Here is a 57,671-nt window from a genome sequence, read left to right on the forward strand (position 1 = left end):
TAGCAAGAGTGAACCACCTGATCCCTTCCCGAACTCAGAAGTGAAACCTCTTAGCGCTGATGGTAGTGTGGGGTTACCCATGTGAGAGTAAGTCATCGCCAGCTCATTAATTCAAAATCCCCCGAGCAAAAGCTTGGGGGATTTTTTTATGTGGGAAATTTGTGTGCTTAAGAAAGTAGAATTTATCGAGGGTTCTTCTCTCCGTTTAAACCAGCTTTTAATCGGTTGAAATTGAAGCCCCCAATTTAACCGGAACCGGCGTATACTCATAACATAATTGGAGTGTATATGTCAGATTCCCAAAGCCAGACTCAGCAAATTGAGCACGATTCTCCTCAGTTTAAGGCCATTCTTCTCTCTTTGTTTTTGGCCGGTTTTGCCTCCTTTTCTGCCTTGTACTGTGTTCAACCGATGATGCCGATTCTGGCCCAGTTCTTTCAGGTCAGTCCGACCCAAAGTAGTTTTCCCTTATCTTTTTCGACCTTTGCTTTGGCCGCCGCTCTATTATTTACCGGCCTGATTTCAGATCGGGTCGGGCGTAAACAGATTATGGTCGTGGCATTGTTCTCTGCGGCCTTACTGTTAATAGCCAGTGCCTTATTGCCACAGTGGTCATTTTTTCTCAGCACCCGTGTCCTGATTGGCATGGCAGTCAGTGGGGTGGCCGCGGTGGCAATGACCTATATTGGCGAAGAAATTGCGGCCAAAGATGTTGGCTTTGCCATGGGCTTATATATTTCAGGCACCGCAATTGGCGGCATGAGTGGCCGTTTAATTGCCGGAGTTCTGGTGGATTTTATTTCCTGGCAACATGCGACTTTAATCATTGGTGTGATTAACCTGGCGATTGCGATTCTGTTTTACTGGCTGCTGCCCAATTCTAGAAATTTTCAGTCCTATCCAATTCAATTGTCGCGTTTTAAACAGGCCTTTGCCAAAAATCTGGCCGATCCAAAATTAAGAATTCTGTTTCTTCAGGGCTTTATTCTAATGGGATGCTTTGTCTCGGTATTTAACTACATGAGCTATCATCTGCTGGATGCGCCTTTTGCTTTGCCACAAACCTGGATCGGGCTGATTTCTGTGGCTTATCTGGCCGGAATTTACAGTTCACCACGGGCAGCACAGTGGGGACAAAAGTTTGGCCGGGAAAAAGTGTTACCGTTGATGCTGCTGGTGATGTGGGCCAGTCTGGCGCTAATGTTGCTGAATCAGCTGGCGGTCGTGTTAGTCGGGCTACTGATTTTTACCTTTGCTTTTTTTGCAGCACATTCTCTTTGTAGCAGTTGGGTGACGGTGCAATCATTACAGTATCGGGCGGTGGGTTCATCTTTATATCTGTTTTGCTATTACTTGGGCTCGAGCGTGCTTGGTAGTGGTAGCGGTCTGATCTGGGAGCGCTGGGACTGGCCTGGTTTATTGATCTTTATCGCAAGTCTGCTGTTGTTGGGCCTGATCCTGACCCTATATCTGAAAAAATTAAGCAGCACTGCACCCACGGCACAGATTAAAAATTAAAAACTTGATTTTGTATAAATTATAATCAAGCAAGCGACTTGGAATTCATGCTAAAATATTCGGCTTTCATCTTTCGATCTTTTCTGATCTTCCATCTGCCAGCCGAGAATTGCTAGCCATGTCTACTGCTTATACCGCTCAAACCGCGCCGAAAGCGTTGTTTGATTACGACAAATATTGGGCGTCATGTTTTGAACCCGCGCCATTTTTGCCGATGTCACGCGAGGAAATGGACCAACTCGGCTGGGATAGCTGTGACTTTATTCTGGTCTGCGGCGATGCCTATATTGATCATCCATCTTTTGTATCCGGTATTATTGGCCGTGTGCTGGAAGCGCAAGGTTTCCGGGTCGGAATTATCGCGCAGCCTGACTGGACCAATGTCGAGGCCTTTCGTGCCTTAGGTAAACCGAATATTGCCTGGGGCGTCACCGCCGGCAATATGGACTCGATGATCAACCGTTATACTGCGGACCGAAAAATCCGCTCGGATGATGCCTATTCACCAGACAATGTCCCGAACAAACGTCCAGACCGTGCTGCAACCGTGTATTGCCAGCGCTGTCGTGAAGCCTTCCCGGATGTGCCGGTGTTGCTTGGCGGGATCGAAGGTTCACTGCGTCGTATTGCGCATTATGATTACTGGTCAGATAAAGTCCGTCGTTCAATTCTGATGGATTCAAAAGCCGATTTATTGATGTACGGTAATGGCGAGCGTTCCATTATTGAAGTGATGCACCGTCTGGCCAAAGGCGAAAAAATTACCGATATCACCGATGTGCGCGGTACTGCCTTTATTATCAATAAACATAACCGTGCGGCCAAAGCCAAGTTTGTCGAAATCGCCTCCAATGATGTCGATACCATTGGCCGTGTCGATCCGATCATCAACCCCTATGTGATGACCGAAGATATTGATGGCTGTGAAGTTGAAAAAGAAAAGGGTAACAGCTTAAGCCAGTACCAGAATTTCCAAAAAGAAATGGTGGCCAATCCGATTGTCCGTGAAGGCGACAACCTGGATGCCGATACGCAGATTGTTCAGCTGCAACCGGCCTCAAAAGCCATTAAGCATAAACTGCCACCACGTGAACTGGCGGTTATTCGTTTGCCATCTTTTGAAGACGTGGCTAATGATCCGGTGCTATATGCACATGCCAACCGTATTCTGCATTTGGAAACTAACCCGGGCAACGCACGTGCTTTGGTGCAAAAACACGGCGAGCGTGATGTCTGGATTAATCCACCACCAATTCCATTGACCACTGAAGAAATGGATTATGTGTTTGACCTGCCATATGCACGTCTGCCACATCCAGCTTATGGCGATGCACGTTTCCCGGCGTTCGACATGATCAAGTTCTCGGTGAACATCATGCGTGGCTGTTTTGGGGGCTGTACGTTCTGTTCGATTACCGAACATGAAGGCCGCATCATCCAGAACCGTTCGGAAGAGTCGATTCTACGTGAAGTGGAAAAAATCCGTGATACCGCACCGGGCTTTACCGGGATTATCTCGGACTTAGGTGGTCCAACCGCTAACATGTACCGCTTGCACTGTAAAGATCCGGAAATTGAAAAGAACTGCCGTAAGCCGTCCTGTGTATTCCCAGGCGTGTGTCAGAACCTGCATACCGATCATGCACCACTGACCCAGCTATACCGTAAAGCACGTGCGATTAAAGGCATTAAAAAGATTTTGATTGGTTCCGGTCTGCGTTATGACCTGGCGGTACTGAATCCGGAATATGTGCGTGAACTGGTGACCCACCACGTTGGGGGTTATCTGAAGATTGCACCGGAACATACCGAAAAAGGTCCGTTATCGAAGATGATGAAGCCCGGTATTGGTACCTATGACCGCTTCAAGCAAATGTTTGATCGTTTCAGCAAGGAAGCCGGCAAGGAACAGTATCTGATTCCGTATTTCATCGCGGCGCATCCGGGCACCACCGACTACGACATGATGAACCTGGCGATCTGGCTGAAAAAGAATGGTTTCCGTGCCGATCAGGTACAGACCTTCTATCCATCGCCAATGGCCACCGCCACCACCATGTATTACACCGGTAAAAACCCGCTGGCCAAAGTGGCGCGTTATACCGAAGATGTCGATATTGTGAAAGGAGAGAAACGTCGTCGTCTGCACAAAGCCTTCTTGCGTTACCATGATCCAAACAACTGGCCATTGTTACGTGAGGCTTTAAAAGAGATGGGCCGTGCCGATTTGATTGGCAATTCCAAGCAGCATCTGATTCCGACCTATCAGCCGCAAGGTACGGAAGGGCAGTACCAGTCAGCGCGTAAGAAAAACTCGACCCTGGCCGGAGATTCACAGAAACGTACCGGTCAGCATGGCAACCGTGGCCAAGGGCAAAATCAGGGTCAGTCGAATCGTCCGAAAAAAGGCCAGATGTTGACCCAGCATACCGGTTTGCCTCCACGTGAAACCGGCGAAAAACGTCCATTTGGCGGTGCAAAGGCCAAAGGTAAGTCTAAGCCAAAATCTCGTGCTTAAATCAGGAAAGGACGCCAAGTGCGTCCTTTTTCTGGTTCACATTTTGTCGGATTTGTCAGACAATCGGTTTGAAAAGAATTGTGAAGCTCATAAAAGTTGGTATACATTAGCTTGAGGAAAAACAAGGAGATGGTTTTTCCTGGAAACTTGCTCTGCAACAGACTGTCAGTGTTTATGCATCTTTCGTCAGCATTGCTTTAAGTTTCTTAAATTTAACCTATTTATAATAAGCAAAACGTTATACTTGTATTTGAAAAATAATCGGTGAGATACCGAATAAATTATAAGAATAGAGTATTAAAGGATTAACCTCATGACTGTTTATATTATTCTCGCAAGTCTTATTCTGGCAGGGTTGCTCATCATGGCAGCCAGGCATGCCATTCAGGCCAAACGCCAGACCGACAGTACCCTGAAACGCCGCGCTATTTTCAGTTTGAATGAGCAGCTGACCTATACCCGGCTGAAAGAAATTTTACCGACCCATACCGTGCTGACCCATGTGTCTTTTGATGCGCTACTGACCACCAAACTGCCGCGTACCCGCAATAAATACCGCAATATGGTGGCGGACTTTGTGGTGCTGGATGATGCTTATCAGGTACTGGCCGTGATTACCCTGGATGATACCCTGACCTTAAAACGTCAGCATATTCAGTATCAGAATGAATTGCTGCGGATGGCCGGTTATACCGTAATCAGCTTTGATCAGGTGCCAGAATATCAGCAGTTGCGTGAAGAATTTGGGTTACTGGAGGGCGCTGAAAATCTGGAGGCGCTTGATCTGCCAAAAAAGAAATTGGCGTTCTATCCGGCCTCAGCGCGCAGAATGGGCGCGTTGGGTTGAAAAAAAGCATCTAAACAGATGCTTTTTATCTCAAATTTTTATGGTTTAACCGCGACCACAGTCATTTCAACCAGGACTTCGGGCTGATACAGCTTGGCTTCCACACAGGTACGGGGCAGCGCTTCAATATCGGCGACCCAGGCATCCCAGATTTCATTCATGGCTGCATAGTCTTGCTCGATATCTTTTAAGAAAATCATGACTGACATGATATGACTTTTATCGGTGCCGGCTTCAGCCAGTAAACGGTCAATTATCTCAAGGGTCTGGCGGGTCTGACCGCGAATATCCAGGCTGGTGTCTTCTGCCAGCTGGCCGGCCAAATGCACCAGATGGCCTGAAATGGCAATTTCTGAATAGCGCTGTGCGACATGTAAACGTTGTACGGTCATAACAAAATCCTGTAGATGGGCAAGCAGCACCTCGGCTGCTCTGGCAATGTGACTATATTGCCATGAAGCGCCAGTACAGAACACCAGCGCTGCCGGAGTTGGTACAGAAATCCATCAATCTTGTGGCGATTTTGATTTGAAAAATGGGAATTTTAGGACGCAAAAAGCCGGTGATCTGAAGGGAATAGATCGGGATAATGCGATAGAAAATCAGATAAAAAGAAGAATGTACAACGAGGCGGGAGACGATACAGCCATCCATGGGAACGTCAGAGTTGTCCTGTAATATTCGGATAGATCATCACGCCAATCACAGGACAGCATGCTGAAAGTAAAGGTGATTTTCAGCATCTCAGCACATACATGGATAAATGTATTGCGCAGATAGATTACTCTAATTTTGCCTATTGTGAAGCGCATTTTGTATCATTTTTATTCTTTTGATCAATTCCTGCACAATTTTAAGCCTAAAGTAGACTGAGCTGCGGCTGCTGTGCTGGTGAGGATAGTTGATAAACTCCCACGCCAATTAACCGGAACTGTTCCTGGGGCGAAATATGCATTTCCTCAATTAACAGCTGCAGCGCCTGTGCCAGCTGCTGCGGATGAGTAAAAATATGCTGAAAGCTTTTGCTGTGCTGCAACACCTGAAAGTTTTTCAGTTTCAGTTTGACCGACACGCCGCGGGCGCAAAGCTGCTTTTTTTCCAGACTGGCCCAGACCTGTTGCAGCAGTTGTGGCCAGTAGGGTGTACATTGGCTGAGGACATAATCATCATCAAAGGTGATTTCTTTGGAAATCTGCTGGCGTTTGCGTTCGGCCTGGACCGGGCGCTCATCAATGCCTTGCGCATATAAAAACAGGCGTTTGCCATATTTACCAAAACGTTGAATCAGCAGGCCTTCTTCGACCTGTTGCAGATCGCCCAAGGTCTCCAGACCCAAGGTCTTCAGCTTTTCCTGCATGACCTTGCCCACGCCAGGAATTTTCTTTAAGGGTAAATCCTGAATAAAGGCCTGCACCTGCGAAGGCTTGATCACGCAGAGACCATTCGGTTTATGCCAGTCCGAGGCAATTTTGGCCAGGAATTTATTGGGTGCCACACCGGCAGATGCAGTAAGGCCGGTGGTCTGAAAAATATCTTCGCGGATGCGCATCGCCACTTCTGTGGCGCTGGGGAGTTGCTGCAGGTTTTCGCTAACATCCAGATAGGCTTCATCGAGCGACAGCGGTTCAATGATTGCAGTATATTTTTGAAAAATTTGATGGATTTGTGCCGACACTTCCCGGTACTTCTGGAAATTTGGTTCCAGTACAATCACCTGCGGGCACAGTTTCCGGCCCTGACTCATTGACATGGCCGAGCGCAGCCCAAACACCCGCGCCGGGTAGGACGCGGCCACAATCACTGCACGCGGATGATGTGATGCCACCACCACCGGCAGATGTTGTAACTCTGGACGCTCTTTTAGCTCGACCGAGGCATAGAACGCATCCATATCAATATGAATGATTTTTCTCATGGCACCATCTTAACGCGCGACATCCGTGGCTGTCATTAGCGGATAAGCATACGGTTGATCGAGCAGCAGCACTTGGGTCTGTTGTTGTGCTGCGGCCTTGATCACGGTATTCAGACTCTTCGGGGTATTATCGGCCAGATGTGGTAAAAACTGTAGCGGCTGTTCTGGCGGCTGGAAAAAATCATCCCAATGGATGGGAATCAGCACCTTGGGTTTTAGGTGCTGCAAGGTTTCTGCCAGATACTGCTGCTGATACTGTTCCGGTTGCCTGGACAGCTGGGCAATGCCCAGAAACAGATGATCGACCTGTAGCTGTTTGAGCTGTTCGGGAATAAAACCGGTGCTGGCCTTGACCAGACTTTTATGATCTTCATATTCAATCAGATAGTCAAAGCTATGGCCTTCTTTAAACTCCGAAAACCGTGCCGGTAGGCTCAGTGGCTGCTGGATTTCCTCACCCAGATCATTATTCACTGCAGTTGGCGGAGTATGCTGGGACGGGAAAGCGGTGACAGTAAAGTTGCCAATCTGCATCGGTTGTAAAGGTACCAGCTGCTGTAACTGGCTTTCGGGCAAGTGAGCACCACGGGCAATATTCAGCGTGCTTCGGGAACCAATAATTTTAGCCTGCGGCAGCAATTGGCCAAGTAGAGGGACATCCAGCGCATGGTCATAATGCGAGTGTGTCACCAGAATGGCTTGCGTTCGTTGCAATTGATGGAGCTCAATCACATGTTCAATTACGATTGGCTGGCTGTTAATTTGACCAAACATCAGCTGACTCAGACTCGGCCGGCTAAAGAAGCCATCAATCAACAGCTGTTGCTGGCCATCATCAAACAGTAAGGTCGATACGCCAAAGAATTTGACCGTATAGCCCGCTGGTGCGGTTGCTGCCGGCTGATACAGCCATGGCTGGAAATCCTGCACTTTGCCGGAGGGCTGCAGCATATAGATGATGAGTGCAATCAGCAGTAATATCAGGCCAAGCAGACCTGACAAAATCTTGTATTTCAGTGTCATTCGCACAATATCCCTGTCAGCTTTTATTTTTATCTTGTTGGTATGAGTATTAAGGGGTTGTATCCACGCTATTTTTAGATGGTTCCACAATCTGGTTGGCCTTAAGAAACTGTTGCCAGTCCTGTTCATCGCCATAAAAGGCATTCAGATCGACCGGAGTGGTAATACCAGTAATCTGGCCACGATTGCTATATTGCCAGAACAGCCAGTCCGGGTTGCCGCTTAAGGCCGGTTTGCCCTGATATTCGCGTACCCACAGTGGCACCTGCGGGAATTGATTGACCAGTACAATATTATAAAAATTCTTGGAAATGTAAAAAATTGGCTGTTTGCCATAGTGCTGTTGCAGCGCGTCATGCATCACCCCAATTTCATGCAGCAACTGTTCCCGGGTATAGGTGTTGATGCAGTTGCTGTCGTATTCCAGATCAATCACTGGTGGCAAGCTGTTGGCCTGTTTCGGAACGCTGTCGATAAAATTCTGTGCCTGCACCTGACCATCACGACACAGCCGATAAAAATGATAGGCGCCGACCAGAAAGCCCTGTTCATGTGCGGCCAGCCAGTTATCCTGAAATTTACGGTCTTTAAAATCGCCGCCTTCAGTGGCTTTTAAATAGACGAAACGGTATTTTTCCGGTGAAATCCTGTGCCAGTCAATCTGCTGCTGATGATGCGAAACATCAAAGCCCTGAATCGGATAGTCCTGTGCGGTGACCGGCCGGGTATGCAGCACGCCCCAATATAGCAAGGCTGCCATTAGCACCATGCCGCAGATGGCAACCGCAGCATAGGTCAGGGGCTGGACAGAACGGCGGGCAGGGCGTGCAGACATAGGCAAGGCAGATCTTCAGGATTCAATTTTGATCATAACGCGAAGCCTGCACGGCGGCTAGCGTTCCACGCGGCTTTAGACCGGGGTGTTTTTTGGAATTTTCCAGAAAATCATTGCAGCCAGCAGGTTGATACTGCCCAGACAGATCAGGCTGGCATGAAAGGCTGCGACCACCTGTTCCGGTCCCCAATAGGCACTAAACAGGTTGACCAGTGTTCCGGCCAAGGCCACGCCAATACTCATGGACAGCATCATGATCATCGACAGGAAGCTGTTGCCGCTGCTGGCATCTTGCTGCGGTAAATCTTTTAAGGTCAGGGTGTTCATGGATACAAACTGCAGTGAATTGAGCAGACCGAAAATAAAGAAATGCAGCGCGCGTAACCAGATGGGGGTGTCGGCCGTGGTCAGGGCAAAACTGGCGATACAGGCCCCGACCAGCAAGGTATTGGTGATGAGCACCTTACGATAACCAAAGCGCTGAATCAGCTGGCGGATAATCGGTTTTGAGGCCAGCGAACCGAGTACGGTCGGAATCATCATCAGGCCGGTCACAAAGGGCTCAAAGCCAAAGGCCAGTTGCAGCATCAGCGGCAGTAAAAAGGGAATTGAATTGCCAGCTAGCCGGGCAATCGAGTTCCCAAGAATCCCGATTGCATAAATCCGGTGCCGGAACAGCTTGCTGCGAAACAGGGCATTCTGATGGGTATGTGCATGATAGGCATACAGGCCGGCACTCAGCAGACCGAGCAGAACCAGCGCAATGCTCCACCACAGCGAGTACAGCGGACTAGCCACATTTTCAATACCCAGTGACAGCCCGACCATGGCAATCAATAACAGGATAAATCCCCAGAAATCAAATTGCGGCACGCTCGGCTCGGTAATATTTGGCATGGCTTTAAAAGTAATCAAGACGCCTAAAATGCCAATCGGCAGATTGATTAGAAAAATCCAGTGCCATGAGGCGACTTCCACCAGCCAGCCGCCCAAAGTAGGTCCAATTAAGGGGCCGATCAGACCGGCCAGACTCATCAGGCTCATGGCCGATAAAAACTGGGTGCGGGGAATGATTTTTAGCATCGCCAGACGACCAACTGGCAATAAGAACGCGCCGCCAATGCCTTGCAGTACCCGGTAAAACAGCAGTTCATTCAGGCTGCTGGCATAGGCACAGCCAATGGAGGCCAGGGTGAAAATCACAATGGCGGAAAAATAGGTGTTGCGCACGCCAAAACGGTCGGCCAGCCAGCCACTCAAGGGAATACAGGCCGCCACTGACAATACATAGGCCACCACCACGCTGTGCATTCGCAGCGGATCTTCCTGCAAATTCTCGGCAATGGCCGGCAACGCGGTGTTGATGATGGTGGTATCCAGGCCCTGCATAAAAAAGCCAATCGACACCAAGAGCACTAACAATCTGAATTCGGGTTGCAGGGCTTGATGGGTTGGCGTGGCAGTCATAATTAGCGGGCATGGTGGAATTTTGCCTAGTGTAAAACAATCTGGCGCGGATGTCGTATCTAAAGCGTTGCCGCGTGACGGCCTGGCCCTGTCAGAAAACTGCAATCAAAACGTCATGGCACTGCAACCAGATGTTTATAAATTGTTCATATTCTAAACACTATCAAATTAAACCTATGAAATTAAAATTGAAATCACTTTGGGTGGCCATGTTGGCCGTGGGGATGGCAGCGTGTAACAGTGATGATGATCAGGTCAGTCCTGCACCGGTCGATCCAACCCCCAATACCATTGAACTGAGCAAAATTGGGGCCTATCAGTCGGGCATTTTTGCAGAAAGTGCCGCAGAAATTCCGGCCTATGATGCCGCCAGCAAACGCCTGTTTGTGGTCAATGCGCAGGCCGGGGTGCTGGATGTACTCGATTTAAGCCAGCCAAATCAGCCGGTTAAAATTGCCGAGATTCAGGTCCATGATATTGCTGAAGGCGCGGAAGTAAACAGTGTCGCGGTGCATAACGGTATTGTGGCAATTGCGATTCAGGCTGCCGTCAAAACCGATCCGGGTTATGTGGCGCTGTATCAGGCCAAAGATCTGAGCAAACTGGCGCATGTGCAGGTCGGTGCCTTACCGGATATGCTGACTTTTAGCCCGGATGGTCAAACCCTGCTGGTGGCCAATGAAGGTGAGCCATCGGACGATTATCAGGTTGATCCGGAAGGTTCAATTTCCGTGATTCAGCTGAGTAATTTAACAGCGCCTGTGGTCCGCACTGCAGACTTTAAAGCCTTTAATGGACAGGAAGCGGTGCTGCGTGCCCAGGGCGTGCGTATTTTCGGGCCAAATGCGACTGCGGCGCAGGATTTTGAACCGGAATATATTACGGTATCGCAAGATGGCAAAACGGCTTGGGCCGCATTGCAGGAAAACAATGCGCTGGCCAAAATTGATGTGGTCAATGCCAAAGTACTGGCGGTATATCCATTGGGCTTTAAAGACCATGGTCTGGACGGCAATGGCATGGATGTCAGCGATGCCGATGGTGTCGATGGAACGGGCAGTATTAAGATCCAGACTTGGGCCAATGTGCGCGGTCTGTATATGCCAGATGCGATTGCCAGCTTTGATGTGGCCGGCAAAACCTATATTGTGACCGCCAATGAAGGCGATGCACGCGCCTGGGGTGAAGACACACCAGAATATTTTAACAACGACACCAGCAAAGGTTTTGTTGAAGAATGGCGAGTGAAACATCTGGTACATGCCGATGGCTTTGCCCGCCGTTTAGGCGATGATTTACCGGCGCACTTAAGCCAGCTGGCCAAAGGTGCCGAGCTGAATCCGGACAATTTTGGCTACTGCGGTGCCACGGCAGGCAATGCCGGTGACTGCCGTAAAGATCATCTGCTGGGTCGTCTGAATATTACCTGGACTGAAGGCTACCAGAAAAATGCCGATGGTACGCCAAAGCTGAATGAACGCGGCAATCTGGTATATGACCATCTTTATAGTTTTGGTGCACGCTCGGTCAGTATCTGGACAGAAAATAGCGCGCAAAACGGTCTGGAACGGGTCTGGGATTCAGGGGATGATTTTGAGCAGTACATTGCCGAGCATCATCCGGAAATTTTCAATGCCAACCATGAAGAAGCAGGCATGGATAACCGCAGTGACAACAAAGGCCCTGAACCTGAAGGCGTGACGCTGGGCCAGATTGGCAGCAAAACCTTTGCCTTTATTGGTCTGGAACGTGCTGGCGGGGTGATGGTCTATGATGTATCGACTCCATCTGCACCAAGTTTTGTGCAGTATCTGAATAGCCGTGAGATGAGTGCGAGCACTGAACAAATTGAGCTGGGGCAGGCCGGTGATTTAGGCCCGGAAGGTCTGGTCTTTATTGAGGCAAAGGACTCGCCTAATGGCCAGCCATTACTGGTGGTGGGCAATGAAGTCAGCGGCAGCACCGCGGTATATCAGCTGAACCTGAAATAAGTGAGCAAAAAAGAGAAAGGGCACTACGGTGCTCTTTTTTATTTTAAATTTTCATTGTCACTAAAATGTCATAGAACTGAAATAGTATTGTCATCATTTTAAGCTAATGCCAGCCCGATTAGGGGTGGTGTTCCCTTTTTGAACATAGGCTTTGTTCTTATGACAATTGAACTTTTAATGGTAATCGGCTTCTGTTTGGCGGCCTATTCTATTGTCGGAAATGATGTACCTCAAACCTTAGGGACTTTTATTTCTTCTAACTCCCATCGTCCTTGGTGGGTACTGTGGGTGTATATCAGCAGTATCCTGGTTGTGGTCTTGGTCTATGGCTGGTATGCATCAGGCGTCGGTGATGCCTCTTATGGACGACTGGAAACCATTCCGTTCCCTGAAGGTGGAATTACCTGGCTGTATATTGTGCCGCCGGTTTTACTGTTGCTACTGACCAAATATGGTATTCCGGTCAGTACCACCTTCCTGGTGTTGACCATCTTCTCTCCTGCGAGCTTGGGCTCGATGATGGTCAAATCCATGATGGGCTATGCCGTGGCCTTCCTGGCGGCGCTGATCATCTATCGTTTTGTGGCCAACAAAATGACGGTGTACTTCAACCAGACCAAAGATCAGGAACATTCGACCAAATGGGTGATTCTACAATGGTTATCTACCGGTTTCCTGTGGAGCCAGTGGCTGATTCAGGATCTGGCCAACATCTTCGTGTATGTGCCGCGTCAGGTACCGTTTGAATTCCTGATGTTTGCCATTACGGTCTTTGTGATCTTGCTGGGGGTTATTCTGTACCAGCGTGGTGGTGCCATCCAGAAGATTGTCGATACCAAAACCGATGTTACCGATGTACGTGCTGCGACCATCGTGGACTTTATCTATGCAATGATCCTGCTGGTTTTCAAAGAGTGGAGCAATATCCCGATGAGTACCACCTGGGTATTCCTGGGTCTGTTGGCCGGTCGTGAATTTGCCATCTCAATGATTGTGAACGGGGTCAGCAAATACCGTACCTCACGCAATGTCAGCAAAGATGCGATGAAACTGATGTTTGGTCTGGCCATGTCGGTATTCCTGGCGACCACTTTGCCATGGTTCTATAACCTGATTTCAGGCTAAGCATGGACTGAACATCAAGTACAAAAAAAGCGAGCTTCGGCTCGCTTTTTTCTTTCTGGACTTTTGGGTTCAAGCGCTTTAAATGGCAACGTGCTGTGGGGCATCCAGATTATGTAATGCAGTCAGGATTTCATCGGCATGATTGCAGATAATCAGCTTGGCGCGGTGCTGCGGCGGCAGGAAGCCTTCAGTCACGGCATGGTCAAGTTGGGCAATTAGCGCATTATAGAAGCCATTGACGTTATAGAGCATCATCGGTTTTTGATGCTGGTTCAACTGGCCCCAGGTGGCAATTTCCAGAATTTCCTCAAAGGTGCCCAGTCCGCCCGGCAAGGCCACAAAGGCGCTGGCACGTTCGGCCATGAGGGCTTTACGTTCATGCATGCTGTGTACAATATGCAATTCGGTCAGACGATGATGGGCAATTTCATAATCCAGCATAAATTCCGGAATCACCCCTACAGTTTCACCGCCGTGATCAACCACGGCATCGGCGACCTGACCCATTAAACCGATACTGGCGCCGCCATAGACCAGACCAAAGCCATTTTCCGCCAGACGGCGTGCCAGTGCCACGGCCTTTTCCTGATACACCGGTTTATTTCCGGAACGTGAGCCGCAATATAAAGCAATTAAAGGTTGTGTTGTTTTAGGAGAGGGATGTTTTAAATTATCAGTCATTTTTACTACGCTATTCATGATTCTTGTTTCACCTTAACATGTTCTTTTTGTCTGCTCTAGCTTATGCAAAAAATATGACAAACAATGCCAGCGCCGTGCAGTGTGATTGCAAAGAATTGTTAAAGCATGCAGCACAACCGTGACCAGGCCAAAAAAAGAGTGATTCTGGCGCCAATCTTTTCTATACTGAAATTGTGTTTGACAACAATAGAACCGTCATGGGTAGTGGACACTATCGCACCATACAACAACAGCCGCTTTTAATCTCTTTTCTTTTTCCCTTTCATTCCCCAGGTTTTGAAACAGCCGGTCTTGGCTGTCGCACAGCCAAAACGATACTCGTGGAGCATCGCCCATGATTTTTGAATGGATGTCTGATCCAGCCGCATGGGTGGGTTTGCTGACCCTGATTATTCTGGAAATTGTGCTAGGTATTGATAACCTGGTGTTTATTGCTATTCTGGCTGAAAAATTACCACCGGAACAGCGTAACGCCGCACGGGTGGTCGGGCTGATTCTGGCTTTGGGCATGCGCCTGATTCTGCTGGCGTCAATTGCCTGGGTGGTGACCCTGACCAATCCGCTGTTCCATATTTTTGATCATCCCTTCTCCGGTCGTGATCTGATCTTGCTGTTTGGTGGGGTGTTCCTGCTGTTTAAAGGCACCATGGAGCTGCGTGAGCGTATTGAAGGCAAGCCGCAACTGAAAGAAGAAAATCCGGTACACGCCACTTTCTGGATGGTGATTGTGCAGATTGTGGTACTGGATGCGGTGTTCTCGCTCGACAGTGTGATTACCGCAGTCGGTATGGTCAAAGAGCTGTCGGTGATGATGATCGCGGTGATCATTGCCATTGGTATTATGCTCTGGGCCTCTAAACCGCTGATGGACTTTGTTAACAAACATCCAACTGTGGTGATTCTGTGCCTGTGCTTCCTGATGATGATCGGTTTCTCACTGGTGGTGGAAGGTTTCGGTTATCACATTCCAAAAGGCTATTTATATGCCGCGATTGGTTTCTCGGTGATGATCGAGTTCCTGAACCAGGCCATGCGCAAAAATCAGGAAAAAATGGTCACCACCACTGACCTGCGTTATCGCACTGCTTCCGCGGTAATGCGGATGCTCGGCGGCAAACCGAACGGGCCGGAACCGGAGCATCCAAGTCCGGAAGAAGTGTTGGCGACACGTGCTTTTGCCGATGAAGTCTTTGCCGAAGAGAACAGCGTCTACCATACCGTGATGGTGCAGGGCGTACTCAGTCTGGCCGAGCGTCCGGTAAAATCGGTGATGACCCCGCGACCGGAACTGGAATGGTTGGATTTAGATGAAGACCAGGACAGTATTCAGGCCCAGCTGATGAATACCTCGCATTCACGTTTAATTGTGGTGCATGGCGAGCTGGACAATATTGCCGGGGTGGTGCTGACCCATAAGGTTATGAATGAATTTATTGAAACCGGCGTACTGAATTTTGAAAAACATCTGCGCGAACCGGTGATTGTGCATGAAAATGCACAGGTGTTGATGGTGATGGAACAGCTGCGTCAGGCGCCGCTGCAAATGGCAATTGTGCTGAACGAATATGGCTCGATTGAAGGTGTGGTCACCCCGATTGATGTACTGGAAGCCATTGCCGGTGAATTCCCGGATGAAGATACCCTCGACGCGGTTGCAGAAACCCTGGAAGATGGCAGCCTGATGCTGGATGGCTCGACTGATATCCGCCATGTCTCGTTATTGCTCGGTCGTGATCTGGTCAATGAGCTGGAAGAATATTCGACCCTGTCGGGTTATATCCTGTTCCATCTCGGCCGTTTGCCGGAAAATGGCCAACGTCTGCTGGCTGATGATCATATTTTTGAAGTGGTCACCATGGACGGGCATAAAATCGAGAAGGTGCATGTGCTGCCACAGCCGCCAGCCGAGTAGCACTCAGAATATTCCTGTTTTCAGCTCCAGTTCCGTTAAAATAGCCTGCATTGTCAGGCTATTTTTTTGGAAAATATTTATGTCAGAACAGCCTTGTCCTTGTGGCGCTGGGTTTTATCACAGTTGTTGCCAGCCTTTGCATTTAGGTCAGCAGCAGGCCCAAACTGCCGCTCAGCTAATGCGTTCACGCTATAGTGCCTTTGCCTTGCAGCAGATTGATTATATTGTCAAAACCACCGCAATTGGTCAGCAGCAGGCCCTGGATGTGGCCGCCATTCGGGACTGGAGCAGTGCCAACCAGTGGTTAAAACTGGAAATCATAAGTGCCCAGGAAAAGCTGGACAAAAGCCATGCCCAGGTCGAATTCAAGGCCTATTATCAGGATGGCAACCAGCCGCAGATACATCATGAAGTGTCGCATTTCGTCAAACATCAGGGTGTGTGGTATTTTCTTGATCCGACCACCGATCAGCAGATCACCATGAAACAGCCCTGTATCTGCGGTTCGGGCAAGAAATTTAAGCAATGTTGTGCGCAATTTTTATAACATTTGCCGTATTTTCGCTTATGATAACGCGCATCAATTCCCCTAGTGAAAGAAGGGCAGTTCATGTTGCTGTTGGTCATTTATATTATTGCCATTACTGCAGAAGCAATGACAGGTGCATTGTCGGCAGGACGGCGAAGCATGGACTGGTTCGGGGTGACCCTGATTGCCTGTGTCACCGCACTGGGCGGCGGCTCGGTACGTGATGTATTGCTGGGCCATTATCCTTTAACCTGGGTCAAGCATCCGGAATATCTGGTCCTGACCTGCGCGGCAGCCTTTGTCACCATTTTAATTGCCAAATGGATGCGCCATCTGCGTTCCATCTTCCTGGTGCTGGATGCCTTGGGCCTGATTGGCTTTACCATTATTGGCTGCCAGATTGCGCTGGAAATGGGCCACGGTTTTGTGGTGTCGGCGGTGGCCGGTGTGCTGACCGGCGTCTCGGGCGGGATTCTGCGTGATATTCTGTGTAATGATGTGCCGCTGGTGTTCCGCCGTGAGCTGTATGCCAGTATCTCTTTTGTGTCGGTGATCTGCTATTGGGTCTGTATTGAAATTGGCCTGTCGCTAGAACTAACCGTTATCGCCACGCTGATTTTTGGTTTTACCTTACGTTTAATTGCGATCTATTTTGGTCTGGAAATGCCAAAATTCATTTATAAGGATGATGATGAGCAGTCGGCCTCATCCAAAGATGCCTCCTAGCCACAAATCTCCTATAAATTAAACGGCATGACCGCTATCCAGATAGCGGTCATTGTCTTTAAAATCAAAGCTGATTGCTGTTGTCATAACAATAACCAGGCGCGCCATCCGCGTTTTCCTCTCCACCCTGTCAGAGCGTTTATTATGGATCTAGTTTCTCGTGTACAACGCTTACCGATTGGTAAGTTCCACTATACCTTGCTATGGGTCATCGGACTGGGCTGGATGTTTGATGCCATGGATACCGGTTTAATTTCCTTTATTCTGGCCAAAATGGCGGAAGACTGGCAAATGAGCCCGGCAGAAAAAGGCTGGGTGGTGTCAATTGGTTTTGTTGGCATGGCCATTGGTGCGGTGTTCTCCGGCGGGTTGGCCGACCGGATTGGGCGTAAAACCGTATTTGCCACGACCCTGGTGATTTATAGCCTGGCCACAGCGGCCTGTGCCTTTGCCCCAAATTTAAGCTGGTTACTGTTTTTCCGCTTTATTGTCGGTTTAGGGCTGGGCGGGCAGTTGCCGGTTGCGGTGACTTTGGTCAGTGAATATATTCCGGCGCATGTGCGGGGCCGTTTTATTGTGCTGCTGGAAAGCTTCTGGGGGCTGGGCTGGCTCTGTGCGGCGCTGGTGTCTTATTTTGTGATTCCGACCTTTGACTGGCATATGGCCTTTTTAATTGGTGGTTTGCCGGCGCTCTATGCCTGGGTCATCTGGAAAAAAGTACCGGAATCGGTGCCGTATTTGATTAACCGCGGCCGGGTCGAAGAAGCGCACAAACTAGTACAAAGTCTGGAACGCCGCTGCGGTGTCGAGGTGATTGAACAGCTGGAAGTGAAACCGGTGGCCGCCAAACAGAATATTTCTTTTGCCCAGCTGTGGTCGGGGCCATTTGCGCGTCGTACCCTCATGCTGTGGCTGATCTGGTTCGGCATTGTCTATTCCTATTATGGCATTTTTACCTGGCTGCCAAGTCTGCTGGTCAAGGAAGGCTATACCATTGTGCAGTCCTTTGAATATGTGCTGATCATGATTCTGGCGCAGTTGCCGGGTTATATTGCGGCGGCCTGGCTGGTAGAAAAACTTGGCCGCAAAGCCACACTGGCCGGCTTTATTGGGCTGTGTGCGGTATCGGCCTACTTCTTTGGACAGGCCAGCAGCGTCGGCATGATTGTGTTCTGGGGGTGTCTGATGTCGTTCTTTAATTTAGGCGCCTGGGGTGTGCTGTATACCTATACACCGGAACAGTATCCAACCAATATCCGTGCCTTTGGTTCCGGCTGGGCTTCGGCGGTGGGCCGTATGGGCGGCATTGTTGCGCCTTTGGTGGTGACCCAGATGATGGTGATGCACAACGGCTTTAGCTATGTATTTATGATGTTTACCGCGGTGCTGCTGGCCGTGGCACTGGTGATTGTGTTGCTGGGTGAAGAAACTCGCGGCAAGACCCTGGAGTCGATTGGTTTATAAGCAGCCGCTTATACAGATAATTCAAGATGCGCTGGCTATTGTGCCGGCGCATCTTTTTTATTTCTGGAATATGTTTTTCAACGTGCAGTCAGGCTTGTGCATTTTTCAGTTGATTGACGCGCCTAAAATGGATATTTTTACGCCATAAGACATAAATTGTCGCAGAGTGTGATCGGCTACCCTTGTGCTGGCCGCGGCTGCGGCATAGCATAAGAACGTCAAAACTATAACGCATTAATTTAGGATTACAGGTTGTTATGACAAGCCTCGCGCATCATGCGACAGAAAACCGTTCCGTAGCAGAATTTACTGAACAAGCATATCTCAGCTATGCCATGTACGTGATTATGGACCGTGCATTGCCTCATATCAGCGATGGCCTGAAACCGGTACAGCGCCGTATCGTCTATGCCATGAGCGAGCTGGGTCTCAAGCCAAGCAGTAAACCAAAAAAATCTGCACGTACGGTCGGTGATGTGCTGGGTAAGTACCATCCGCATGGTGACTTGGCCTGTTATGAAGCCATGGTGTTAATGGCGCAGCCGTTTAGCTATCGTTATCCATTTATTGAAGGGCAGGGCAACTGGGGTTCACCGGATGATCCAAAATCCTTTGCCGCAATGCGTTATACCGAAGCCAAATTATCCGCATATAGTGACCTGTTACTGTCTGAACTCGGTCAGGGCACCTGCGACTGGCAGGACAACTTTGATGGTTCCCTAAAAGAGCCAGTGACCTTGCCGGCACGGGTTCCAAATATCCTGCTCAATGGCACCACCGGCATTGCCGTGGGTATGGCCACCGATATTCCGCCGCACAACTTGCGTGAAATCATTAAAGGCACCATCGCCCTGATCCGTAATTCGAATTTAAGCGATAGCAAGGTTGCAGAATATATTCCTGGCCCGGATTTACCGACCCGGGCTGAAGTAATTACCCCGCCAGATGAACTGTTAAAGATTCAGACCACTGGACGCGGCAGTTATCGCATGCGTGCGGTGTATACCATTGAAAAAAATGAAATTGTTATCAGTGATTTACCGTATCAGGTCTCTGGCTCAAAAGTCATTACCCAGATTGCTGACCAGATGCAGGCCAAAAAGCTACCACTGGTGACCGATGTACGGGATGAGTCGGACCATAAAAATCCGACCCGTCTGGTGATTGTGCTGCGTTCCAACCGGATTGATGCCGATGCGGTGATGAGCCATCTGTTTGCAACCACCGATCTGGAATCAAGCTATCGGGTCAACATGAACATGATTGGTGCCGATGGTCGTCCACAGGTGAAATCGATTCGCCAGATTTTATTGGAATGGATCGAGATTCGTAAACATACCGTCACACGCCGCCTGCAATATCATCTGAACAAGATTGAAAAACGCCTGCATATTCTGGCCGGCTTGCTGATTGCCTATTTAGACATTGATACCGTGATCCGCATTATCCGCGAAGAAGATCATCCCAAAGCAGAGCTGATGGCGCACTTTGGTATTGATGAGATTCAGGCTGAAGCCATTTTGGAACTCAAGTTGCGCCATCTGGCCCGACTGGAAGAAATGGAAATCCGTCGCGAACAGGAAGAACTCGAGGCCAAAGCTGCCACAATTCGTGAACAGTTGGCCAATCCGGAATCATTAAAAAACCTGATTATTACGGAGTTAAAAGACGACGCCAAAAAGTTTGGTGATGACCGCCGTTCACCAATCGTGCAGCGCGCTGAAGCCACTGCCATTAATGAACAGGACATGCTGCCGGCTGATCCGGTAACCGTGGTGCTGTCTGAAGCTGGCTGGATTCGCTGTGCCAAAGGCCATGATGTCGATGCCGAAAACCTGAATTTCCGCGCGGGTGACCAGTATTTAAGTCACGCCCAAGGCAAATCCAACCAGCGTGCCTATGTGCTGGATGACACTGGACGCAGTTATGGTGTGGCCATTAACAGCCTGCCATCGGCGCGTGGTTTGGGTGAACCGCTCAGTTCACGTTTATCACCGGCCAGCGGGGTCGGCTTTAAACAGGTGTTTGTGGCAGAAGATCAGGCTGAAATTCTGGTCATGAGCAGCAAAGGTTATGGCTTTAAAACCCAAGCCAAACAGCTGGATACCAATGCCAAAGCCGGTAAGGCTTTCCTGAGCCTGTCTGAAGGTGCCAGCGTGATGAATCTGCAAACTATTGAGCAGTTCAGTCATGTTGCGCTACTCAGTTCTGCCGGCCGTTTACTGATTGTTGATCTGGCAGAATTACCGGTGCTGAACAAAGGTAAAGGTAATAAATTGATACAACTTGAACCGAAAGATCAGATTGTATCCATGACAATGCTAAATTTAGATGAAATAATTCAAGTGTTTGCAGGACAACAGCAGTTAAAATTAAAAGGTGATGACTTGCAGAAGTATATCGGTAAGAGAGGAACCAAGGGACAGCTTTTACCACGGGGATATCAAAAAGCAAATAAACTGTTGATTCAGAGATAAGACTAGCGTTGTTTACATAAAATACGTTATATATGAATCGAATTCGTGAAAATGGATCCACTGCTGTACATAAACAAGCCAAAAAATGAAGTGCGGCAGTGTATAAAACAGTTGAATACTAAGGATTACTGATTGGAGAGATTGGCATTATGGAAAAAATTTGGTTTGAAGAATACCGAAAGACAGGGATTCCAGAAACTGTAGAGTTGCCACCGGAGAATACGTCACTGGTTGATATCTTTGAACGTAATTTCCAGAAGTTTGGTTCACGTGATGCCTTTATCTTTATGGATAAAGTGCTGACCTTTGCTGAACTGGAAGAAGCAAGCCGCAAATTTGCAAGCTATTTGCAAGGTCTGGGCTTGGCCAAAGGCACACGTGTTGCAGTGATGATGCCAAACGTTCTTCAATATCCAGTGGTGGCGTTGGGTGTATTCCGTGCCGGTCTGGTGCTGGTGAATGTAAACCCGCTGTATACCTCACGTGAACTTGAGCATCAGTTAAATGACTCTGGCGCAGAAGTGCTGGTGATTATTGAAAACTTCGCTTCTGTATATCAGGCGATTCTGGGTAAAACCCCAGTCAAGCACGTCGTGGTTGCCTCTGTGGGTGACATGCTGGGCACCTTAAAAGGTACGTTGGTGAACTTTGTCTTACGTTCAGTGCGTAAACAGATTCCGGCGTGGGACCTTCCGGGTCATGTCAAGTTTAATGCGGCCATGTCGAAAGCCAATATCAGCAACTACAAGCGTCCAAGCCTGACCCTAAGTGATACGGCAGTACTGCAATATACCGGTGGTACGACAGGGGTATCTAAAGGTGCAGAACTGACCCACCGTAACCTGGTGGCCAACCTGATGCAGTGTGATGGCATTTTCCAAAGTAAATTTGGTGCTCAAGATGGCGCGCCAGATGACCGTATTTTCTGTGCCTTACCGCTGTATCACATCTTTGCTTTCATGGTGTGTGCACTGTACGGCATGTACAAAGGTCAGGCCAACATCCTGATTCCAAACCCGCGTGATTTACCGGCGGTAATTAAAGAATTGCGTAAATACCAGCCATCGTTCTTCCCGGCTGTGAACACGCTGTTTAATGCGCTGGTCAACAATGAAGAATTCAAACAGCTGGATCACAGCAAACTGAAGATGGCGATGGGCGGCGGTATGGCTGTATTACCATCTACAGCGGAAGCCTGGAAAAAAGTAACCGGTACCAACATCATTGAAGGTTACGGTTTATCTGAAACTTCACCGGTGGCTACTGCGAACCCGCCAGCGTCTGAAGCCTTCAGTGGTACTATTGGTATTCCATTGCCATTAACTGAAGTGGCGATTCTGGATGATGCCGGCAATGAAGTGGCACTGGGCGAGCAGGGTGAAATTTCAATTCGTGGTCCACAGGTCATGAAGGGTTACTGGAACCGTCCAGATGAAACCGACAAAGTCATGTTCAATGGTTTCTTCCGTACCGGTGATATCGGGGTGATGGACAGCCGTGGTTATGTGAAGATTGTTGACCGTAAGAAAGACATGATTCTGGTGTCTGGCTTTAACGTTTATCCATCTGAAATTGAAGAAGTTGTAGCGAAGCATCCAAAAGTGCTGGAAGTGGCTGCAATTGGTGTACCAGATGAAAAATCAGGTGAAGTGCCAAAACTGTTCGTTGTGAAGAAAGATCCTTCATTGACGACTGAAGAAGTTCTGGCCTTTGCCAAAGAAAACCTGACCGGTTATAAACGCCCACGTTATGTTGAATTTATGGATGAATTACCGAAATCTAACGTAGGTAAAATCCTGCGTAAAGACCTACGTAAGACTGCATAAATTCTGCAATAAAAAAAGCGCCTAAGGGCGCTTTTTTTAATTCTCTTTTTTCATTAGCCAGCGGTCGAAGTAGGGACGTCCAACCCCCATCACCCCGAGGAAAATAAACATTGAGCCAAACTGACGGCTAAAACCGGAGGAATGGAAGCTGCCATAACTTAAAATATTATCAATCAGGCAATACACCAGAATTATGGTCACCCAGTGCCATAAAGGTAGACGTTTAATTCCCACAGCATACAGGGCCACCCACAGCACCACAAAGGTAAACAGGGTCGACCAGATATTCAGGTTGGAACAGATGACCGTTAATAAAAAGGCCACAATGGGAATCACAATTTTTAAGGCCCGATCGACTTGCAGCTGATGCTGGCGCTGTTTTTCAAGTACATCGAACATTTCTTTTTGATCAGGATTGACCATCATGAATCCTACACAATGAATAAAAACACCCTATTTAACAAAATTTATGCTTAAAACACCATGCTATGATAAAGTTTTGAAGAATTCCGACGAGAAAAAATAGATGCAAAGTATTAGTGGAATCGTCTATCTGATTCTAATCGCCTGCCTGTTGCCTTATTTATTTGCAGTAATTGCAAAAATGGCTGGCGGCTTTAAATCTGAAGATAATCAAAATCCACGTTCTTTTTTAGCCAATACTACCGGTCTGGCGGCGCGTGCCAATGCTGCCCAGCAAAACAGCTTTGAAAGTCTGCCGCTGTTTATTGCCGCCATTTTACTGGCCGAATATATGGTGATTCCGCAGTTTATTATTATGACCTTTGGCATTGCCTATCTGGTGTTTCGTCTGCTGTACGGGCTGTGTTATCTGGCCAACTGGGCGACGTTGCGCTCGATTATCTGGTTATTATCGTTACTTTGCCCGATCTGTTTATTGCTGCTGGTGATTAAACTGACCGCGTGATTGCACAGCAAAATATCTATTTTTATGTCATGAATGTATAATCGCGAAGTCATTAATAGCCGAAACCCGTTATAATTGACGCGGTTTAAAAAATTTAATTTGTGAAAGAGTGATGCCATGAGCTACAGCAATATCCCAGCGGGTAAAGATGCGCCAAATGATATCTATGTAATCATTGAAATTCCTGCCAATGCAGCGCCAATCAAATACGAAATTGATAAAGATTCTGATGCGTTATTTGTCGACCGTTTCATGGGTACTGCAATGTTCTACCCAGCAAACTACGGTTATGTGCCAAATACCTTGTCTGAAGATGGTGACCCATTAGACGTATTGGTGGTAACACCACATCCGGTTGAACCAGGTTCAGTAATTCGTTGCCGCCCGGTCGGTAAATTGAACATGGAAGATGACGGTGGTATTGATGCGAAACTGATCGCGGTACCGCACGACAAATTGACTCCAATTTACAAAGATGTGAAAGAATATACCGATCTTCCACCGTTACTGATTCAACAGGTTGAACACTTCTTTGCCCACTATAAAGATTTAGAGCCAGGCAAATGGGTGAAATTGACCGGTTGGGAAGGCGCAGACGTTGCCAAAGCTGAAGTATTAAAAGCGATTGAAGCTGCAAAATAATACGGCTTTTCCCCCCTCACTGAGCTGTTTTGTTTAGTGAGGACGCCATAAAAAAACCTGCACAGTGTGCAGGTTTTTTTGATTTAAACCATCGTCAGGACATTAGAATAATTTCACCGGGATGTCTAACCAGATACGCCATTCGTTGGTTGAGCCGATAGCATTACTTACATAGTTGCCAGAAGCATTATTGTAAGTATCACTTGCGCGCAAGTATGAGTGACGTAAGCGTAAGCTTGCATCTTTGAATGCACCAGATTGAACCGTATATTTCACTTGGTTAAAGAATTCATGTTCTTCAGCTTGGTCGATAATTTGTGCTGGATTATTTATTTCGGCTACATCAATATCCCAACCATAAACGAATGCTGTTGTCCAGTTTAGACCTGGAAGACCATGGTTTTTAAAATTATAGTTGTACTGTAAGCCAACAGATTTTTCATCGTTACCATTAAAGTCGGATAAGTATGAGTTTGGTACATAAATGCTTTGTAGACCATCTGCGTTGTAAGCATAGTCGTAACCTATGTTGCCCGCATTATCTTGGTATGCAAGCATCAAATTGTGTGCATCTCTGTTATAGCTTGCAGATACACCCCAAATTGAGTTAGTCAATTCTTCAGTCGCACTGCGTGGATCAGTGGTTGCTGCTCCAACTTTCCATTTAGTATTGTAACCCATTGCATCTAAAGTTACGGTCGCACCATTTGCTGTAGGAAAGCTGTAATTTACATTCCCATAGTGACGATCTAATTTATCTTTAACGTCTACCCCATAATAAGAGGCATTAACTTGGTCGTTAAATTTGTATTTTACACCCCAGAAAATAGCACTATCCAAACCTTGTTGGTCTGAGCTGATGTCATTTGACCATTGGTTTTTAGTAAATTTACCACCAATTAACGTCAAGTCTTTAATTTCGTTACTTTCAATATAAAGACCAGTGTAGTATTCAGGTGTTAAGCGTGCTGTATTGCTTGCAATTACTGGTATTTCAGATACTTGCGTACCATATTTAGCTGTTGTATTTGATACGCGTGCTTTGACATAAGCACCACCACGTGCCCAGTGGTCATAAGCAGAACCATCGTTGTGGACTGGAATCATTTGGTTGCCAGTATTTTTGTTTTCACCTAGTTTGAATGAAGCATCACCAATGATACCTGCACCAAAACCAACAATACCTTTAGTAAAGCCAGAATCTAGATTGATAATTGCTGTTTGAGCTGCAGAGCTTGTGTCGTTTGTTAATCCATCTTTTTTATCACGATTCAAATAACCTGTACGGAATAAAACCGAACCGTTTGCGTCTTCTACAAAGCCTTTAGATTCACTTTGTTCGCTAGCAACAGCTGTAGAAATTAAAGCAGCTTGTACCAGGACTGCTAATGTTAATTTTTTCGCGTTTAGCATTGGGAGAGAGCCTCATCCAGAATGTTATGTTTCAATTTGTTTAAAAAGAACCCAGAAACCGGAAGAATTTTATAGGGAATTTGTAAAAAAGATACCGTTTTATCCATTTTTCTTTGAGAAAAATGCAAACGCTGGCGTATACAGTTTCAATCCTTGCTCTTGTAAAACACCCTTCCTGGGTCATATTGCAGAAAATTTGCTTCTCAAAACAGGAAGGCAATTTTCGCGCTTTAATGTACTGTGTTTATACTTTTTATTCAAAAAATTTTTGATTTTGCGGTTTTAGACAGTGTGAAGATACAGAAAATTTGGCACTTTACAGGGGAGTAAAACGTACATAAAAGATTTATCTCGCTGAATTTTTTATGCATTTCGTTGAAGCTATGATTAGAACTATCTCATGCATCAGTGCATTCTAGTGGAATGCAAGATTGCACTTTTTTTAAGCAGTAAAAAGGCTTTTGAATGATTAAGCGACTCAAAATAGCGCATGATGTAAGCAAATATAAATGCTCTGGTTTATCTCACAATACAGCGAAAGGATTAGCACATCAGCAGGATTGAAAAAGTATCATGCTGTTTTTAAATTTTTATCTGATATTAAAAGTTTATATAAAATAACAGGTTGAAACTAATTAAAGAAAAATTGAAATCATTCTTTTTGAGCAAATGCCAGTGTTGGCATAGGGATTGCTATCTCCTGTGTGAATGAAACAAGTACACAAAAGCATTGAAATATGCAGCAGGGGATCAAACAATGAAATTTTCTATCAAAACACTTTCACTGGCTTTCGTTGCCGCAACTGCCAGCCTCAGCGTGGCTGCAGCAGAAGATACTTCGGCATCTGGTTTATCGTTTAGCGGTACTGCAGCGCTGACTTCAGATTACCGTTATCGTGGTCTGACCCAAACCTTTAATGATCCTGCGGTACAAGCCGGTTTCGCACTGTCACATGCGTCTGGTGTATATGCCGGGGTGTGGGGCTCGAATGTCGATTTCGGCGGTACGGCCCATTTAGAGCTGGACCCATATATCGGTTATGCCACAACCTTAGATGGATTTGCGAGCAAGCCATTACTGGATGTGGGCTTATGGTACTACGCTTATCCAAGTGAAAGCGATTTAAACTGGTTAGAAGCCTATGCAAAACTTGGCTTTAATGATGTGCTGGTCAAAGATGCCAGCTTGCTCACCGCAGTGAACTACAGCAATGACTTTTTAGGCGCAGATTTAGATGCCTGGTATTTCAATGCTACCTATAGCGTGCCTTTTGGTGCGACCGGTTTTGGTGGAGTGGCGGCTTTAGGCTATACCGTGGCAGATGAAGAGATTTTTGGTGATGATGACAGCTATGTGGACTGGAAATTGGGCGTAACTTATGCCTTTGCCGGTGTTGAAGGCTTAACTGCAGAACTGGCTGCGGTGGGTTCAGATATTGACTATGGTCCAGGCACACCAGATGTGGTTGAACGTGGCGTAGAAACAGGCGCAGTCGTGACATTGACCAAGACATTCTAATTTAAGACTTCACATAAAAAAATAGCCCATTTGAAATGGGCTATTTTTTTATACTCGTTTTTAATGACGCGTTTTATGGGCTGGGCTGCGCCCGATAAGACAGCGCTTCCGATAAATGAGCGGTCTGAATTTCGCTACTTTCGGCCAAATCGGCAATACTGCGCGCCACCCTTAAGACCCGATGATAGGCGCGAGCCGACAGGTTTAAACGTTGCTGAGCCAGATCCATCATGTTCTGTGCTGGAGTGGCTAAGGCAGCAAACTGTTCCAGCTGTTTTGGACTTAAGTTCATATTCAGCATACCTTGGCGTTGCATTTGCCGTTCATAGGCCTGAATCACCCGCTGGCGAACCGTATCTGAGTTTTCCACCGCAGTTTTATCATGTAACTCATGGGCCTGTAATGGTGGTACATCAATATGCAAATCAATCCGGTCCAGGAGTGGGCCAGAAATCCGGTTCTGGTAGCGTTTAATACTTTCTGCGGAACATTGGCAGCGAATATCCTGATTAAACGCATAGCCACACGGGCAGGGGTTCATCGCCGCAATCAGCTGGAAACTGGCCGGAAAGGTAATCTGCCGCGATGCCCGGGAAATCACAATTTCTTTGGACTCCAAGGGCTGCCGTAATACTTCCAGCACTTTACGGTCAAACTCCGGCAGTTCATCTAAAAACAACACACCTAAATGAGCCAGGGTAATCTCGCCCGGTTTCGGATGTGAGCCACCACCGACCAGCGCAATCGCTGAAGCGGTATGATGCGGGGCGCGAAATGGCCGCTGTCCAAAGCGATGCGGGGTATTGGCAATTGAATAAATACTGGCAACTTCAAGATTTTCCTGCATATTCAGGGGCGGCAAAATACTGGCCAGACGTGAGGCCAAGAGGGTTTTGCCTGTGCCGGGCGGTCCTTTAAAAAGCAGGGAATGGCCACCGGCAGCGGCAATTTCCAGGGCACGCCGAGGTCGCAGCTGTCCTTTGACATCCGCCAGGTCAAAAGCATAGCGTTCCAAGCGGGTTTCCGAGCTTGCTGCAAAAGGCTGTAGGGGCGCAGCCTGCGCCAGATGCTCACAGACCTGTTTCAGATGACTGGCCGCAAACACCTGAAAGTCGGGCAATTGTGCGGCTTCCTGTGCATTGGGTTCGGGTAATACCAGTTGATGGCCGGCCGCCTGACAGGCAATGGCAATACTTAAAGTGCCGGTGACCGGACGCAATTGGCCATCCAGCGCCAGTTCACCAATAAATTCCAGGTTTTCTGCGGCCTGTTCGGGCAATTGTCCGGAAGCAATCAGAATGCCTAAGGCAATCGGTAAATCCAGACGTGAGCCATCTTTGGGTAAATCGGCCGGGGCCAGATTAATGGTCAAACGTTTGGTGGGAAACTGAAAACCACTGTTAATAATGGCCGAGCGAACCCGGTCTTTACTTTCACGGACCGCGGCTTCGGCCAGACCGACAATGGTTAAGGAGGGCAGACCCTGACTTAAATGGACTTCAACTTCAATGGACGGGGCATTCAGTCCAAGCAGACCCCGCGTATAAATTTTGGCAAAAGACATTGTTTTTATGTTCCGTTTTGGTGCGTTATTTTTGGTCGTTATGCGTCTTTTGTTGCACTAAGAAGGTGCTTATTCTTTGTTCAAAAGCTTTTGTTCGAGTACTTCTACCTGCTGTAGCAGTTCATTTAAACGAAGATTGGCATTATTCAGTGCAGTGCGCTGACGGTCCAGCTCTTCTTTGGACACTAGATCCATTTTGCTGACGGCTTCGTTTAGCAGGGCACGCAGATTATGTTCTAAATCTTTTTTCGGTTGATCGACCTGTTCTAAGATGGCCTGTAATAAGGTTTCTATCATCATAAATTCCATTCCAGTGGACTGAAAAGCGCAGTGTAGCATTGCTCTGGCCCAGACTATAGTGTTTCAGATGAAATATGGTTTTATTCGATGCCGGAGATCGTAAATCTCTACAGAAAAATGTTTATTTTTTGAAGATTGGTGCATGAGAAAGGTATAAAATAGGATATAAATAAATCACATGCCGTAACTTCTAATTTCCCCCGACCTTAGGAGTTTTGGCATGAAATTTGAACATAAAACCTTACTGGTGAAATAAGCCGAAGGAAAACACACATGAAGCTCGTAACTGCAATTGTAAAACCCTTTAAATTAGATGACGTGCGTGAAGCACTGTCAGAAATTGGTGTTCAAGGGATCACTGTCACTGAAGTCAAAGGCTTCGGTCGTCAGAAAGGTCACACTGAACTGTATCGTGGCGCAGAATATGTTGTTGATTTTCTACCAAAAGTGAAAATCGAAATCGCCATTAGTGATGAGATGGTGGATTCAGTGATTGAATCAATCACCCGTGTAGCAAGCACCGGCAAAATCGGTGACGGTAAAATTTTTGTGACGAATCTAGAACAGGTCATCCGTATTCGTACAGGTGAAACAGGTGCAGATGCTGTTTAAGTAATTGGCACGAAGTTTGCTGAGTACCTAATAACTCACAAAAACTAGGTTGGGGGATACGAATGAAAAAAATGCTACTTGCGCTCGGCTTGTCCGGCGCGCTTTTGGGTGGTTCTGTTACTTGGGCTGAAGAAGCCGTAACAGCGCCAACTCCTTCAGAACAAATCACAGTAAATGATACTGTGGAACCTGCGCTTATTGAATCAAGCGATATCATCACTACAGAAACTGCTTTACCTGAAGTGGCAGCGGCTGAAGAAGAAGCCGTGTTAGACACTGGTGATACCGCTTGGATTCTGGTCTCAACAGCACTTGTCCTACTCATGACCATTCCGGGCTTGGCCCTGTTCTATGGCGGTATGGTGCGCAAGAAAAACGTCCTCAGCACCATGGCGCACAGTTTTGTTGCGGCCGCAGTGGTCAGTCTGGTCTGGGTAATTATTGGCTATACCCTGGCCTTTGGTGAAGGTAATGCCTTTATTGGCAGCCTGGACAAGTTCATGCTGGCCGGTATTACCACCGATGCCTTAAGTGGCACCATTCCTGAAATCCTGTTCGTGATCTTCCAGATGACCTTTGCGATTATTACCGTGGCCATTATTAGCGGTTCGATTGCAGAGCGGATGAAATTTGGGGCCTTTGTTGCGTTCATTGCCATCTGGGTGGTGGTGGTCTATGCACCTATTACCCACTGGGTCTGGGGTGGCGGCTGGTTAGGCAATGATGGCGCGCTGGATTTCGCTGGTGGTACCGTGGTACACATTAACTCTGGTGTGGCTGGTCTGGTGGCTGCCTATATGCTGGGCAAACGTATGGGCTTGGGCCGTGAATCGATGGCACCGCACAACCTGACCTTAACTGTGGTGGGTGCAAGCTTGCTGTGGGTAGGCTGGTTTGGTTTCAATGGTGGTTCTGCGCTGGGCGCCAATGGTTCAGCAGGTTATGCTTTAGTGGTGACTCAAGTTGCCGCAGCTGCAGCCGCACTGGCCTGGTTAGTGACTGAAAAAGTGGTCCGTGGTAAAGCCTCTGTATTAGGCGGTGCTTCAGGTGCTGTGGCCGGTCTGGTGGTCATTACCCCGGCAGCAGGTTTTGTCACCGTCGGTGGTGCCTTAGCCATGGGGCTGATTGGTGGCGTGGTCTGCTTCTGGGGGATTACTGCACTGAAACGTGCCCTGAAAGCCGATGACTCTTTAGATGCCTTTGGCCTGCACGGCGTGGGTGGTATTGTAGGTGCAATTTTAACCGCCTTCTTTGCCAGCGAATTCATTATGGGCGATGCGGCACCCGCCAGCCTGATGGGTCAGCTGTGGGTGCAAGTGGAAGGTGTGATTGCCACCATTGTGTACTCTGCAGTATTAACCTTCATCATCCTGAAAGTGATTGATCTGGTAATTGGTATCCGTGTTGAATCTGATGATGAACGCATGGGTCTGGATTTAAGCCAGCATGGTGAACGGGTTGAATAATCTTTCAGCAGCATAATCAATATATTGTGTAAAACAGCCCAAAAGGGCTGTTTTTTTTCTATATATTGCGTAAAACTCTACAAAATCCTGTTTTTTTGCTACACTCTCAAATCAACTGGATTTGTTCAATTAAACCACTATGCATTGTCCATTTTGCAACGCCGCAGACAGTAAAGTGATTGATTCACGGCTGGCAGCTGAAGGCTGTCAAATTCGCCGACGTCGTGAATGTATTAGCTGTGGTGAACGTTTTACCACCTTTGAAAGTTATGAAGTGGTGATGCCACGCGTCATTAAATCGGACGGTAAAAATGAGCCCTTTGATGAAGCCAAACTGCGCCGTTCATTGATGCATGCCTTGCAAAAACGTCCCGTGACTCAGGAACAGATTGAAACGGTACTCAGTGATATCCAGCTGCAAATCCGCCGTCTGGGCGAACGTGATGTTAAATCACGCACCATCGGGGAAATTGTCATGCAGTCTTTATTCTCGCTGGATCATGTGGCCTATGTGCGTTTTGCTTCGGTGTATCAGGACTTTCAGGATGTGGAAGCCTTCCGCCGTCAAATTGAACAAATGCAGCAACGTGAATATTAAGCTCAACGCGCAAGAGTGGTGACATGTCCGAGTTAACTCAAGACCAAATCTGGATGCAGCGTGCCATTGAACTGGCACGACTCGGACAGTACTCGACCAAACCGAATCCGAATGTGGGCTGTGTGCTGGTTAAAGACGGACAGCTGGTGGGTGAGGGCTATCATCCGCGTGCCGGACAGCCGCATGCCGAAGTATTTGCCTTACGCGATGCTGGCGATGCTGCCCGCGGTGCAACCGCTTACGTGACTCTGGAACCTTGTGCGCATTATGGACGTACCCCGCCCTGTGCCAAAGGTCTGGTCGAAGCCGGTGTGGCCAGAGTGGTGGTGGCTTGTCCTGATCCGAATCCGCTGGTGGCTGGTAAAGGCGTGCAGATTCTGCGCGATGCCGGAATTCAGATTGAGGTAGGCGTGCTGGAACAGCAGGCGCATCAGCTGAATCTGGGCTTTTTAAAAGCCATGGCCACGGGTCAGCCTTATGTCCGCTTAAAAGTGGCGTCAAGTCTGGATGGCCGTACTGCCATGGCCTCCGGTGAATCGAAATGGATTACCGGCAATCCGGCCCGTCTGGATGTGCAGCACTGGCGCGCAATTTCAGCAGTGGTGATTACCGGGATTGAAACCGTACTGGCCGATGACTGTCAGCTCAATGTCCGCCAGCTGGCGATACATCAGGACATCAGCAGCATTGCCCAGCCGAAACGGCTGGTGCTGGACCGTCAGGGACGCTTACCCTTAACCGCCAAACTGCTCGAGCAGCCGGACAGTGTGATGGTGATGGGTCCGTATCGGGCCGAGCTTGAGGCGCTGGGCGTGATCCAGCTCGAGGTTCAGCCTTTGGATCAACTACTTCGAACTTTGGTGCAGCAGTATCAGCTGTATGATGTGCTGATTGAAGCCGGTGCAACATTAGCGACCGCCTTTTTACAGCAGCAACTGGTCGACGAAGTGATCAGTTATGTGGCTCCGACCCTGTTAGGCCGGTCTGCACGTGCCATGTTTCAGGCAGAATTTGAGCGTATGGCACAACAACTTCGATTTAAACTTTGCGACGTCACTCAATTCGGTGATGATGTGCGCTTAAGGTTAACCCCTTCTCAAGAGACGTTATGAATTCAGAGTCTACGGTTTATCACAAACGTCGTCACGCCGCACGTACGACAGATGAATATCTTTTCCATCAGCTGGTTCCTTATCTGGGGAATAAACGTCGTCTGTTACATCTGATTCTGGAAGCGCTGGAGCAGACCGGCACCCTGAACAAAGGCGGCCGCGCCCCGATCTTCGCTGACTTTTTTGCCGGTTCAGGCGTGGTTTCACGTCTGGCCCGACAAAATGGCTATCGGGTAATTGCCAATGACTGGGAACCGTATAGCCATGCGCTGAATCATGCGATTTTGGCTTGTGTGGAAGCGCCGGCGTTTAAAGAGCTGGGCGGTTATCAGAAAGCGATTGATTATTTAAACCGTTTGCCAGAAGTCAAAGGCTGGGTCACGCATAACCTGTGCCCACGCAATGATGAAATTTATGATCCGACCCGCGACCGTTTATTCTTTAAACGCCGTAACGGGATGCGTATTGATGCCATCCGCCAGCAGATTGCCACCTGGCAGGCGCAAGGCGCGATTGATGATGTCGAGATGAGCGCGCTGCTGGCGCCTTTGTTGTATTCGGCCAGTTTTGTCAGCAACACCTCCGGGGTCTTTAAAAGTTTCCACCATGGCTGGGGCGGTAAAACCCAGACTGCACTGGAACGGATTGAATCTTTACTGTGGTTAACCCCAAGCCGCTTCTGTGAAATTGGTGATCCGAAACGTCCGGCTGCCGAAATGTGGTGTGTTGATGCCCAGCATCTGGCCAACCAGATGAGCGGTTTTGAAGTGGATGTGGCGTATTTAGATCCGCCGTATAATCAGCATGCCTATAGCAGCAACTATCATGTGTTAAATGCCTTAACCTTGTGGGATCAGGTCGATTTACCAACCCCGGATACCAAAGGCTTTAAGAGCGGCATTGACCGTGCCTGGCGTAAAGAGCGTCCGAGTCCGTATAACTCGTCCAAGCACGCCAAAGAAGCGTATGAGAAGCTGTTAGAGACCATTAATGCACGGTATATCCTGACCAGTTACTCCACCGATGGCAATATCAGTGCAGTGGATTTGTTGCAGGCCAATTTAAAACGTGGCCGGGTCAGCCTGTTAACCCAGGATGTACCACGTTACCGGGTCAGCAAGCAGCGTCAGTCTGAACGCGCACGGGTACTGGAATTTATTGTGATTACCGATACTCACGCCAAATCTGGCCCGCCAATCCGGCAGTTGCTGGGGCAGTTGCATCACTTTGCCGAGCTGGGCGGGGTCGATACCAGTGGTGTCAGCACCCAACTGGCCTTGTGGTAAGCACTAGAGACAATAAGAGAAAAGACTATGTTTACAGGAATTATTGAAAGCGTGGGCAAAGTGGACAGCCTGCAAAGTGTCGGTGGTGATGTCCGCCTGCGTATTCAAACCGATCTGGATATGTCCGATGTGCATCTGGGGGATTCGATTGCCACCAACGGCATCTGCCTGACCGTGATTGAGTGGGGCGATAACTGGTACGCGGCCGATGTGTCACGGGAAAGTTTAAACCGGACTACCTTAGGTAACTGGAAAGTTGGCCAGCCGGTGAATGTGGAAAAAGCCATGTTACCGACCACCCGTTTTGGCGGGCATATTGTCAGTGGCCATGTCGATGCGGTCGGTGAAATTACCTTGGTGCGTGAAGATGCGCGTTCTTTATATTTCGAAGTGACTGCACCGGCTGAAATTGCCAAATATCTGGCCGAAAAAGGTTCGGTGACTGTAGATGGCATTAGCCTGACCATTAACCATTTGCGTGGCAGTGTAATCAGCCTGAACCTGATTCCGCATACCGCAGAGCGTACCAATATTGGTACCTGGAAAACGGGCAGCAAAGTCAATCTGGAAGTGGATGTTTTGGCGCGTTATATCGAGCGTTTACTGCTCGGTGAAAAAGCCGCAGAAACCACGGCACAGTCAAAAATCAGCATGGACTTTCTGGCCGAAAATGGCTTCTTAAAATAAGTCCTGACGCTGCTGTACAGAACAGTCTGATTGAAAAAATTAGACTGTTTTTTTATTTTTAGCGATAATTCAGGCTGCGCGAAACAGAGTAACTTACGTTGGTTAAGTGTAGATGATTGATTTTTTGCTAAATTTTGAACAGTGGCTGCCTGTGTTGCTCAACAACTATGGGGTCTGGATTTATGCAATTTTATTTTTAATTATCTTTGCGGAAACCGGTTCGGTATTTATGTTTTTCCTGCCGGGAGACAGTCTGCTGATTGCCATTGGCGCCTTATGTTCAACCACCGATGTGGTGCATTTACACTATATGGCGATTTTACTGTGCCTGGCCTCTATTCTTGGCTATAGCGTGAATTACTATACCGGCAAGGTCTTGGGGCTGAAGTTTTTTAATGACCATTCGCGTTATTTCAAACCGGAATATATCGTCAAAACCAACCGCTATTTTATGAAGCATGGCGGTAAAACCATTCTCATTGCACGGTTTATTCCTTTTGTCCGTTCTTTTGCACCGTTTGCTGCCGGTTCCGGACATATGCCCATCGCCAGCTTTACGGCCTATAACATTGCCGGTGGCATTATCTGGATTGTGTCTTTATTGGCCATCGGTTACGGTCTGGGCAATATCCTGTCGTGGCTGGGTCATATTTTTTAATATAAACAGTGCTGAAAAACCGCACGTACAAAAAAGCCCACGCGGGGTGGACTTTTATCTTGCGGGGAGAAATTCGCTGACCTTAGTGCTTGATCACTGTGACGGAAGTGCCGCCTAAACGTGGACTGGCTTCTGCAACCGGTGCCAAAGAAAATGTACCCTTTTCAGCTTCTTTGGTCAGGTAAATATAAAGCGACTGGAAATCTGCACGGCTGATTAATAAATCCTGAGCAGTAATATGCCATTGTTCACCACTATGCAGATGGTCAATTTTGCTCGATATTTGTGTCAAGATACCCATTTTAAACCCTAATTATAAAAATAATTTTTACTTTAAAAGGCAGCAGTACTGCTGTTCAAAGTATGACTATCTTGTGACAAAAATATTTCACTTTCATGACATTTGGCGAGAAATTCTGCCCCACAGCCCGATTTATCCTTCAGATGGGCCGGTTTAAATCTGCATTTACTGACACCGTGCCGGGTTTTTCACGCCAGAAGGCCGACATTTAGGTCTCTTTGGAAAATTGGGAATGTTTTAAAATATATTCAATTTCTTCCTGGGCAGCGGCCTGTAACTGGCTGCGGAACTGTTGTACTGCTTCTTCAATCCGGGTTTCGGCTTCCAGTTCCAGACGTACTCGGACACTGTCGAGTTCCGACAGAAGCTGCTCGTCGGTTATACCCACGCCTTTGGCAAAATTGAAACTGCCATTTTCCGGATTTTTTTGATAACGTGCAGTGTAATCCAGAATCTCCTGGTCCAGCTGGGTGCGTAAACTGGCCAGAGTTTCGGTCTGTGCAGCAAACTGCTGCAGTTCATCCTGATACAGGGCCTGTACATAAGCGGCCTGATCGGCACGTTGTTGGGCCAGACGTTGCTCCAGCATCTGCTGGCGGCGAATACGTGCTTCTTCAATTAACTGGATTTTCAGTTCAGCATAGGCCTGATCAATTTTCTGAAAGGACTGTTGCTGTTGCTGCTGATCGTACTCTACCCAGCGTTTGAGGTCGCTGTCTGGTTGCAGCACCTCACTAATCCGATGCAGGTCATCAATAAAGGTCTGACGCACAGCTTCAGGCGCAGTTAACCAGCGCTGTTTAAAATCTGGACCAACATTTAATGCCACGCTGCATCTCCTTTGGGGTGGTTCTATAATTTGTGGGTTTGCGGCTCAATGCCTAAACGACGATATTGTTTATATTTTTCCCGGCCAAGCTGTTTGGCGGTTTCATGATTTTCAATGATTTCGATAATGTGACTAAATTTGGCGAACTGTTCAAGAGCCTGTTCGTTAAAATTAAACACAATCCAATCATTTTCAGTTGGCAACTGTGCTGAAATACAGACCTGTGCCGTAGGCTCATCAATACCATGCGGAATAAAACTGCCGGCATCAAAGCTCCACAGCCGTTCATCCAGCGCCCGTTGCAATGCCGGGTCTGCGCTATACAGCCAGATGCGCTGTGGTTCACGCAGGATTTTCCGGCATAAACGGCAAGTGCTGTCCACTTGCCGTTCAGGACTTTTTTCAAACAGATAAAAGCTGACTTTAGCCATGCTGCTCTGCACGGTTGGCCAGGAATTGCATCAGTAGCGGTACCGGACGGCCTGTGGCACCTTTATGGGCTCCTGAATTCCAGGCAGTCCCGGCAATATCCAGATGTGCCCAGCGATAGTCACGGGTAAAGCGTTGCAGGAAGCAGGCTGCAGTGACAGAACCGGCTTTTGGACCACCAATGTTGCCAATATCGGCAAAAGGTGAATCTAACTGTTCCTGATAGTCATCAATCACCGGCATACGCCATACGCGGTCAAAACTCTGCTGGCCTGCCTGAGTCAGTTCCTGTGCCAGTTCATCATCTGGTGTGAACAGACCGGTCAATACTGAACCTAACGCCACTACACAAGCACCAGTTAGAGTTGCAATATCAATCACCAGAGCAGGATTAAAGCGTTTTACATAAGTTAATGCATCGCAGAGTACCAGACGGCCTTCAGCATCAGTGTTTAGAATTTCAACGGTTTGACCGCTCATAGTCGTTACGATGTCACCTGGACGGGTGGCTTTACCAGAAGGCATATTTTCCGCTGCAGCAATCGCACCCACCACATGAATTGGTAAACGAGATTCGCATAGTGCACGAAGCGTGCCTAGAACTGAAGCCGCACCGCACATATCGTATTTCATTTCGTCCATGCCAGCGCCTGGTTTTAATGAAATACCGCCGGTATCAAAGGTAATACCCTTACCGACCAGTACAATAGGTGCCTGCTCAAGATTGGCCTTGTATTCCAGGGTAATCATGCGGCCCGGACGCTCGGAACCTTTGCTGACTGCAAGGAAGGCACCCATGCCCAAGTCAGCCATATGCTGTTCATTCAGCACAGTTACTTTGAGTAAATCCGGGAATTCTTCTGCCAGTGCCAGTGCCTGATCAGCCAGATATTCCGGGAAGCAGATGTTCCCCGGACGGTTGCCTAAATCACGGGCAAAATTCTGGCCAGTATGTACTGCTTCAATAAATTTCAGCTGATGGGCAGTTAACGGGCTTTGTGTGGCAATCAATTGAATCTGCTCTAATACAAATTCATTTTTTTTGGTTTTAAATTCATCAAAACCGTAGGCAGCCTGGGTCAGGCTCAAGGCAAAAATATAATGCAGTTCTTGTGGCAGCACTGACAGATCTACCGCAATGCTGCTAAATTTTTTCTGTGCAGTTTTTACAATGGTTTGCGCCAGTTTGGCCAGTTTAGCCGGCTGTAATTCGCTGCTTGAACCAAGGCCAATCAGCTGGCTGAAGGCTGGCAAGCTGTCCTGTGCCGTCAGGCTTAAGCTTTCATTAAAGCCGGATTTAAATTGTACGGTCTGGGTGATGTTATCTAAATTTTTGATTTTATAGTGATCTGCGGTTGTACGAAGGGTATCGGCATCGACCAGAATAAATAAAGCAGCTGCGGTGACATTGTCTTGGTATGTCGGATGAATCGTCAGTTTCATATGCGTTATATAGGCCTTTTAAAATTTTAAAACCATTAAACCATTGAAACATTTTCATGAATAGAGTTTCAATGTGAAACAACAGTATAGGTTTTATATTTTCAACATTCGGGTAAACTATCGCTAGTTTTATTCCCTCGTTTTCTGGAAGCATTAATTTGATTATTCGGCGTTATCTGGTCAAGCAAGTTGTGTCGACATCCTTGGTTGTGATTGCCTTATTGACCTTGATCATGATGGGTGGCCGGCTGATCAAGTATTTTGGCGTCGCCGCGCAGGGGCGTCTGGATGCGGGGATTCTGTTTAGCATTATTGGCTACCGTCTGCCGGAATTTTTAACCCTGATTTTGCCACTGGGCTTTTTTATTGGCCTGATGCTGGTGTTTGGCCGGCTTTATGTCGATCATGAAATGGCAGTGTTAAATGGCAGCGGTGTCAGTCGTAACCAACTGGCACGTTTATTAGTCCCGATGACGGTGGTATTTCTGGCGGTGCAGGCCATGCTGATGGTTTGGGCAGCACCGTGGGGGATTCGCCAGTTTGAAGAATTGACCACCAATCAGGCGGTCCGTACCGGTTTCGATCTGGTGCGGCCAAAAGAGTTTATTTCTTCGGGGCCCTATACCATTTATGCCGGCGACCTGTCAGAAGACCGGCGTAATCTGAAAGATATTTTCTTCTACCAGCGTGCTGACCGTCCGGGCAAACCGGATATCATGATTCTGGCCAAAGAGGCGACCCGGATTGAACTGTCCAATGATCCGGCCAATGTGGTCGATCTGGTCGAAGGGCGCCGTTATGAAATTTATCCGGATCGTCCGCAGTATTCTCAGGCTGAATTTGCCAGCTATCGTTTGCGTCTGGAAAGTGATCAGGAAGCCAAATTCCAGAGCACCGAAGTGGAAGCCCTGCCAATCGGGCAATTGTGGGATAACCGTCAGGACCCGGTGGTGGCCAGTGAGCTGGGCTGGCGCATCTTCGTACCGTTTTCAATTCTGGTGGCGCTGCTGCTGGCGGTGGCTTTATCAGAAGTCAGTCCGCGTCAGGGACGTTATTTAAAACTGTTTCCGGCCCTGCTGATTTTTGCCAGCCTGATTGTGGCGCTAATGGCGGTCAAAACCCGGATCAGTAAAGAAGAAATGGGTATCTGGGCCTATCCGCTGGTGCTGATGGTCTATGCCATTGCGGCGGCGCTGTTCTCGCGTAAACAGAAACTGGCACCCAAAATCAAGAAACAGATTCAGCGAGTGAGGTCTTAATATGTTCGCACGTCGTATAGTAGCCAAGCATGTGACCAAAACGACCGCACTGGCGATGTTGGGGGCAACCGCGGTGTTGTCCGGCTTACAGGTATTATTTACCTATCTGGGTGAACTCGGTTCCCTAAAAGAAGGCTATGGCGCGCTGGATGCCTTATGGCATGTGCTCTGGGGTGCGCCCGGTTATCTGTATGAAATTCTCCCGATTGCCGCATTAATTGGCGCGGTGCTGGGCCTGGGCACGCTGGCTTCAAACAGTGAGTTGATTGTGATGCGTGCCGCTGGTATCAGCCTGTGGCGGATTGTCGGCTGGGTGGTGCGTTCGGCGCTTATTCTGGTGGTGCTGTCTTTTGCCTTAAGTGAATGGGTGATTCCCTATACCAACGAGCGCGCAGAAAGCGTCAAGAAATATCGCAGCGTGGCTGAACTCGGTGAAGTCAAAGGCTACTGGACCCGCGAAGGGCAGCGCTTTATTTATATTGACTATGCCAACTCGCAGGGCACACTGAAGAATATTCAGGTCATCGACTTCGATGATAACTTCCGCTTACGCGGTACCTTAAATGCCGAACAGGGCCAGTTTGTCGAAGATGGCGCCTGGTCACTGCAAAACAGCCGCCAAATGGACATTCTGCCAGAGGGCAATGCTATTGCTGATCAGCAGGCCACGCAGCCTTTATCGCTGGCCTTGCAACCAAAATATGTACACATGGTCACCATCGACCCGGAAGATTTATCACCCAGTCAGCTGGTCAGTTTCATGAGCTATATGCATGAGTACAGTCAGGTGCCGAAAAGCTATCAGCTGGCTTTCTGGCAAAAAGTTGGTTCTCCATTTGCCCTGATTGCGCTGGTGCTGATTGCCTGTTCCTTTATTTTTGGACCGCTGCGCCAGCAGTCGATGGGTTTCCGTCTGGTGATTGCCTTGTTTGTCGGCCTGGGCTTCTTCTATTTACAGGATTTCCTCGGTTATGCCAGCCTGATTTATGCGCCATCTCCGGCCTGGTTTGTGTTTATCCCGATTATTCTGATGTTTGTGGTGGGTGGTTATCTGCTGCAACGCGCCCGATAAGCCGGCAATTGAACAAAACGATAGTGTGGCACGGTTGAAACCATCAGCCGTGCATGGTGTCCGAACTGAAAATTCGGTAAGATATGCGATTAATTTGTAGACTAAAAGAGTGTGAACTATGACGGATGCAACTGCAGGCAAAATCCCTCACGTACTGGTCATTATGGATGGTATTGGGCATCGTGAAGCTGTTGAGGACAATGCGTTCCTGGCGGCACAACGTCCAAATTTGACCGCTATGCAGGAAAAGCATCCGCATGGGTTGATTTCAGGTTCAGGTGAAGATGTGGGCCTGCCAGATGGTCAGATGGGTAACTCCGAAGTGGGCCATATGAACCTGGGTGCCGGCCGTGTGCTATATCAGGACTTTACCCGTATTACCAAAGATATCCGTACCGGTGCTTTCTTTGAACATGAAGTGCTGGTCGATGCAGTCGAGAAAGCCAAAGCTGCGGGCGGTGCCGTGCACTTAATGGGCCTGCTGTCGGAAGGTGGCGTGCACTCACATGAAGACCATATTGTGGCAATGGCGGAGCTGGCGCTGAAACGTGGTGCAACTGTTTATTTACACGCATTTCTGGATGGCCGTGATACTCCGCCAAAAAGTGCGCAGCCCTCTTTGCAAAAACTGGATGCCCTGTTTGCCCAATATCCAGGCCAAGGCCGGATTGCCAGCATGATCGGCCGTTATTTTGCCATGGACCGCGACAATCGTTGGGATCGTGTAGAACAGGCTTATCGTCTGTTAACAGAAGGTGAAGCAGTCCGTACTGCAGCAACCGCCGTAGCTGGTCTGGACGCAGCTTATGCAGCCGATGAAAGCGATGAATTTGTTAAAGCTACCCGTATTGGTGAGGTTGCGGCAATTCAGGATGGCGACAGCGTGGTGTTCATGAACTTCCGTGCAGACCGTGCCCGTGAACTGACCAAAGCCTTTATGGAAACCGACTTTGCCGGTTTTGAGCGTAAAGTGGTGCCGCAGCTGGCCAAGTTTGTGATGCTGACCCGTTACCAGGCCACCATTGATGCACCTGTGGCTTATATGCCAGAAGCATTAAAAAACTCGCTCGGTGAATACCTGTCAGACCTGGGTAAAACCCAGCTGCGTATTGCCGAAACCGAAAAATATGCACACGTGACCTTCTTCTTTAGTGGCGGCCGTGAAGATGAATATCCGGGCGAAAAGCGCATTCTGATTCCATCACCAAATGTAGCAACTTATGATCTCAAGCCAGAAATGAGCGCGTATGAAGTGACAGATGAGCTGGTGGCAGCGATCAATTCAGGTGAATATGACTTGTTGGTGGTCAACTATGCCAATGGCGATATGGTGGGTCATACCGGTGTGTTTGATGCAGCGGTGAAAGCGGTAGAAGCAGTGGATACCTGTCTGGGCCGTGTGTATGAAGCTGTAATGGCCAAGCAGGGTCATATGCTGATTACTGCCGACCATGGTAATGTCGAGCAGATGCAGGACTATGACAGTGGTCAGGTCCATACCCAGCATACTACCGAGCTGGTGCCGTTTATTTATGCCGGCCCGACCCAGGCGGTGATTGCAGAGGGTGGTGTTCTGGCCGATGTGGCACCGACTTTACTGAGTCTGATGCAACTGCCAATTCCTGCAGAAATGCAAGGGCGTAATTTAATTACCCTGACTCCATAAACTGCCAACAGATAGGTGAAAGGATGGTTCCACACTGGAAACGCATGCTTGTTGCAACAACATTGATGATGTGTGTGAACCTGCCTGTCTGGGCGGCAGAAGATCAAGATCCGCTTGCACTGGAAGAAACTACCGAGCAGGACTATGTTGAAGTGCCGGTCGAATCGATCCAGCAGTTTGTCAAAATTTATGGGCTGGTCAAAGCCAATTATGTCACGGAAAAAAGTGACGAAGCTTTGTTTGCTCAAGCCATTCAAGGTCTGGTTTCCGGACTGGACCAGTATTCGCGTTATCTGAATGCCGAAGATTACCGTGCCTTGGTGCAATATACCGAAGGCGATCTGGCCTCGGTCGATTTTAATTTACGTTACGATGCCCAGCAGCATCAATGGCAGATTCATAATTTAAGACCCGATGCCGACTCGGCCAAACAAGGCCTGCGTAATGGTATTTCGGTTTTTAAAATCGACAATCAGGAACTGCAAAAGCTCAATCAGGATCAGGTCAATGCCTTGTTGATGGGCGCGGTTGGCTCCAATATCACCTTGCAACTGACCGCAAGCGCGCAGCCGATTCGTCTGGTACGCAACAGAAAAGTCGAAACCGATATTCAGGCGCAGATGCTGAGTAATCAGGTGTTACTGATTAAAGTCAAAGTCTTCCAGCAAGATACTGCCAATGAAATCAAGGAACTGATCGAACAGTACAGTACGCCTCGGTTAAAGGCAGTGCTGTTTGACCTGCGCAATAATCCGGGCGGTTTGCTGTCCTCGGCGGTTGAATCGGCCGATCTGTTCTTGAATCAGGGCGTGATTGTTTCTACCAAAAGCCGCGCTGAAGGCGACCAGCAATTTCAGGCTTTACCGAGTTTTGAATTCCAGAATCTAAAGGTCGGTGTGCTGATTAACCAGCGTTCGGCCTCGGCTGCAGAAGTATTTACTGCGGCCTTAAAAGATCATGGCCGTGCCTGGGTGATTGGTGAAAAAAGTTATGGCAAAGGGGTGGTACAGAAGCTGTTTCCGCTGTCAGATGGCACCGCCCTGCAAATGACCGTTTCCCACTATTACACCCCGCAAGGCAAAATGATTGAAGGGGTCGGGATTGAACCGAACCAGCGTTATGCACTGCAACAGGATATGAAAGAAGACAATTATCTGGACCATGTTGCAGAGCTGCTGTTAAGTCATAAATAGGCGCAGGGTTCGCACCTTATTCATCGGTATCCAGCCCGAACTTCTTTAGCCGATAACGCAGGGAACGAAACGACATCCCCAGTTTTTTCGCAGCCAAAGTCCGGTTCCAATGGGTCAGATTCAGCGCATTCAGCAAAATCTCTTTTTCAATTTTCTCCAGAAACAGCTCCAGTCCTTCTTCCGGCAGTTTACGCGGAGCAGCAGGCAGGGCATCGGCTGTAACCGGTGTTGCTGGGTCAGCTTCTGGCTCGGCCAGCGGTGCCATCTTGCGTAAGGGTGCAGTTTGCAGATGTGGCAGATCAATCACATCATCATCACTCAAGGTCATGGCACGTTCGATGATATTGCGCAGCTCACGCACATTACCCGGATAATACTGTTCCAGCAAAAACTGCTGGGCACGTTCTGACAGGGTTTTGCTGTGTATATCCCATTCCTGGGCAATTTTCTGAATAAAATGCTGGGCCAGCAATAAAATATCTTGACCGCGCTCACGCAGTGGCGGCAGCACAATATCCATCACATGAATCCGGAAGAACAGATCCTGACGGAACCGGCCTTGCTGGACTAATGCTTCCAGGTCCTGATGGCTGGCGCTGATAATCCGGAAATCAACATCAATTTCCGTATCGGAACCGACCGGACGAATCCGTTTTTCCTGCACCGCGCGCAGCAGTTTTACCTGCATATTGAGCGGCAGTTCGGCAATTTCATCCAGAAACAGGCTACCGCCGTGTGCTGACTGAATCAGGCCCTGTTTGTCCTGCGCTGCACCGGTAAAGCTGCCTTTTTTATGGCCGAAGAATTCGCTTTCCATCAAATCGCCCGGAATCGCGCCACAGTTGATGGCAATAAAAGGCCCGTCACTGCGGTTGCTGAGGCGATGCACCAGATTGGCCACCACTTCTTTCCCGGTGCCTGATTCACCGCTAATAAACACCGGTGCCTGCGAGCGGGCAATTTTTTTCAGGGTGGTGCGCAGTTGCTGAATCGGTAGAGATTGCCCGATCAGCATCCGCTGTTCCAGCTGGTCCGCTTCCTGACTATGTGCTTTAAACAGCGGCTGATTCAGTGCTTTTTCCAGCAATTGTTCGAGGTGTTTCTGGTTAATCGGTTTGCTGACAAAATCAAAGGCCCCGGCTTTGAGTGCGGCAATGGCAATTTCCATATTGCCATAGGCCGTCAGCACCGCAACCGGCAGCTGCGGAAAATGCTGGGCAATCAGCTCGACCAGTTGCAGGCCATTGCCATCAGGTAAATTCAGATCGGTGATGCAGGCGTCATAGTGATGACTGGACAGCAGCTGACGTGCTTGCTCCAGCCGGTGTGCCACGTGTGTTTGAATCCCCATGCGCGCCAATGTCATTTGCATGAGCGTGCATAAATCTTCCTCGTCATCGACGAAGAGAACGAGTGGTTGTTCCACTAAACTTCCCCAAAAAACTATTTATTTACGTCAACAGGTGAGCATTCAATCCTGAAACATGCTCCTTGTTTTTGTTCTACATAGCGCAACTTGGCCCGATTGGCCTCGCAGAAACTATGTGATAAGTATAATCCTAAACCAGTTCCACTAATTTCGGTACTAAAAAATGGTTGAAACAGGTAGCGAATATCATGTGAAGCCACGCCGCTGCCATAATCTTTGACATCCATATAGACCGTGTCCTGCTGGCGATAAAGTTGCAGTTCAATCGGATGATCCGGCGCATTGTGGCGCTGGGCATTACGGATCAGGTTAATCAGCACCTGACGCAGCTGGGATTCATCAAACAGAATCTGCAGAGGTTCGGGCTGGCTGACCTGAATCTGGCTGGCCAGATCGGCCAGATCATCCTGGATCAGCTGCGGAATAAAACGCGCCAGATCAATCTGCACCGGTGTGGTTTCCTTATTTTTCACCATGCTCAGGGTGTCATCAATGATCTTGTCAATGCGCTGCGACTGCTTGTCAATCATCTGGCTCAGCATCTGCTGCTGATCGGGATCGCTGCCGGCCAGCAAGCGATTGGCCTGGACAATGGCCGCCAGCGGATTACGGATTTCATGGGCAATACTGGCCGAAAGCTGGCCCAGTGCTGCCAGTTTCAGTTGCTGCACACGCTGGTTGATTTGCCGTGCATCCTGCAGCACCAGCAAGGTTAAGGTCTGCTGCGGCACCACCAGCTTTTGTACCTGAATCTGGATCAGGAAATGACTGAGCTGCGATTCAAACTGGAATTTTTCGCCGTTAGAGAGCTGGTCAAACTGCAATAATTGAAATAGGTCGGGCTGTACTTTATACAGTGGATATTTGTCGAAAGCATACAGCGGATTAATACCCAGCAAATGGCAGGCGGCCGGATTACTGACCATAATATGGCAGTTTTCATCCAGCACCAGATAGCCCATATCGGTCTGTTCCAGAATATAGCGGTTAATATTCTTTAGCCGGTTCAGTTCCAGTGATTGGGAAAAGTTCAGGTGCTCCAGAATCTGGAAACGGCGGACGGCAATCTGGCCAAAACGGTAAATAATAAAAAACAGGAACGAGAGCAGGGCACTTTGCCCGATGCGATCCAGAGAGGAAAAATCCAGTAATGTGCCAACAAAATGCTGATAGGTGACACAAATCATTGCCACCAGGGTAATGAACAGCGCCTTGCTTTTTTCCAGCAATAACGTCGCGGCGAAAATCGCAATCACAAACAGCAGGCTTAAATGCAGGCTCGGTCCATCCAGCGCAAAGGTCAGGCTGCTGAGCACCAGTACATCAACACTGAAAATCAGCGTGAGTTGTAGCGGAATCCTGTGCCGGACATAGCGAAAATACAGCAGCTGGGCACAGCTAAAAATAAAATACAGCACCAGACTGGCGGCATACAGCCGTGGATGCTGATAATCATGATTGAGAGTTTGAGTGGTGAGTAAATAAATCAGCAGCAAACAGAAGGCAATTATCAGCCGATACGCCCCGTACCATAGCCCGAGATGGTACTGGTTCAGTTCAGCTTGCGTACGGCGGATATCCATGAGGCTTAAACCGCTTAAGGTTTAATTAATCCGTAGCGAATGGCCAGATGGGTCAGTTTGACATCACTGTCGATATTCAGTTTTTCAAAAATACGGTAGCGATAGGTGTTTACGGTTTTCACGCTGACGAACAGCTTGTCAGCAATTTCCTGCGCGCTAATACAGTTCACCACCATCATTGCCACCTGCATTTCACGTTCCGACAGGCTGTCGAACGGTGATTGTTGGGTGTCTGACAGGTAGGAACTGGCCAGTTGCTCGGCAATATCGGCACTAAAATATTTACCGCCCTGCATGACTTTTTTAATGGCACGCACCATTTCCGAGACAGGTGCACCTTTGGTGATATAGCCTTTGGCACCGGCTTTGAGTAATAAAGAAGGATAGGGTTCTTCGGCCAGACCACTGACCGCCAATACCTTGGTTTCCGGGGCAGTCTGTAATAAACGGCGCGTGGTTTCCACCCCGCCAATGCCCGGCATGTTCACGTCAAGCAGGACCACATTGGGATGATGCTGGCGCACCAGATTAATGGCTTCTTCCCCAGATTCAGCTTGTCCAATGACCTGAACATCGGTGTGGTCTTCGAGCATACGGCAGATGCCGGTACGAACCAATTCATGATCATCTACCACTAAAACTGTGATCACCTAGACTCTCCCTCTCACTAAAATCATCTTTTTTGTTACATATAGCAAAATTAGCTTGCAATCAACTGACAAAATTGGCCATCCTATTCTTAACCTAAAGTGAAAAATTCTGCACAATGTCGGAGGCTAAAATTGGTTCCGTGCTGTGTTGTAAATGTAAGGCATATTTGAGGTAATACGCAAATGTATCTTACCTCCCTGAGTTGAGTAAGCAATAGTGAAAAATTCTAAGAAGTTATTAATGCATGTGCTGGGAGCATCGGTTCTGCTCGGCATGAGTTCAGTCAGTACTGCTGAAATCGTCATGAACCCTTCCTCGGGGAGTAACGCCCAGGCAACGCTAAGCTGGTCATCTGAAGAAGCCAACCAGCTGCTGAATGGCGATGTGATGACCACCGCCACGACTTCTGTGACCGAGCAGGTGGTGGAACCGTCACCACAAGGCTCAACCAAAATTACCACCACGGTACGCAGTTCCAGCACACTGGCGCCCGCCAGCACGGTCAGTAGAACCAGCCCGATTCTGGATACTGCATCCTATAGCAACCAGCCCACTGTGAACGCACGTGCCGCACTGGTGATGGATGCCAATACCGGTGAAGTGCTGTACAGTAAAAATACCAATACCGCGTTGCCGATTGCTTCAATTACCAAAGTGATGACTGCGGTAGTGACGGCGGATGCGCGTTTAAATATGTCTGAGCAAATTACCTTGCAGCAGATTGATTTTGCCGGTGCAGCAGGCAAGAACTCGAGTTCGACCCTGCGTGTGGGCGACAAGATGAACCGTGCTGAAGCCTTATTATTTGCCTTAATGAAATCAGAAAACCCGGCCGCAGCAGCGCTGGCGCGTACCTATCCAGGTGGACGCAGCGCGTTCGTGGCTGCCATGAACAACAAAGCGCGTGAGCTGGGCATGCATTCGACTCGCTTTACCGAATCGACCGGTTTGGACCCACGCAATGTATCATCGGCGCGTGATTTAGGTATTCTGGTCAGTACCGCGTCACAATATGGCCTGATTCGCCAGTTTTCGACCACGCCAAGCTATGACTTTAACCTAGGTTATCGGGTGCTGAAATCGAACAATACCAATTCGCTGGTGCGTAATGGTGGCTGGAATATTAACCTGTCTAAAACCGGCTTTATTAATGAAGCAGGGCGTTGTCTGGTGATGCACACCACTTTAAATTCACGTCCGGCGGTGGTGATTATTTTAGGGGCCAGCAATACCCAGGCGCGTAATAACGATGCCACCCGTTTAATGTCCTGGACCAGCCAGTTACCAAAACGGATTTAAGCTGAACTGTTCTGTGCGAAATCGTGCAGAACTTAAAACCTCAGCCATAAAAAAATCCCTGCATGAGCAGGGATTTTTGTTTCAAACCGGAATTATTGATCCATGTTTGAAAGGATAGAATCACGAACCTGATCCATGGTAGCGTCAATCGACAGCATCACCGCATCCTGGCACTGTTTCATTGCAGTGTCTGGGTCTTTCAGACCGTTACCAGTAACAGTACATACAATTACTGAACCTTCTGCAATTTTACCGGCTTTAATGTCACGCATCGCGCCGCCAATGGATGCTGCAGATGCAGGCTCAACAAATACGCCTTCGTACATGGACAGCATGCGCTGAGCTTCCAGAATTTCCGCATCGGTCAGTTCATCGAACCAGCCTTGTGAATCACGAACTACAGCTTTGGCATGGTTCCAGCTTTGCGGGTTACCAATACGGATTGCAGTGGCTACAGTTTCCGGGTTTTCAACTGGTGCACCACGTAAGAATGGCGCAGCGCCAGAGGCTTGATAACCGACCATAACTGGTAAACCTTCCGGTTTTGGACCAGTAAAGGCATCCGTTGCCGCATCATAAACCACTTGTTCAAACTGGTCTGCAGGCTGGTTAGCCACAGCTTCGGTATAACCCATCCAGTGTGCAGTGATGTTGCCCGCGTTACCAACTGGCAGGCAGTGGTAGTCTGGTGCACGGCCGAGTTCATCCACGATTTCGTAGGCAATGGTCTTTTGACCTTGCAGACGGTACGGGTTGATCGAGTTTACGATGGTTACCGGAGCCTGATCGGCCACTTCTTTCACCAGACGCATACCATCGTCAAAGTTACCGCGAATCTGCATGGTGATGGCACCGTACATCATGGCCTGTGCCATTTTACCCATGGCAATTTTGCCTTCAGGAATCAGCACAAACGCTTTGATACCAGCACGCGCTGCATAGGCTGCTGCCGCTGCAGAAGTGTTACCGGTGGAGGCACAGATAATGGCTTTTGAACCTTCTTCAACCGCTTTGGTTACGGCCATGGTCATACCACGGTCTTTAAATGAACCTGTCGGGTTTAAGCCTTCATACTTCACATAAATTTCAACGTTCTTGCCAATAATACGTGGAATGTTCTCAAGCTTGATTAGCGGGGTATTCCCTTCACCGAGAGAGATTGCACGTGTAGTTGCAGACACTGGTAAACGGTCACGATAACGGTCAACTAAACCAGTATAACGATTGGCATTCGACATGATGATGTTCCAATTGTGTGTAGAGCTTGGCAAGGGGAAATATTCCCCTTGACCCGATTAATTATCAAGCGATTCTAAACGAATTCGTACAATTTCGCCATGAATCACAGGCAAAGCTTGAATTTGTTGTAACGCTTCATCCATTTTTGATTCCTGAACTGGGTCAGTCAGAATCACGATAGGAATAAGGTCTTTTAAGCGAGATTGCTGCATGATGGCATCAATACTGATACCGGCACGGCTTAAAATAGTGGTGACATCGGCCAGTACACCGGTCTGGTCTTCGGCATTAATGCGAATATAGTAACCCGTGGTCATCTGTTCACGGCTTAAAATTGGCAAGTCGGTTAAGGCTTCGAAGGCCAGTTGCGGAATTGTTCCTGCACCGTCTTCGGTATAGGAGATGTCACGGACAATATCGACCACGTCAGCAACCACTGCTGAAGCGGTTGGGCCTGCACCGGCACCGGCGCCATAATACAGGGTTGGACCGACTGCATTGGCCTGCACCAGCACCGCATTTTTCACGCCATTCACATTGGCAATCAGTTCTTCTTCAGGAATCAGGGTTGGATGCACACGCAATTCAATACCGGCATCGGTACGGCGTGCAATCCCTAAATGCTTGATGCGGAAACCTAAATCTTCGGCATATTTGACATCTTGCGCGGTAATTTTGCTAATGCCTTCGGTATACACCTTGTCAAATTGTAGCGGAATACCAAATGCACATGAGGCTAAGATAGTCAGCTTGTGTGCTGCATCAATACCTTCAACGTCGAAGGTTGGATCGGCTTCGGCATAACCCAGCTCTTGCGCTTCTTTCAGCACATCGGCAAAGGCACGGCCTTTTTCACGCATTTCGCTTAAGATGAAGTTACCGGTACCGTTAATGATACCCGCCAGCCATTCAATCTTGTTCGCGGCCAGACCTTCACGAATCACCTTGATGATTGGAATACCACCAGCTACCGCAGCTTCATAAGCGATCTGAACGGCATGATCATCCGCGGCTTTAAATAGTTCGTTGCCGTGTTCAGCCAGCAAGGCCTTGTTTGCGGTGACAATATGTTTGCCGTGTTTCATCGCTTCCATAATGACTTCATATGCAGGATGAATCCCACCCATGACTTCAACCACGACATCTACATCCGGTTGACGCACGATATCCAGCAGATCCGAGCTTTGTTTGACCGTTTCTGGCAGGTTCAGGTCTGGACGCGGACGACGGGTGCCGACATAGGTAATTTCAATTTCACGACCGGTGCGACGTTTAATCTCAGCAGCATTTTCTTTTAATAGTTTAAGGGCACCACCACCCACAGTACCAAGACCGAGGATTGCCAGACGAACTGGTTTCACGTCACACTCCATATTTAATCAATTTTAAGCGAGCTTAGATCATAGCTAAAAAAAGCTGAAGACTCTAGCGTAGAAATCACTTTCTCTTGATCTATAAAAAACAGTAATTTAACCCATTAGAATTAGTTATTTAAACGCTTCAGCAATTCGCTTGGCGACAGATAACCACCGAGGTAAACCCCGTCTGCACTATAGATTGCCGGGGTACCGTTCACCCCGATATTCAGACCCAGCTGATAGTGTTCACGTACTGGCGTTTTGCAGCTGGCGGCAGGCAGTTCAGCACCGGCAATGGCCTGATCAAAGGCCGCATGGCGGTCTTGGCTACACCAGACGCTTTCCATGGCCGGAATAAACTGTTCACCACGTGGCCAGGCAATATAGCGCACTTCAATGCCTTTGCTGTTCAGCTCATCCATATGTTCATGCAGCTTGTGGCAGTATGGACAGCTGACATCGGTAAACACATAAATGACGTGTTTGGTTTCGCCCTTGGCTTTATAGATCAGCAGATCCTGCTCTTTCAGGCTGGCAAAAATCTGTTTATTGGTGCCGGCTTGCAGGCTCTCACCGACGTTATGTAGCTGTTTGTCGCCTAAACGGATCACATCACCCTGGAAAATGTATTTGCCATCGCTGGTGGCATAGACCGCAGACATGCCTTCCAGGCTGACCCAGTATAGATTCGGGACTTCCGTGGTTTTAACTTCAGTGATTTTGGCCTGAATGCCAGCAGTTTTAAAATGCTGTTCCAGGGTTTTGACCAGACGCTGCTGGGCATTACGTTCAGAAAGGGTAGAGGCTTCCCCGGTTGCCGGTGCACTGGCCGTAAGCGTGGTTTGTTTTTTCTCATCATTATTGCTCGAGCATGCCGTCAGGCCCAAGCCTGCAGCAAGTGTCATGGCCATTACAATTTTCGCGCGGGTAAATGTCATTGCTAACCCTTTTCTTATCGATATAAAAACAAGGAGGCTAGCATAACAAAAAAAAATGACCGATCGAAAACTTCTTGGTCGTATTTCGGCAGTGCGCTTAAGCGCGAGGATGATGGGTCGCGTGCAGCTTCTGCATGCGAATCTGCGCGACATGGGTATAAATTTGTGTGGTCGACAGGTCGCTATGCCCCAGCAGCATTTGCACCACGCGCAGGTCCGCGCCATGATTGAGCAGATGCGTGGCAAAGGCATGGCGTAAGGTATGCGGCGATAATTCGGCCTGAATCCCGGCCTGTAGTGCATAGCGTTTAATTGCATACCAGAAGTTCTGCCGGCTCATGATGCCGCCATGCTGGGTCAGAAATAAATAATCGGTGCTGGTTTTATATAGCTGCGGCCGCGCCTCTTGCAGATAGTGTTCTACCCATTCACAGGCGACCTGGCCTAAAGGTACCAGACGTTCTTTATTGCCTTTGCCGACAATGCGCAAATAACCCTGTTTCAGGTTAATCAGCTCCAGACGTAAATTCAGCAATTCAGACACCCGTAACCCACAGGCATACAGCACTTCAAACATGGCCCGGTCACGCAGGCCCAGCGCTGTATTGACATCCGGTATCTGAATTAGCGCTTCAACATCGGCTTCGGACAGATCTTTGGGCAAGGCCCGGCCCAGTTTTGGGGTTTTATGTGCGGCGACCGGATTGTCGGCGCGCAGTTTCTGTTCACGCAGAAATTTATAAAAAGCCCTTAAGGCCGATAGGCAGCGGGCAATCGAACGTGGGCTTTTTTGCTGTTTGGTCAATTCAATCAGGACATCGGAAATATCATCATGACTCCAGTCCAGCATCGAACTGGGCACGCAGGCACTGCATAACATTAAGTCGGACAGATAGGCATTGCGGGTATGTGGACTGACGGTTTGTGCTACTAGATGATCGCGAAAGCCCTGCAAATAGCTTAAATGTTCCGGAATGGTGACAGGTGCAGGAATGCGGGGCTTTTTATTGAGCATGTGGATCACTTTAATTTAAGAATTCGATCAAGATCATTGGAATTCTCCAATGTAGAGTAATTTTTCCGGGCTGTCGATGTGATATAAGAACGGAAACGTAATCAATCCTTATTTGTTAATTATTCTCATTTGTTTGTATACTATTTAAAAGAGCTTAGGAATTTCACAGTGCGTTTATCAGAGTTAAAGGTAAAGCAGACGGCCATTATCCGCCAGATTATCCGGCAGGATGAGGGGGGCGAGTCACACAATGACTTGGTGGCCAGCCGTCTGGAAACATTGGGGTTTGTGCCGGGCACGCGCGTTCAGGTCATTACCAAAGGTGTTTTTGGCGGGGACCCGATTCTGATTCAGGTCGGTTTTACCCGTTTTGCCTTACGCAAAAATGAAGCAGAGAAAATTGAAATTGAAGATGGAGTCACTACATGAGTGATGCCTTACGTATTGCCCTTGTAGGGAATCCTAACTGCGGTAAAACCTCATTATTCAACCATTTAACTGGTACACGCCAGAAAGTTGCCAACTATGCCGGCGTAACAGTCGAACGTAAAGTCGGTCATTTTAATTTACCTTCAGGCAAGCCGGTACGGGTGCTGGATTTACCTGGCACTTATAGTTTGAATGCTGCCAGCCCGGACGAAGCCATTACCCGTGATGTGGTACAGGGCAAACTGGCAGAAGAAGGCCAGCAGGATGCTTTCCTGTGTGTGGTTGATGCCACCAATCTGAAGCTGCATCTGGGTCTGGTACTGGAAATGATTGAACTGGGTCGTCCAATGTTGCTGGTGCTGAACATGATGGACGAAGCGCGTCGTCGTGGCATGCAGATCAACACCCAGAAACTGTCTGAGCGCCTCGGTGTGCCGGTGGTAGAAACCGTGGCCGTGCGCCGTTCCGGGATTGAAAACCTGATGAATGCGCTGGATCAGGGTAAATATGCGCTGCCACATACCGAATTGACCGGTCTGAAAGGCGATGCCCATCAGAAGGTCGAAACCCTGCTGAATGATGTGGTGCAATACGTCGATCAGGAAGATAAACGTTCCGATTTCCTGGATAAGGTGTTCCTGCATCCGGTGCTGGGTCTGGTCAGTCTGGCAGTCATGATGTTTATCATTTTCCAGGCGGTCTTTGCCTGGGCAGCCCCGTTTATGGACGGGATTGAAACCTTCTTTGGCTGGCTGGGTGAAGTGATTGGTGGCAGTATTGCTCATCCTTTACTGAACAGTCTGGTGGTGGACGGGATTATTGCCGGCGCCGGTGGTGTGGTGGTGTTCCTGCCGCAAATTCTGATTCTGTTCTTCTTTATTCTGGTTCTGGAAGAATCGGGTTATTTACCGCGTGCCGCATTCTTGCTGGATAAACTGATGTTTAAAGCCGGTTTAAGTGGCCGTGCCTTTATTCCGTTATTGTCCAGCTTTGCCTGCGCGATTCCGGGGATTATGGCAACGCGCAGTATCAGCGACCCGCGTGACCGTTTAACCACTATTTTTGTGGCACCGCTGATGACCTGTTCCGCGCGTTTACCGGTGTATGCACTGTTAATTGCCGCCTTTATTCCGGAACAAACGGTATGGGGCCTGTTTAACCTGCAGGGTCTGGTGCTGTTTGCGCTGTATATGGCTGGTATTTTAAGTGCGCTAGGCGTGTCTTTTGTGCTGAAGTTTTTCCAGAAAGACAAGTCCGATCACATGCTGTTGATGGAACTGCCAAGTTACCGTTTCCCGGACATCAAAAACGTCTGGATTGGGTTGCTGGATCGCGCCCGAATCTTCCTGAAACGGGTTGGTGGCATCATCTTTGCCCTGTCGATTCTGCTCTGGTTCCTGTGTACCTTCCCGCAGCCGCCAGAAGGCGCGACCATGCCGGCGATTGATTATACCTTTGCCGGGATGCTGGGCCATATCATGCAGCCAATTTTTGCCCCACTGGGCTTTAACTGGCAGATCTGTATTGCCTTGATTCCAGCAATGGCAGCCCGTGAAGTGGTGGTGGCAGCACTGGGTACCATTTACGCCCTGTCAGGGGATGAAGATGCCATGGCCGATGGTCTGGCCAGCATCATCAGCAGCGGTGGTGACTTGGGCTGGTCATTGGCGACCGGTTTATCGCTACTGGTCTGGTTTATTTATGCGCCGCACTGTCTGGCGACGCTGGCCACGGTACGCCGTGAAACGGCATCGTGGAAAATAGTGGGCTTTATGACCGTGTATCTGTTTGGTCTGGCCTATTTGATGTCATTCCTGACCTATCAGATTGCATCCAACCTGTTGGCTTAAGCCGAAACAAAAAAAGGAGACTGAAATGATTGAAGTATTGATTGTGGCGGTATTGGTGATGTGGAGCACGCTGGTGGTCTTCAAAAAGGTATTCCCGAAGACTTCAAATTCAGTCTTTCTGAAGTTGTCGGATGCCTGTACGGCAAAAGGCTGGCACACGCTGGGCAAATGGTTCAGACCGAAAATGGCTGCCGGTTGTGGCGGTGGCTGTGATTGTCCGGTGTCGGAGCAGGCCAGCAAGAAAACTGAAGTACAAGGGGTCAAGTGGAAGTAAGCCCTTGAGCATCAAAAAAGCCGTCATCTCTATGACGGCTTTTTTACGCACTGACACAAAATTTTTTCCAGAAACTGCAAACAGAAAAAGCATTCAAAACCCCAAAGTGCTAACATTTCCGCAGTTTAAAATCCAAATCATTGATGGAGCTCAAATGTTAATACAACGCGGTGGATTAAAAGTTGTGGCAGGTCTTGGCATTTCAGGTGTTGCAGCAGTCAACTTCTTGCATGATCAGGGCTACCGCGTTGCCGTAACAGACTCTCGAGCGACACCCCCCGGCTATGACCAGATTCCGGCCGAGGTTCAGACCAGTTTTGGCCAGTTTGACCAGGAACTGCTGTTGTCTGCTGAAGAAATTATCATCAGTCCGGGGCTTGATCCAAAACTGCCAGAAATTCAGGCGGCAATGGCACAGGGCATTCCGGTGGTCAGTGAAATCCAGATTTTGCGCCGTGCTACCGACAAGCCAATTGTGGCCATTACCGGCTCCAATGCCAAAAGTACTGTAACCACGCTAATTGGCCTGATGGCTGCCGATGCTGGCAAGAAGGTCGCGGTTGGAGGCAATCTGGGCCGTCCGGCGCTGGATTTAACCAAAGATGATCCGGAGCTGTATATTCTGGAACTTTCCAGCTTTCAGTTAGAAACCACCTCAAACCTGAATGCTGAAGTGGCGGTGGTGCTGAACATGAGTGAAGACCATCTGGACCGTCATGGTGACATGCTCGGTTATCACACCGCCAAACACCGTATTTTCCAGGGCGTGAAACAGGTGGTGTATAACCGTGATGATGCACTGACCCGTCCGCTGGTGCCAGATACCACCCCTATGCAGAGCTTTGGCCTGAACGCACCAGATATCAACCAGTTCGGTATTTTAAAAGAAACAGATGGCACCATTTGGCTGGCGCGTGGCCGTGAACGTCTGCTGAAAAGCAGCGACATGTATATTCAGGGTACGCATAATATTGCCAATGCCTTGGCCTGTCTGGCGCTGGGTGAAGCGATTGGCCTGCCGATGGACAGTATGCTGAACACTTTAAAAAGCTTTAAAGGTCTGGAGCATCGCTGTGAATTCGTCAAAGAGGTCGCAGGCGTGCGTTATTATAACGACTCCAAAGGCACCAATATTGGTGCCACCCTTGCGGCACTGGAAGGCTTGGGTGCAGCAATTCAGCCGTATGGTGGTCAGGTGGCCATTATTTTAGGCGGGCAGGGCAAAGGCCAGGACTTTAAGGCACTGCGTCAGGCGCTCAGTCAATATGCCAAACTGGCAGTGTTGATTGGTGAAGATGCCGCACTCATTGAAGCGGCAGTACAGGGCACTACCACGCTGCTCCATGCCGACAGTCTGCAACAGGCGGTCACACTGTGCCAGCAGCATACCCAGCCGCAGGATGTCGTGTTATTGTCACCTGCATGTGCAAGTTTTGATATGTTCTCGGGCTATCCGGAACGTGGTCGTCAGTTCGTGACTTATGTCAACGAACTTGGTCAAGAATAATAAGGATTTGGGATATGGCTGGCTTTGCTCAGACAACGATCAATAAAATCAATCAGGTCTATGAGCGCTGGTTGCCGCGGTTACCGGCCGAAGTGAATGTACGCAATGTGCTCATTTTTAGCGTATTGGCCTTGCTCTGTATCGGCTCGATTATGGTGGCGTCTGCCTCAATGCCCTATGCCGAGCGTATGCATGAAAATGCCTTCCATTATGTACTGCGGCATGGTATTTCAATTGCGGTGGCGCT

The 57,671-nt window shown here is 48.5% G+C and carries 52 protein-coding genes and 1 rRNA gene (1 of these 53 running past the window's edge); 32 read left to right on the forward strand and 21 right to left on the reverse strand.

Annotation, left to right across the window (positions count from 1 at the left end; genetic code table 11):
* The 4 genes from rrf to FTU69_RS09175 form a co-directional block, all read left to right on the forward strand.
* Positions 1-104: ribosomal RNA gene (gene rrf, locus FTU69_RS09160) — 5S ribosomal RNA — on the forward strand; the annotation flags it as partial.
* A gap of 184 nt (positions 105-288) precedes the next feature.
* On the forward strand, positions 289-1,518 hold the full coding sequence (locus FTU69_RS09165; protein ID WP_104470543.1) for an MFS transporter: 1,230 nt from the start codon (positions 289-291) through the stop codon (positions 1,516-1,518).
* 118 nt (positions 1,519-1,636) lie between these two features.
* Positions 1,637-4,036 carry a YgiQ family radical SAM protein gene (locus FTU69_RS09170; protein ID WP_127800462.1) on the forward strand — a complete coding sequence of 800 codons (2,400 nt, stop codon included), beginning with the start codon at positions 1,637-1,639 and terminating at the stop codon, positions 4,034-4,036.
* Positions 4,037-4,349: 313 nt separating this feature from the next.
* Complete coding sequence (locus FTU69_RS09175) at positions 4,350-4,883, forward strand: DUF2726 domain-containing protein (RefSeq protein ID WP_005181471.1); 534 nt, start codon at positions 4,350-4,352, stop codon at positions 4,881-4,883.
* A gap of 38 nt (positions 4,884-4,921) precedes the next feature.
* Here the strand turns inward: FTU69_RS09175 and FTU69_RS09180 are convergent, their stop codons facing one another.
* From FTU69_RS09180 to mdtD, 5 genes are all read right to left on the reverse strand, one after another.
* Positions 4,922-5,275, reverse strand: a complete 354-nt coding sequence (locus FTU69_RS09180) for a RidA family protein (protein WP_005181474.1) — start codon at positions 5,273-5,275, stop codon at positions 4,922-4,924.
* Positions 5,276-5,742: 467 nt separating this feature from the next.
* On the reverse strand, positions 5,743-6,798 hold the full coding sequence (gene dinB, locus FTU69_RS09185) for a DNA polymerase IV (protein WP_127800460.1): 1,056 nt from the start codon (positions 6,796-6,798) through the stop codon (positions 5,743-5,745).
* 9 nt (positions 6,799-6,807) lie between these two features.
* Entirely contained in the window at positions 6,808-7,821 is a 1,014-nt protein-coding gene (locus FTU69_RS09190; RefSeq protein WP_127800458.1) for an MBL fold metallo-hydrolase, read from the reverse strand.
* Between the two features lie 49 nt (positions 7,822-7,870).
* Positions 7,871-8,656: a GH25 family lysozyme gene (locus tag FTU69_RS09195; RefSeq protein WP_180103780.1), complete on the reverse strand. Its 786-nt coding sequence runs from the start codon at positions 8,654-8,656 to the stop codon at positions 7,871-7,873.
* A gap of 75 nt (positions 8,657-8,731) precedes the next feature.
* On the reverse strand, positions 8,732-10,123 hold the full coding sequence (gene mdtD / locus FTU69_RS09200) for a multidrug transporter subunit MdtD (RefSeq protein ID WP_180103781.1): 1,392 nt from the start codon (positions 10,121-10,123) through the stop codon (positions 8,732-8,734).
* Positions 10,124-10,299: 176 nt separating this feature from the next.
* On the opposite strand from mdtD, the gene FTU69_RS09205 reads away from it, so the two are divergent.
* A complete protein-coding gene (locus tag FTU69_RS09205) occupies positions 10,300-12,114 on the forward strand; it encodes a choice-of-anchor I family protein (protein WP_127800454.1) in 1,815 nt (604 codons plus the stop codon).
* A gap of 159 nt (positions 12,115-12,273) precedes the next feature.
* Positions 12,274-13,239: a hypothetical protein gene (locus FTU69_RS09210; protein WP_127800452.1), complete on the forward strand. Its 966-nt coding sequence runs from the start codon at positions 12,274-12,276 to the stop codon at positions 13,237-13,239.
* 78 nt (positions 13,240-13,317) lie between these two features.
* On the opposite strand, the gene FTU69_RS09215 is transcribed toward FTU69_RS09210, so the two are convergent.
* A complete protein-coding gene (locus FTU69_RS09215; RefSeq protein WP_005181508.1) occupies positions 13,318-13,938 on the reverse strand; it encodes a TIGR00730 family Rossman fold protein in 621 nt (206 codons plus the stop codon).
* Between the two features lie 337 nt (positions 13,939-14,275).
* Here FTU69_RS09215 and FTU69_RS09220 point away from each other — a divergent pair, with 337 nt between their 5' ends.
* The 6 genes from FTU69_RS09220 (at position 14,276) to FTU69_RS09245 (ending at position 22,875) form a co-directional block, all read left to right on the forward strand.
* Positions 14,276-15,853: a TerC family protein gene (locus FTU69_RS09220; RefSeq protein ID WP_104489126.1), complete on the forward strand. Its 1,578-nt coding sequence runs from the start codon at positions 14,276-14,278 to the stop codon at positions 15,851-15,853.
* A gap of 79 nt (positions 15,854-15,932) precedes the next feature.
* Positions 15,933-16,400 carry a YchJ family protein gene (locus FTU69_RS09225; protein ID WP_075167840.1) on the forward strand — a complete coding sequence of 156 codons (468 nt, stop codon included), beginning with the start codon at positions 15,933-15,935 and terminating at the stop codon, positions 16,398-16,400.
* Between the two features lie 63 nt (positions 16,401-16,463).
* The gene (locus FTU69_RS09230) at positions 16,464-17,108 is read left to right on the forward strand and encodes a trimeric intracellular cation channel family protein (protein ID WP_005181518.1); all 645 of its coding nucleotides are present in this window, start codon (positions 16,464-16,466) and stop codon (positions 17,106-17,108) included.
* Positions 17,109-17,252: 144 nt separating this feature from the next.
* Positions 17,253-18,572, forward strand: a complete 1,320-nt coding sequence (locus FTU69_RS09235) for an MFS transporter (protein ID WP_005181520.1) — start codon at positions 17,253-17,255, stop codon at positions 18,570-18,572.
* Positions 18,573-18,829: 257 nt separating this feature from the next.
* Entirely contained in the window at positions 18,830-21,049 is a 2,220-nt protein-coding gene (gene parC, locus FTU69_RS09240) for a DNA topoisomerase IV subunit A (RefSeq protein WP_180103782.1), read from the forward strand.
* A 149-nt stretch (positions 21,050-21,198) separates the two neighbouring features.
* A complete protein-coding gene (locus tag FTU69_RS09245; RefSeq protein ID WP_180103783.1) occupies positions 21,199-22,875 on the forward strand; it encodes an AMP-binding protein in 1,677 nt (558 codons plus the stop codon).
* A 36-nt stretch (positions 22,876-22,911) separates the two neighbouring features.
* On the opposite strand, the gene FTU69_RS09250 is transcribed toward FTU69_RS09245, so the two are convergent.
* Positions 22,912-23,298, reverse strand: a complete 387-nt coding sequence (locus FTU69_RS09250; protein ID WP_180103784.1) for a hypothetical protein — start codon at positions 23,296-23,298, stop codon at positions 22,912-22,914.
* A 103-nt stretch (positions 23,299-23,401) separates the two neighbouring features.
* Between FTU69_RS09250 and FTU69_RS09255 the strand changes: the two genes are divergently transcribed.
* Positions 23,402-23,803 carry an MAPEG family protein gene (locus FTU69_RS09255; protein WP_005181530.1) on the forward strand — a complete coding sequence of 134 codons (402 nt, stop codon included), beginning with the start codon at positions 23,402-23,404 and terminating at the stop codon, positions 23,801-23,803.
* Positions 23,804-23,920: 117 nt separating this feature from the next.
* Positions 23,921-24,445: an inorganic diphosphatase gene (gene ppa, locus FTU69_RS09260; RefSeq protein ID WP_005181532.1), complete on the forward strand. Its 525-nt coding sequence runs from the start codon at positions 23,921-23,923 to the stop codon at positions 24,443-24,445.
* A 102-nt stretch (positions 24,446-24,547) separates the two neighbouring features.
* On the opposite strand, the gene FTU69_RS09265 is transcribed toward ppa, so the two are convergent.
* The gene (locus FTU69_RS09265) at positions 24,548-25,858 is read right to left on the reverse strand and encodes an OprD family outer membrane porin (protein WP_168383629.1); all 1,311 of its coding nucleotides are present in this window, start codon (positions 25,856-25,858) and stop codon (positions 24,548-24,550) included.
* Between the two features lie 757 nt (positions 25,859-26,615).
* Here FTU69_RS09265 and FTU69_RS09270 point away from each other — a divergent pair.
* Positions 26,616-27,377 carry a TorF family putative porin gene (locus FTU69_RS09270; protein WP_127801551.1) on the forward strand — a complete coding sequence of 254 codons (762 nt, stop codon included), beginning with the start codon at positions 26,616-26,618 and terminating at the stop codon, positions 27,375-27,377.
* Between the two features lie 73 nt (positions 27,378-27,450).
* On the opposite strand, the gene FTU69_RS09275 is transcribed toward FTU69_RS09270, so the two are convergent.
* Both FTU69_RS09275 and FTU69_RS09280 read right to left on the reverse strand, forming a co-directional pair.
* Complete coding sequence (locus FTU69_RS09275) at positions 27,451-28,941, reverse strand: YifB family Mg chelatase-like AAA ATPase (protein ID WP_127801552.1); 1,491 nt, start codon at positions 28,939-28,941, stop codon at positions 27,451-27,453.
* A 69-nt stretch (positions 28,942-29,010) separates the two neighbouring features.
* Entirely contained in the window at positions 29,011-29,238 is a 228-nt protein-coding gene (locus FTU69_RS09280) for an accessory factor UbiK family protein (protein WP_168382017.1), read from the reverse strand.
* Between the two features lie 276 nt (positions 29,239-29,514).
* Here FTU69_RS09280 and glnK point away from each other — a divergent pair, with 276 nt between their 5' ends.
* From glnK to FTU69_RS09315, 7 genes are all read left to right on the forward strand, one after another.
* A complete protein-coding gene (gene glnK, locus FTU69_RS09285) occupies positions 29,515-29,853 on the forward strand; it encodes a P-II family nitrogen regulator (protein WP_004650081.1) in 339 nt (112 codons plus the stop codon).
* 62 nt (positions 29,854-29,915) lie between these two features.
* Positions 29,916-31,319 carry an ammonium transporter gene (locus tag FTU69_RS09290; protein WP_075174920.1) on the forward strand — a complete coding sequence of 468 codons (1,404 nt, stop codon included), beginning with the start codon at positions 29,916-29,918 and terminating at the stop codon, positions 31,317-31,319.
* Positions 31,320-31,458: 139 nt separating this feature from the next.
* Positions 31,459-31,917 (forward strand): transcriptional regulator NrdR, encoded by a 459-nt coding sequence (nrdR, locus tag FTU69_RS09295; protein ID WP_005181550.1) that lies wholly within the window; start codon positions 31,459-31,461, stop codon positions 31,915-31,917.
* Positions 31,918-31,940: 23 nt separating this feature from the next.
* Positions 31,941-33,029, forward strand: a complete 1,089-nt coding sequence (gene ribD, locus FTU69_RS09300; RefSeq protein WP_180103785.1) for a bifunctional diaminohydroxyphosphoribosylaminopyrimidine deaminase/5-amino-6-(5-phosphoribosylamino)uracil reductase RibD — start codon at positions 31,941-31,943, stop codon at positions 33,027-33,029.
* Positions 33,026-34,315, forward strand: a complete 1,290-nt coding sequence (locus FTU69_RS09305; RefSeq protein WP_005181555.1) for a DNA adenine methylase — start codon at positions 33,026-33,028, stop codon at positions 34,313-34,315. The genes ribD and FTU69_RS09305 overlap by 4 nt, the downstream gene beginning before the upstream one ends.
* A gap of 27 nt (positions 34,316-34,342) precedes the next feature.
* The gene (locus tag FTU69_RS09310; RefSeq protein ID WP_005181557.1) at positions 34,343-35,002 is read left to right on the forward strand and encodes a riboflavin synthase; all 660 of its coding nucleotides are present in this window, start codon (positions 34,343-34,345) and stop codon (positions 35,000-35,002) included.
* A gap of 112 nt (positions 35,003-35,114) precedes the next feature.
* Positions 35,115-35,660: a VTT domain-containing protein gene (locus tag FTU69_RS09315; protein ID WP_005181559.1), complete on the forward strand. Its 546-nt coding sequence runs from the start codon at positions 35,115-35,117 to the stop codon at positions 35,658-35,660.
* A gap of 82 nt (positions 35,661-35,742) precedes the next feature.
* Here the strand turns inward: FTU69_RS09315 and FTU69_RS09320 are convergent, their stop codons facing one another.
* From FTU69_RS09320 to FTU69_RS09335, 4 genes are all read right to left on the reverse strand, one after another.
* Complete coding sequence (locus FTU69_RS09320) at positions 35,743-35,961, reverse strand: hypothetical protein (protein ID WP_005181560.1); 219 nt, start codon at positions 35,959-35,961, stop codon at positions 35,743-35,745.
* A gap of 208 nt (positions 35,962-36,169) precedes the next feature.
* Positions 36,170-36,790 (reverse strand): hypothetical protein, encoded by a 621-nt coding sequence (locus FTU69_RS09325; protein WP_180103786.1) that lies wholly within the window; start codon positions 36,788-36,790, stop codon positions 36,170-36,172.
* Between the two features lie 23 nt (positions 36,791-36,813).
* On the reverse strand, positions 36,814-37,221 hold the full coding sequence (locus FTU69_RS09330) for a DNA polymerase III subunit chi (protein ID WP_005181563.1): 408 nt from the start codon (positions 37,219-37,221) through the stop codon (positions 36,814-36,816).
* A complete protein-coding gene (locus tag FTU69_RS09335; protein WP_180103787.1) occupies positions 37,214-38,662 on the reverse strand; it encodes a leucyl aminopeptidase in 1,449 nt (482 codons plus the stop codon). The genes FTU69_RS09330 and FTU69_RS09335 overlap by 8 nt, the downstream gene beginning before the upstream one ends.
* Positions 38,663-38,820: 158 nt before the next feature.
* Here FTU69_RS09335 and lptF point away from each other — a divergent pair, with 158 nt between their 5' ends.
* The 4 genes from lptF to FTU69_RS09355 all read left to right on the forward strand — a co-directional run bounded on the left by lptF (position 38,821) and on the right by FTU69_RS09355 (position 43,852).
* Positions 38,821-39,921, forward strand: a complete 1,101-nt coding sequence (lptF, locus tag FTU69_RS09340) for an LPS export ABC transporter permease LptF (RefSeq protein WP_005181567.1) — start codon at positions 38,821-38,823, stop codon at positions 39,919-39,921.
* 1 nt (position 39,922) lies between these two features.
* Entirely contained in the window at positions 39,923-40,993 is a 1,071-nt protein-coding gene (lptG, locus tag FTU69_RS09345) for an LPS export ABC transporter permease LptG (RefSeq protein ID WP_127801557.1), read from the forward strand.
* A 118-nt stretch (positions 40,994-41,111) separates the two neighbouring features.
* Positions 41,112-42,659 (forward strand): 2,3-bisphosphoglycerate-independent phosphoglycerate mutase, encoded by a 1,548-nt coding sequence (gene gpmI / locus FTU69_RS09350; RefSeq protein WP_180103788.1) that lies wholly within the window; start codon positions 41,112-41,114, stop codon positions 42,657-42,659.
* Between the two features lie 23 nt (positions 42,660-42,682).
* Complete coding sequence (locus FTU69_RS09355) at positions 42,683-43,852, forward strand: S41 family peptidase (RefSeq protein ID WP_005181572.1); 1,170 nt, start codon at positions 42,683-42,685, stop codon at positions 43,850-43,852.
* 16 nt (positions 43,853-43,868) lie between these two features.
* Here FTU69_RS09355 and FTU69_RS09360 read toward each other — a convergent pair whose 3' ends face one another.
* The 3 genes from FTU69_RS09360 to FTU69_RS09370 all read right to left on the reverse strand — a co-directional run bounded on the left by FTU69_RS09360 (position 43,869) and on the right by FTU69_RS09370 (position 47,514).
* The gene (locus tag FTU69_RS09360) at positions 43,869-45,224 is read right to left on the reverse strand and encodes a sigma-54 dependent transcriptional regulator (RefSeq protein ID WP_171526345.1); all 1,356 of its coding nucleotides are present in this window, start codon (positions 45,222-45,224) and stop codon (positions 43,869-43,871) included.
* 71 nt (positions 45,225-45,295) lie between these two features.
* Positions 45,296-46,864 (reverse strand): PAS domain-containing sensor histidine kinase, encoded by a 1,569-nt coding sequence (locus tag FTU69_RS09365; RefSeq protein WP_075167826.1) that lies wholly within the window; start codon positions 46,862-46,864, stop codon positions 45,296-45,298.
* Positions 46,865-46,878: 14 nt separating this feature from the next.
* Entirely contained in the window at positions 46,879-47,514 is a 636-nt protein-coding gene (locus FTU69_RS09370) for a response regulator (protein WP_005181577.1), read from the reverse strand.
* Positions 47,515-47,731: 217 nt separating this feature from the next.
* On the opposite strand from FTU69_RS09370, the gene FTU69_RS09375 reads away from it, so the two are divergent.
* Complete coding sequence (locus FTU69_RS09375) at positions 47,732-48,814, forward strand: serine hydrolase (protein ID WP_180103789.1); 1,083 nt, start codon at positions 47,732-47,734, stop codon at positions 48,812-48,814.
* Between the two features lie 92 nt (positions 48,815-48,906).
* On the opposite strand, the gene thrC is transcribed toward FTU69_RS09375, so the two are convergent.
* From thrC to xerD, 4 genes are all read right to left on the reverse strand, one after another.
* Entirely contained in the window at positions 48,907-50,052 is a 1,146-nt protein-coding gene (gene thrC / locus FTU69_RS09380) for a threonine synthase (RefSeq protein WP_005181581.1), read from the reverse strand.
* A 57-nt stretch (positions 50,053-50,109) separates the two neighbouring features.
* Positions 50,110-51,414: a homoserine dehydrogenase gene (locus FTU69_RS09385; RefSeq protein ID WP_016659702.1), complete on the reverse strand. Its 1,305-nt coding sequence runs from the start codon at positions 51,412-51,414 to the stop codon at positions 50,110-50,112.
* Positions 51,415-51,536: 122 nt separating this feature from the next.
* Positions 51,537-52,349, reverse strand: coding sequence for a DsbC family protein (locus tag FTU69_RS09390; protein WP_104473377.1), 813 nt, complete (start codon positions 52,347-52,349; stop codon positions 51,537-51,539).
* Between the two features lie 97 nt (positions 52,350-52,446).
* The gene (xerD, locus tag FTU69_RS09395) at positions 52,447-53,364 is read right to left on the reverse strand and encodes a site-specific tyrosine recombinase XerD (RefSeq protein ID WP_180103790.1); all 918 of its coding nucleotides are present in this window, start codon (positions 53,362-53,364) and stop codon (positions 52,447-52,449) included.
* A 168-nt stretch (positions 53,365-53,532) separates the two neighbouring features.
* Between xerD and FTU69_RS09400 the strand changes: the two genes are divergently transcribed.
* From FTU69_RS09400 to ftsW, 5 genes are all read left to right on the forward strand, one after another.
* A complete protein-coding gene (locus FTU69_RS09400; RefSeq protein WP_005181588.1) occupies positions 53,533-53,793 on the forward strand; it encodes a FeoA family protein in 261 nt (86 codons plus the stop codon).
* Positions 53,790-55,643: a ferrous iron transporter B gene (locus FTU69_RS09405; RefSeq protein ID WP_180103791.1), complete on the forward strand. Its 1,854-nt coding sequence runs from the start codon at positions 53,790-53,792 to the stop codon at positions 55,641-55,643. Before FTU69_RS09400 ends, FTU69_RS09405 begins: the two co-directional genes overlap by 4 nt.
* A 25-nt stretch (positions 55,644-55,668) precedes the next feature.
* Positions 55,669-55,917, forward strand: a complete 249-nt coding sequence (locus FTU69_RS09410) for a DUF6587 family protein (RefSeq protein WP_016659699.1) — start codon at positions 55,669-55,671, stop codon at positions 55,915-55,917.
* 154 nt (positions 55,918-56,071) lie between these two features.
* Positions 56,072-57,424: a UDP-N-acetylmuramoyl-L-alanine--D-glutamate ligase gene (gene murD / locus FTU69_RS09415; RefSeq protein ID WP_180103792.1), complete on the forward strand. Its 1,353-nt coding sequence runs from the start codon at positions 56,072-56,074 to the stop codon at positions 57,422-57,424.
* Positions 57,425-57,438: 14 nt separating this feature from the next.
* On the forward strand, positions 57,439-57,671 hold the beginning of the coding sequence (ftsW, locus tag FTU69_RS09420) for a putative lipid II flippase FtsW (protein WP_075167820.1). It continues 964 nt past the right edge of the window; the window shows 233 of its 1,197 coding nt (coding positions 1-233); its start codon is at positions 57,439-57,441; the stop codon falls past the right edge of the window.

The sequence above is a fragment of the Acinetobacter sp. YH12134 genome (assembly GCF_013418555.1).
GTDB lineage: Bacteria > Pseudomonadota > Gammaproteobacteria > Pseudomonadales > Moraxellaceae > Acinetobacter > Acinetobacter indicus.

Coding starts and splice junctions, on each gene's coding strand:
- murD (WP_180103792.1), top strand. CDS start 56,072: ATGTTAATACAACGCGGTGGATTAAAAGTTGTGGCAGGTCTTGGCATT.
- FTU69_RS09305 (WP_005181555.1), top strand. CDS start 33,026: ATGAATTCAGAGTCTACGGTTTATCACAAACGTCGTCACGCCGCACGT.
- FTU69_RS09220 (WP_104489126.1), top strand. CDS start 14,276: ATGATTTTTGAATGGATGTCTGATCCAGCCGCATGGGTGGGTTTGCTG.
- FTU69_RS09250 (WP_180103784.1), bottom strand. CDS start 23,298: ATGGTCAATCCTGATCAAAAAGAAATGTTCGATGTACTTGAAAAACAG.
- FTU69_RS09165 (WP_104470543.1), top strand. CDS start 289: ATGTCAGATTCCCAAAGCCAGACTCAGCAAATTGAGCACGATTCTCCT.
- FTU69_RS09215 (WP_005181508.1), bottom strand. CDS start 13,938: ATGAATAGCGTAGTAAAAATGACTGATAATTTAAAACATCCCTCTCCT.
- FTU69_RS09410 (WP_016659699.1), top strand. CDS start 55,669: ATGATTGAAGTATTGATTGTGGCGGTATTGGTGATGTGGAGCACGCTG.
- lptG (WP_127801557.1), top strand. CDS start 39,923: ATGTTCGCACGTCGTATAGTAGCCAAGCATGTGACCAAAACGACCGCA.
- FTU69_RS09335 (WP_180103787.1), bottom strand. CDS start 38,662: ATGAAACTGACGATTCATCCGACATACCAAGACAATGTCACCGCAGCT.
- dinB (WP_127800460.1), bottom strand. CDS start 6,798: ATGAGAAAAATCATTCATATTGATATGGATGCGTTCTATGCCTCGGTC.
- FTU69_RS09310 (WP_005181557.1), top strand. CDS start 34,343: ATGTTTACAGGAATTATTGAAAGCGTGGGCAAAGTGGACAGCCTGCAA.
- parC (WP_180103782.1), top strand. CDS start 18,830: ATGACAAGCCTCGCGCATCATGCGACAGAAAACCGTTCCGTAGCAGAA.
- FTU69_RS09330 (WP_005181563.1), bottom strand. CDS start 37,221: ATGGCTAAAGTCAGCTTTTATCTGTTTGAAAAAAGTCCTGAACGGCAA.
- FTU69_RS09190 (WP_127800458.1), bottom strand. CDS start 7,821: ATGACACTGAAATACAAGATTTTGTCAGGTCTGCTTGGCCTGATATTA.
- FTU69_RS09195 (WP_180103780.1), bottom strand. CDS start 8,656: ATGTCTGCACGCCCTGCCCGCCGTTCTGTCCAGCCCCTGACCTATGCT.
- gpmI (WP_180103788.1), top strand. CDS start 41,112: ATGACGGATGCAACTGCAGGCAAAATCCCTCACGTACTGGTCATTATG.
- xerD (WP_180103790.1), bottom strand. CDS start 53,364: ATGCTCAATAAAAAGCCCCGCATTCCTGCACCTGTCACCATTCCGGAA.
- FTU69_RS09235 (WP_005181520.1), top strand. CDS start 17,253: ATGGATCTAGTTTCTCGTGTACAACGCTTACCGATTGGTAAGTTCCAC.
- mdtD (WP_180103781.1), bottom strand. CDS start 10,123: ATGACTGCCACGCCAACCCATCAAGCCCTGCAACCCGAATTCAGATTG.
- FTU69_RS09315 (WP_005181559.1), top strand. CDS start 35,115: ATGATTGATTTTTTGCTAAATTTTGAACAGTGGCTGCCTGTGTTGCTC.
- FTU69_RS09245 (WP_180103783.1), top strand. CDS start 21,199: ATGGAAAAAATTTGGTTTGAAGAATACCGAAAGACAGGGATTCCAGAA.
- FTU69_RS09390 (WP_104473377.1), bottom strand. CDS start 52,349: ATGACATTTACCCGCGCGAAAATTGTAATGGCCATGACACTTGCTGCA.
- FTU69_RS09355 (WP_005181572.1), top strand. CDS start 42,683: ATGGTTCCACACTGGAAACGCATGCTTGTTGCAACAACATTGATGATG.
- FTU69_RS09275 (WP_127801552.1), bottom strand. CDS start 28,941: ATGTCTTTTGCCAAAATTTATACGCGGGGTCTGCTTGGACTGAATGCC.
- FTU69_RS09265 (WP_168383629.1), bottom strand. CDS start 25,858: ATGCTAAACGCGAAAAAATTAACATTAGCAGTCCTGGTACAAGCTGCT.
- FTU69_RS09360 (WP_171526345.1), bottom strand. CDS start 45,224: ATGCAAATGACATTGGCGCGCATGGGGATTCAAACACACGTGGCACAC.
- FTU69_RS09290 (WP_075174920.1), top strand. CDS start 29,916: ATGAAAAAAATGCTACTTGCGCTCGGCTTGTCCGGCGCGCTTTTGGGT.
- thrC (WP_005181581.1), bottom strand. CDS start 50,052: ATGTCGAATGCCAATCGTTATACTGGTTTAGTTGACCGTTATCGTGAC.
- FTU69_RS09210 (WP_127800452.1), top strand. CDS start 12,274: ATGACAATTGAACTTTTAATGGTAATCGGCTTCTGTTTGGCGGCCTAT.
- glnK (WP_004650081.1), top strand. CDS start 29,515: ATGAAGCTCGTAACTGCAATTGTAAAACCCTTTAAATTAGATGACGTG.
- FTU69_RS09270 (WP_127801551.1), top strand. CDS start 26,616: ATGAAATTTTCTATCAAAACACTTTCACTGGCTTTCGTTGCCGCAACT.
- FTU69_RS09225 (WP_075167840.1), top strand. CDS start 15,933: ATGTCAGAACAGCCTTGTCCTTGTGGCGCTGGGTTTTATCACAGTTGT.
- FTU69_RS09205 (WP_127800454.1), top strand. CDS start 10,300: ATGAAATTAAAATTGAAATCACTTTGGGTGGCCATGTTGGCCGTGGGG.
- FTU69_RS09280 (WP_168382017.1), bottom strand. CDS start 29,238: ATGATAGAAACCTTATTACAGGCCATCTTAGAACAGGTCGATCAACCG.
- FTU69_RS09170 (WP_127800462.1), top strand. CDS start 1,637: ATGTCTACTGCTTATACCGCTCAAACCGCGCCGAAAGCGTTGTTTGAT.
- FTU69_RS09180 (WP_005181474.1), bottom strand. CDS start 5,275: ATGACCGTACAACGTTTACATGTCGCACAGCGCTATTCAGAAATTGCC.
- FTU69_RS09320 (WP_005181560.1), bottom strand. CDS start 35,961: ATGGGTATCTTGACACAAATATCGAGCAAAATTGACCATCTGCATAGT.
- FTU69_RS09175 (WP_005181471.1), top strand. CDS start 4,350: ATGACTGTTTATATTATTCTCGCAAGTCTTATTCTGGCAGGGTTGCTC.
- FTU69_RS09405 (WP_180103791.1), top strand. CDS start 53,790: ATGAGTGATGCCTTACGTATTGCCCTTGTAGGGAATCCTAACTGCGGT.
- ppa (WP_005181532.1), top strand. CDS start 23,921: ATGAGCTACAGCAATATCCCAGCGGGTAAAGATGCGCCAAATGATATC.
- ribD (WP_180103785.1), top strand. CDS start 31,941: ATGTCCGAGTTAACTCAAGACCAAATCTGGATGCAGCGTGCCATTGAA.
- FTU69_RS09255 (WP_005181530.1), top strand. CDS start 23,402: ATGCAAAGTATTAGTGGAATCGTCTATCTGATTCTAATCGCCTGCCTG.
- FTU69_RS09365 (WP_075167826.1), bottom strand. CDS start 46,864: ATGGATATCCGCCGTACGCAAGCTGAACTGAACCAGTACCATCTCGGG.
- FTU69_RS09230 (WP_005181518.1), top strand. CDS start 16,464: ATGTTGCTGTTGGTCATTTATATTATTGCCATTACTGCAGAAGCAATG.
- nrdR (WP_005181550.1), top strand. CDS start 31,459: ATGCATTGTCCATTTTGCAACGCCGCAGACAGTAAAGTGATTGATTCA.